Source organism: Streptomyces sp. NPDC102283, assembly GCF_044766265.1.
Classification (GTDB): Bacteria; Actinomycetota; Actinomycetes; order Streptomycetales; family Streptomycetaceae; genus Streptomyces.
On sequence record NZ_JBIWLQ010000011.1, the window covers coordinates 115,344 to 170,416 of the forward strand.

General features: G+C 71.6%; 58 protein-coding genes and 2 pseudogenes (2 of these 60 cut by a window edge). 36 read left to right on the top strand and 24 right to left on the bottom strand.

Annotated elements, in window-relative coordinates; all coding sequences use genetic code 11:
* From ACIRJT_RS22440 to era, 3 genes are all read left to right on the top strand, one after another.
* Positions 1-884, top strand: partial view of a beta-xylosidase gene (locus tag ACIRJT_RS22440; RefSeq protein ID WP_403911709.1) — the 3' portion only. 451 nt of this gene lie to the left of the window's left edge; the window shows 884 of its 1,335 coding nt (coding positions 452-1,335); its start codon lies off the left edge, out of view; its stop codon occupies positions 882-884.
* Between the two features lie 100 nt (positions 885-984).
* Positions 985-1,929 (top strand): WxL protein peptidoglycan domain-containing protein, encoded by a 945-nt coding sequence (locus tag ACIRJT_RS22445; protein WP_403911710.1) that lies wholly within the window; start codon positions 985-987, stop codon positions 1,927-1,929.
* 59 nt (positions 1,930-1,988) lie between these two features.
* Complete coding sequence (era, locus tag ACIRJT_RS22450; RefSeq protein ID WP_403911712.1) at positions 1,989-2,963, top strand: GTPase Era; 975 nt, start codon at positions 1,989-1,991, stop codon at positions 2,961-2,963.
* A gap of 25 nt (positions 2,964-2,988) precedes the next feature.
* On the opposite strand, the gene ACIRJT_RS22455 is transcribed toward era, so the two are convergent.
* Complete coding sequence (locus ACIRJT_RS22455) at positions 2,989-3,255, bottom strand: protealysin inhibitor emfourin (RefSeq protein ID WP_403911713.1); 267 nt, start codon at positions 3,253-3,255, stop codon at positions 2,989-2,991.
* Between the two features lie 97 nt (positions 3,256-3,352).
* Positions 3,353-4,429, bottom strand: coding sequence for a M4 family metallopeptidase (locus ACIRJT_RS22460; protein ID WP_403911714.1), 1,077 nt, complete (start codon positions 4,427-4,429; stop codon positions 3,353-3,355).
* Between the two features lie 289 nt (positions 4,430-4,718).
* On the opposite strand from ACIRJT_RS22460, the gene leuA reads away from it, so the two are divergent.
* The 4 genes from leuA to ACIRJT_RS22480 all read left to right on the top strand — a co-directional run bounded on the left by leuA (position 4,719) and on the right by ACIRJT_RS22480 (position 9,180).
* Entirely contained in the window at positions 4,719-6,524 is a 1,806-nt protein-coding gene (leuA, locus tag ACIRJT_RS22465) for a 2-isopropylmalate synthase (RefSeq protein WP_403911715.1), read from the top strand.
* Between the two features lie 250 nt (positions 6,525-6,774).
* Complete coding sequence (locus ACIRJT_RS22470; protein WP_403911717.1) at positions 6,775-7,452, top strand: TerB family tellurite resistance protein; 678 nt, start codon at positions 6,775-6,777, stop codon at positions 7,450-7,452.
* Between the two features lie 53 nt (positions 7,453-7,505).
* Positions 7,506-8,252, top strand: coding sequence for a DNA repair protein RecO (gene recO / locus ACIRJT_RS22475; RefSeq protein WP_265601715.1), 747 nt, complete (start codon positions 7,506-7,508; stop codon positions 8,250-8,252).
* Positions 8,253-8,334: 82 nt separating this feature from the next.
* Positions 8,335-9,180: an isoprenyl transferase gene (locus tag ACIRJT_RS22480; protein WP_018961196.1), complete on the top strand. Its 846-nt coding sequence runs from the start codon at positions 8,335-8,337 to the stop codon at positions 9,178-9,180.
* A 112-nt stretch (positions 9,181-9,292) separates the two neighbouring features.
* Here the strand turns inward: ACIRJT_RS22480 and ACIRJT_RS22485 are convergent, their stop codons facing one another.
* The 4 genes from ACIRJT_RS22485 to ACIRJT_RS22500 all read right to left on the bottom strand — a co-directional run bounded on the left by ACIRJT_RS22485 (position 9,293) and on the right by ACIRJT_RS22500 (position 12,565).
* Positions 9,293-9,727, bottom strand: a complete 435-nt coding sequence (locus ACIRJT_RS22485) for a Fur family transcriptional regulator (RefSeq protein ID WP_403911719.1) — start codon at positions 9,725-9,727, stop codon at positions 9,293-9,295.
* Positions 9,728-9,831: 104 nt separating this feature from the next.
* Entirely contained in the window at positions 9,832-10,731 is a 900-nt protein-coding gene (locus tag ACIRJT_RS22490) for a metal ABC transporter permease (RefSeq protein WP_403911721.1), read from the bottom strand.
* On the bottom strand, positions 10,731-11,525 hold the full coding sequence (locus ACIRJT_RS22495; RefSeq protein ID WP_403912034.1) for a metal ABC transporter ATP-binding protein: 795 nt from the start codon (positions 11,523-11,525) through the stop codon (positions 10,731-10,733). Before ACIRJT_RS22495 ends, ACIRJT_RS22490 begins: the two co-directional genes overlap by 1 nt.
* Positions 11,526-11,563: 38 nt before the next feature.
* Complete coding sequence (locus ACIRJT_RS22500) at positions 11,564-12,565, bottom strand: metal ABC transporter substrate-binding protein (RefSeq protein ID WP_403911723.1); 1,002 nt, start codon at positions 12,563-12,565, stop codon at positions 11,564-11,566.
* Between the two features lie 188 nt (positions 12,566-12,753).
* Between ACIRJT_RS22500 and ACIRJT_RS22505 the strand changes: the two genes are divergently transcribed.
* The 3 genes from ACIRJT_RS22505 to ACIRJT_RS22515 all read left to right on the top strand — a co-directional run bounded on the left by ACIRJT_RS22505 (position 12,754) and on the right by ACIRJT_RS22515 (position 14,905).
* Entirely contained in the window at positions 12,754-14,136 is a 1,383-nt protein-coding gene (locus tag ACIRJT_RS22505; protein WP_403911725.1) for a glycine--tRNA ligase, read from the top strand.
* A gap of 100 nt (positions 14,137-14,236) precedes the next feature.
* The gene (locus tag ACIRJT_RS22510) at positions 14,237-14,440 is read left to right on the top strand and encodes a hypothetical protein (protein WP_403911727.1); all 204 of its coding nucleotides are present in this window, start codon (positions 14,237-14,239) and stop codon (positions 14,438-14,440) included.
* Positions 14,441-14,671: 231 nt separating this feature from the next.
* Positions 14,672-14,905 (top strand): DUF6243 family protein, encoded by a 234-nt coding sequence (locus ACIRJT_RS22515; RefSeq protein ID WP_403911729.1) that lies wholly within the window; start codon positions 14,672-14,674, stop codon positions 14,903-14,905.
* A gap of 109 nt (positions 14,906-15,014) precedes the next feature.
* On the opposite strand, the gene ACIRJT_RS22520 is transcribed toward ACIRJT_RS22515, so the two are convergent.
* The 4 genes from ACIRJT_RS22520 to ACIRJT_RS22535 are packed head-to-tail and all read right to left on the bottom strand — an operon-like array spanning position 15,015 to position 16,512.
* Entirely contained in the window at positions 15,015-15,386 is a 372-nt protein-coding gene (locus tag ACIRJT_RS22520) for a hypothetical protein (protein WP_403911731.1), read from the bottom strand.
* Positions 15,387-15,395: 9 nt separating this feature from the next.
* Positions 15,396-15,797, bottom strand: a complete 402-nt coding sequence (locus ACIRJT_RS22525; RefSeq protein ID WP_403912037.1) for a hypothetical protein — start codon at positions 15,795-15,797, stop codon at positions 15,396-15,398.
* A gap of 29 nt (positions 15,798-15,826) precedes the next feature.
* Positions 15,827-16,207, bottom strand: coding sequence for a hypothetical protein (locus ACIRJT_RS22530; RefSeq protein WP_403911732.1), 381 nt, complete (start codon positions 16,205-16,207; stop codon positions 15,827-15,829).
* Positions 16,208-16,245: 38 nt separating this feature from the next.
* Complete coding sequence (locus ACIRJT_RS22535; RefSeq protein WP_403911734.1) at positions 16,246-16,512, bottom strand: hypothetical protein; 267 nt, start codon at positions 16,510-16,512, stop codon at positions 16,246-16,248.
* A 106-nt stretch (positions 16,513-16,618) separates the two neighbouring features.
* Here ACIRJT_RS22535 and ACIRJT_RS22540 point away from each other — a divergent pair, with 106 nt between their 5' ends.
* From ACIRJT_RS22540 to ACIRJT_RS22550, 3 genes are all read left to right on the top strand, one after another.
* Complete coding sequence (locus ACIRJT_RS22540; protein WP_403911736.1) at positions 16,619-17,446, top strand: Scr1 family TA system antitoxin-like transcriptional regulator; 828 nt, start codon at positions 16,619-16,621, stop codon at positions 17,444-17,446.
* Positions 17,443-17,652, top strand: coding sequence for a DUF397 domain-containing protein (locus ACIRJT_RS22545; RefSeq protein ID WP_403911738.1), 210 nt, complete (start codon positions 17,443-17,445; stop codon positions 17,650-17,652). Before ACIRJT_RS22540 ends, ACIRJT_RS22545 begins: the two co-directional genes overlap by 4 nt.
* Before the next feature lie 184 nt (positions 17,653-17,836).
* Entirely contained in the window at positions 17,837-18,046 is a 210-nt protein-coding gene (locus ACIRJT_RS22550; protein ID WP_403912039.1) for a DUF397 domain-containing protein, read from the top strand.
* Positions 18,047-18,091: 45 nt separating this feature from the next.
* Here ACIRJT_RS22550 and ACIRJT_RS22555 read toward each other — a convergent pair whose 3' ends face one another.
* Positions 18,092-18,946 carry a sigma-70 family RNA polymerase sigma factor gene (locus ACIRJT_RS22555; RefSeq protein WP_403911740.1) on the bottom strand — a complete coding sequence of 285 codons (855 nt, stop codon included), beginning with the start codon at positions 18,944-18,946 and terminating at the stop codon, positions 18,092-18,094.
* Positions 18,947-19,077: 131 nt separating this feature from the next.
* Here ACIRJT_RS22555 and ACIRJT_RS22560 point away from each other — a divergent pair, with 131 nt between their 5' ends.
* Positions 19,078-19,431 carry a DoxX family protein gene (locus ACIRJT_RS22560; RefSeq protein ID WP_403911742.1) on the top strand — a complete coding sequence of 118 codons (354 nt, stop codon included), beginning with the start codon at positions 19,078-19,080 and terminating at the stop codon, positions 19,429-19,431.
* Between the two features lie 200 nt (positions 19,432-19,631).
* Positions 19,632-19,892, top strand: coding sequence for a hypothetical protein (locus tag ACIRJT_RS22565; RefSeq protein ID WP_403911744.1), 261 nt, complete (start codon positions 19,632-19,634; stop codon positions 19,890-19,892).
* Positions 19,893-20,262: 370 nt separating this feature from the next.
* Here ACIRJT_RS22565 and ACIRJT_RS22570 read toward each other — a convergent pair.
* Positions 20,263-20,719 (bottom strand): annotated as a pseudogene (locus ACIRJT_RS22570) (alpha/beta hydrolase); the annotation flags it as partial.
* Positions 20,720-20,844: 125 nt separating this feature from the next.
* Here ACIRJT_RS22570 and ACIRJT_RS22575 point away from each other — a divergent pair.
* The 4 genes and pseudogenes from ACIRJT_RS22575 (at position 20,845) to ACIRJT_RS22590 (ending at position 23,828) form a co-directional block, all read left to right on the top strand.
* Complete coding sequence (locus tag ACIRJT_RS22575; RefSeq protein ID WP_403911746.1) at positions 20,845-21,288, top strand: nuclear transport factor 2 family protein; 444 nt, start codon at positions 20,845-20,847, stop codon at positions 21,286-21,288.
* A 132-nt stretch (positions 21,289-21,420) separates the two neighbouring features.
* Positions 21,421-22,073: pseudogene (locus ACIRJT_RS22580) on the top strand (HAD family hydrolase).
* Between the two features lie 216 nt (positions 22,074-22,289).
* Positions 22,290-22,775, top strand: a complete 486-nt coding sequence (locus ACIRJT_RS22585; protein ID WP_403911747.1) for a hypothetical protein — start codon at positions 22,290-22,292, stop codon at positions 22,773-22,775.
* Positions 22,776-22,859: 84 nt separating this feature from the next.
* Positions 22,860-23,828 carry a glutaminase gene (locus ACIRJT_RS22590; RefSeq protein ID WP_403911749.1) on the top strand — a complete coding sequence of 323 codons (969 nt, stop codon included), beginning with the start codon at positions 22,860-22,862 and terminating at the stop codon, positions 23,826-23,828.
* Between the two features lie 61 nt (positions 23,829-23,889).
* Here ACIRJT_RS22590 and ACIRJT_RS22595 read toward each other — a convergent pair whose 3' ends face one another.
* The 3 genes from ACIRJT_RS22595 to ACIRJT_RS22605 form a co-directional block, all read right to left on the bottom strand.
* Positions 23,890-24,408 carry a pyridoxamine 5'-phosphate oxidase family protein gene (locus ACIRJT_RS22595; RefSeq protein WP_403911751.1) on the bottom strand — a complete coding sequence of 173 codons (519 nt, stop codon included), beginning with the start codon at positions 24,406-24,408 and terminating at the stop codon, positions 23,890-23,892.
* Between the two features lie 74 nt (positions 24,409-24,482).
* On the bottom strand, positions 24,483-25,220 hold the full coding sequence (locus tag ACIRJT_RS22600; protein WP_403911753.1) for a class I SAM-dependent methyltransferase: 738 nt from the start codon (positions 25,218-25,220) through the stop codon (positions 24,483-24,485).
* Between the two features lie 105 nt (positions 25,221-25,325).
* On the bottom strand, positions 25,326-26,219 hold the full coding sequence (locus tag ACIRJT_RS22605) for an NADP-dependent oxidoreductase (protein WP_403912042.1): 894 nt from the start codon (positions 26,217-26,219) through the stop codon (positions 25,326-25,328).
* Positions 26,220-26,307: 88 nt separating this feature from the next.
* Here ACIRJT_RS22605 and ACIRJT_RS22610 point away from each other — a divergent pair, with 88 nt between their 5' ends.
* The gene (locus ACIRJT_RS22610; RefSeq protein WP_403911755.1) at positions 26,308-26,886 is read left to right on the top strand and encodes a TetR/AcrR family transcriptional regulator; all 579 of its coding nucleotides are present in this window, start codon (positions 26,308-26,310) and stop codon (positions 26,884-26,886) included.
* 13 nt (positions 26,887-26,899) lie between these two features.
* Here ACIRJT_RS22610 and ACIRJT_RS22615 read toward each other — a convergent pair whose 3' ends face one another.
* Positions 26,900-28,078, bottom strand: coding sequence for a PP2C family protein-serine/threonine phosphatase (locus tag ACIRJT_RS22615; protein WP_403911757.1), 1,179 nt, complete (start codon positions 28,076-28,078; stop codon positions 26,900-26,902).
* 270 nt (positions 28,079-28,348) lie between these two features.
* Between ACIRJT_RS22615 and ACIRJT_RS22620 the strand changes: the two genes are divergently transcribed.
* The 7 genes from ACIRJT_RS22620 (at position 28,349) to ACIRJT_RS22650 (ending at position 37,155) form a co-directional block, all read left to right on the top strand.
* Positions 28,349-28,486: a hypothetical protein gene (locus ACIRJT_RS22620; protein ID WP_403911759.1), complete on the top strand. Its 138-nt coding sequence runs from the start codon at positions 28,349-28,351 to the stop codon at positions 28,484-28,486.
* 137 nt (positions 28,487-28,623) lie between these two features.
* Positions 28,624-29,880 (top strand): arginine deiminase, encoded by a 1,257-nt coding sequence (locus tag ACIRJT_RS22625; RefSeq protein ID WP_403911760.1) that lies wholly within the window; start codon positions 28,624-28,626, stop codon positions 29,878-29,880.
* A 138-nt stretch (positions 29,881-30,018) separates the two neighbouring features.
* Positions 30,019-30,291, top strand: a complete 273-nt coding sequence (locus ACIRJT_RS22630; RefSeq protein WP_403911761.1) for a hypothetical protein — start codon at positions 30,019-30,021, stop codon at positions 30,289-30,291.
* 124 nt (positions 30,292-30,415) lie between these two features.
* Positions 30,416-31,564, top strand: coding sequence for a tRNA dihydrouridine synthase DusB (gene dusB / locus ACIRJT_RS22635; RefSeq protein WP_403911762.1), 1,149 nt, complete (start codon positions 30,416-30,418; stop codon positions 31,562-31,564).
* Positions 31,565-32,185: 621 nt separating this feature from the next.
* Positions 32,186-34,897, top strand: a complete 2,712-nt coding sequence (ppdK, locus tag ACIRJT_RS22640) for a pyruvate, phosphate dikinase (RefSeq protein WP_403911763.1) — start codon at positions 32,186-32,188, stop codon at positions 34,895-34,897.
* Positions 34,898-35,561: 664 nt separating this feature from the next.
* Positions 35,562-36,605, top strand: coding sequence for an ArsR/SmtB family transcription factor (locus ACIRJT_RS22645; protein WP_403911765.1), 1,044 nt, complete (start codon positions 35,562-35,564; stop codon positions 36,603-36,605).
* Positions 36,606-36,741: 136 nt separating this feature from the next.
* The gene (locus ACIRJT_RS22650; RefSeq protein WP_403911767.1) at positions 36,742-37,155 is read left to right on the top strand and encodes a VOC family protein; all 414 of its coding nucleotides are present in this window, start codon (positions 36,742-36,744) and stop codon (positions 37,153-37,155) included.
* A 57-nt stretch (positions 37,156-37,212) separates the two neighbouring features.
* Here the strand turns inward: ACIRJT_RS22650 and ACIRJT_RS22655 are convergent, their stop codons facing one another.
* From ACIRJT_RS22655 to nirB, 3 genes are all read right to left on the bottom strand, one after another.
* Entirely contained in the window at positions 37,213-38,379 is a 1,167-nt protein-coding gene (locus ACIRJT_RS22655) for an alkaline phosphatase PhoX (RefSeq protein ID WP_403911769.1), read from the bottom strand.
* A gap of 167 nt (positions 38,380-38,546) precedes the next feature.
* Positions 38,547-38,906 (bottom strand): nitrite reductase small subunit NirD, encoded by a 360-nt coding sequence (gene nirD / locus ACIRJT_RS22660; protein ID WP_403911771.1) that lies wholly within the window; start codon positions 38,904-38,906, stop codon positions 38,547-38,549.
* Positions 38,906-41,494: a nitrite reductase large subunit NirB gene (nirB, locus tag ACIRJT_RS22665; protein WP_403911772.1), complete on the bottom strand. Its 2,589-nt coding sequence runs from the start codon at positions 41,492-41,494 to the stop codon at positions 38,906-38,908. Before nirB ends, nirD begins: the two co-directional genes overlap by 1 nt.
* Before the next feature lie 177 nt (positions 41,495-41,671).
* Between nirB and ACIRJT_RS22670 the strand changes: the two genes are divergently transcribed.
* Positions 41,672-42,460, top strand: coding sequence for a TSUP family transporter (locus tag ACIRJT_RS22670; protein WP_403911774.1), 789 nt, complete (start codon positions 41,672-41,674; stop codon positions 42,458-42,460).
* A gap of 18 nt (positions 42,461-42,478) precedes the next feature.
* Here ACIRJT_RS22670 and ACIRJT_RS22675 read toward each other — a convergent pair whose 3' ends face one another.
* From ACIRJT_RS22675 to ACIRJT_RS22690, 4 genes are all read right to left on the bottom strand, one after another.
* Positions 42,479-43,111 (bottom strand): class F sortase, encoded by a 633-nt coding sequence (locus ACIRJT_RS22675; RefSeq protein ID WP_402011446.1) that lies wholly within the window; start codon positions 43,109-43,111, stop codon positions 42,479-42,481.
* A gap of 82 nt (positions 43,112-43,193) precedes the next feature.
* Positions 43,194-43,739, bottom strand: a complete 546-nt coding sequence (locus ACIRJT_RS22680) for a hypothetical protein (RefSeq protein WP_403911777.1) — start codon at positions 43,737-43,739, stop codon at positions 43,194-43,196.
* A 394-nt stretch (positions 43,740-44,133) separates the two neighbouring features.
* On the bottom strand, positions 44,134-44,613 hold the full coding sequence (locus tag ACIRJT_RS22685) for a DUF5990 family protein (RefSeq protein ID WP_403911779.1): 480 nt from the start codon (positions 44,611-44,613) through the stop codon (positions 44,134-44,136).
* An 82-nt stretch (positions 44,614-44,695) separates the two neighbouring features.
* Positions 44,696-45,508 carry an aminotransferase class IV family protein gene (locus ACIRJT_RS22690; protein ID WP_403911781.1) on the bottom strand — a complete coding sequence of 271 codons (813 nt, stop codon included), beginning with the start codon at positions 45,506-45,508 and terminating at the stop codon, positions 44,696-44,698.
* A gap of 95 nt (positions 45,509-45,603) precedes the next feature.
* Here ACIRJT_RS22690 and ACIRJT_RS22695 point away from each other — a divergent pair, with 95 nt between their 5' ends.
* The 3 genes from ACIRJT_RS22695 to ACIRJT_RS22705 all read left to right on the top strand — a co-directional run bounded on the left by ACIRJT_RS22695 (position 45,604) and on the right by ACIRJT_RS22705 (position 47,113).
* Positions 45,604-46,218, top strand: coding sequence for an NADPH-dependent FMN reductase (locus tag ACIRJT_RS22695; RefSeq protein ID WP_403911783.1), 615 nt, complete (start codon positions 45,604-45,606; stop codon positions 46,216-46,218).
* A gap of 71 nt (positions 46,219-46,289) precedes the next feature.
* Complete coding sequence (cutA, locus tag ACIRJT_RS22700; RefSeq protein WP_361868667.1) at positions 46,290-46,631, top strand: divalent-cation tolerance protein CutA; 342 nt, start codon at positions 46,290-46,292, stop codon at positions 46,629-46,631.
* A gap of 8 nt (positions 46,632-46,639) precedes the next feature.
* Positions 46,640-47,113 carry a gamma-glutamylcyclotransferase family protein gene (locus ACIRJT_RS22705; RefSeq protein WP_403911785.1) on the top strand — a complete coding sequence of 158 codons (474 nt, stop codon included), beginning with the start codon at positions 46,640-46,642 and terminating at the stop codon, positions 47,111-47,113.
* A gap of 266 nt (positions 47,114-47,379) precedes the next feature.
* Here ACIRJT_RS22705 and ACIRJT_RS22710 read toward each other — a convergent pair whose 3' ends face one another.
* Positions 47,380-48,264 carry a vancomycin high temperature exclusion protein gene (locus ACIRJT_RS22710; protein ID WP_403911787.1) on the bottom strand — a complete coding sequence of 295 codons (885 nt, stop codon included), beginning with the start codon at positions 48,262-48,264 and terminating at the stop codon, positions 47,380-47,382.
* 238 nt (positions 48,265-48,502) lie between these two features.
* Between ACIRJT_RS22710 and ACIRJT_RS22715 the strand changes: the two genes are divergently transcribed.
* The 5 genes from ACIRJT_RS22715 to ACIRJT_RS22735 all read left to right on the top strand — a co-directional run.
* A complete protein-coding gene (locus ACIRJT_RS22715) occupies positions 48,503-49,366 on the top strand; it encodes a sirohydrochlorin chelatase (protein WP_403911790.1) in 864 nt (287 codons plus the stop codon).
* A gap of 53 nt (positions 49,367-49,419) precedes the next feature.
* Entirely contained in the window at positions 49,420-50,787 is a 1,368-nt protein-coding gene (locus tag ACIRJT_RS22720) for a deoxyguanosinetriphosphate triphosphohydrolase (RefSeq protein WP_403911793.1), read from the top strand.
* 125 nt (positions 50,788-50,912) lie between these two features.
* The gene (locus ACIRJT_RS22725) at positions 50,913-52,172 is read left to right on the top strand and encodes an NAD(P)/FAD-dependent oxidoreductase (RefSeq protein ID WP_403911796.1); all 1,260 of its coding nucleotides are present in this window, start codon (positions 50,913-50,915) and stop codon (positions 52,170-52,172) included.
* Positions 52,173-52,265: 93 nt separating this feature from the next.
* A complete protein-coding gene (gene dnaG / locus ACIRJT_RS22730; protein WP_403911799.1) occupies positions 52,266-54,188 on the top strand; it encodes a DNA primase in 1,923 nt (640 codons plus the stop codon).
* A 243-nt stretch (positions 54,189-54,431) separates the two neighbouring features.
* A protein-coding gene (locus ACIRJT_RS22735; protein ID WP_403912045.1) for an RNA polymerase sigma factor crosses the window boundary here: on the top strand, positions 54,432-55,073 show its 5' portion. It continues 465 nt past the right edge of the window; the window shows 642 of its 1,107 coding nt (coding positions 1-642); it begins with the start codon at positions 54,432-54,434; its stop codon lies beyond the right edge, outside the window.

The window sequence follows — 55,073 nt, forward strand, 5'->3', positions numbered from 1 at the left end:
CCGGCGCGATCACCCTGTCGCCCGGCGACTACAACATCCACACCAGCTACATCATGGAGCTGGACACCCCCTGCACGGTGACGGGTCCGCCCGCCCCCGTGTCGGAGACCGTCGTCGCCACCGGCGGCGGCCAGGTCAACGAACGAGGCGTCCGGCTCTCGGCCGCCTCCGGGCAGGCGGGCGACGAAGTCACCGTCACCGGCACGAAGTTCACCCCGGGCGCGGGCATCACCGTGGCGGGCCGCGACGGCGACGCGCAGACCGGTGACACCACCACGGCCACCGCCGACGCGTCCGGGGCCTTCACCGCCCGGCTCGCCGTCAGCGACCCGGACACCACCGGCATCGTCGCCTACGAGGGCGGCGCCTGGGACGCGGAGAAGGGCGCGGGCCCGCTGGCGTACACCGTCACCGGGGGCGGTGAGATCCCCGACGGCAGCCAGCAGCTCACCACGACCGTCCGTCCGGGCACCCTGTCCATGACCCAGGCCGGCGACAGCGTCCCCTTGTCCGGGGTCGACTTCGGCCGGGGTGGCGCCTCCACCGGCGACCTGCGCACGGTGACCGTCGAGGACTTCCGCGGCGGCCCCGCGGGCTGGTCCCTCACCGGAAAGGTCACCGACTTCAAGGGGCCGGGCGGGGCGCGGATCAGCGCCGACGCCCTCGACTGGACCCCGTCCTGCGCCACGAAGCCCGGCAGCCCGAGCACCTGCGCGGCGGGCAGCGCCGGAACGGTCGGCAGCGGCGGGGCCACCCTGGCGTCCACGCCCGACGGGGCGGCCACCGGAGGGGAGTTCACCGTCGACGCGGGGCTCTCCCTGGACGTGCCCGCCTTCACCGGGGCCGGTTCCTACGCGGGCGTGCTGACCCTCACGCTCACCTGAGGCACCGACCCGCACCCGAGGCCCTCGGCCTCACCACCGTGGGCCGGGCGCGCACCCGGCCGGCCCACTCCACCCGGACGCGACCTGGGGGTCCCGTACCGTGCGCAAGCTCTCCGTACTCCTCCTGACAGCTGCCCTGCTCCTCCTCACCACGCCCGCCGCCCACCCGGCGGACAACGGCAGCTGGTCCGTCCGGCCGGCCACCGGCCCGTCCGGGACGCGCCCCTCCCTCTACCTCTTCGCCGCCCCGGGCAGCACGCTCACCGACCGGGTCACCGTCACCAACAAGACCGCGAAGCCGCTGACCCTGCGGCTGTACGCCGCCGACGCCTACAACACCCCGCGCGACGGCGGCTTCGCGGTCCGCGACCGGAAGGAGAAGCAGCGCTCCATCGGCGCCTGGGCCCGCACCGACCGCGACACCGTCACCGTGGGTCCCAAGGCCTCGGTCACCGTGCCCCTGACCATCACCGTCCCGGAGAACGCCGAGCCGGGCGACCACCCCGGCGCGCTGATCGCCCTGGACGAACGCGTCGCGGCCACCCGCCGCGGCGCCCTGGCCGTCGGGCTCCGCCGGGCCGTCGGCGCCCGGATCCACCTGCGGGTCAACGGGCCCACCGTCCCCGCGCTCTCCGTCGAGGACATCCGGATCGAGCAGGACCGCCCACTGGTCCCGGGCACCGGCACGAGCCGCGCCGTCATCTCGTACACCCTGCACAACCGGGGGAACGTCACCCTCGCCCCCACCGTCGCCCTGCGCGCCGAGGGCCTCTTCGGCCGGACCCTGCTGAGGCGCGGCCTGACGAAGCCGCCCGCCGAGCTGCTGCCCCGCCAGCGGGTCCGGCTGACCGAGACCTGGGACGGGGCGCCGCAGCTGGACCGGGCCGAGGTCGAGCTCACCGCCACCGCGAAGGGCACCCGGGAGTCGGCGGCCGTCACGTTCCTGGCCGTGCCGTGGCTCCTGGCCGGACTGCTCGCGGTGCTCGTCGCCGCCGGAGGGGCCCTGTGGGCACGGGCCCGCCGACGCCGTTCGCGTACGGAGTGAGGCGTCCGTGACGACCTCGCGCGGCCCACTGTGCTCCGCAGCCGCCGGGATCGGGGAGAATGGTCGCCATGAGCGCTCGACCGAACCAAGAATCCGCTGCCGCGCAAGCGGAGACCACCTCCCCCCACCGGGCCGGCTTCGCCTGCTTCGTGGGCCGCCCCAACGCGGGCAAGTCCACCCTCACGAACGCTCTCGTCGGTCAGAAGGTGGCGATCACCTCCAACCGCCCCCAGACCACCCGGCACACGGTGCGCGGCATCGTGCACCGTGACGACGCGCAGCTGATCCTGGTCGACACCCCCGGCCTCCACAAGCCGCGCACCCTCCTGGGCGAGCGGCTCAACGACGTCGTGCGGACCACCTGGGCCGAGGTCGACGTCATCGGCTTCTGCCTGCCCGCCGACCAGAAGCTCGGCCCCGGCGACAAGTACATCGTCAAGGAGCTCGCGGGGATCAAGAAGACCCCCAAGATCGCCATCATCACCAAGACCGACCTGGTCGAGTCGAAGGCGCTGGCCGAACAACTCATCGCCGTCTCCGCGCTCGCCGACGAACTGGGCTTCGAGTGGGCCGAGATCATCCCGGTCTCGGCGGTCAAGGACCAGCAGGTGAGCCTGCTCGCCGACCTCATCGCCCCGCTGCTGCCCGTGAGCCCGCCGCTCTACCCGGAGGGCGACCTCACCGACGAGCCGGAGATGGTCATGGTCGCGGAGCTGATCCGCGAGGCGGCGCTGGAGGGCGTACGCGACGAGCTGCCGCACTCCATCGCGGTCGTCGTCGAGGAGATGCTGCCGCGCACGGACCGCCCGGCGGACAAGCCGCTGCTGGACATCCACGCCAACGTCTACATCGAGCGCCCCAGCCAGAAGGGCATCATCATCGGCCCGAAGGGCCAGCGGCTGAAGGACGTCGGCACCAAGTCCCGCAAGCACATCGAGGCACTGCTCGGCACGCCGGTCTTCCTGGACCTGCACGTGAAGGTCGCCAAGGACTGGCAGCGCGATCCCAAGCAGCTGCGGAAGCTCGGGTTCTAGACACGTCCGGCCGAAGGTGCCGATCTCACGCGCCCTCCTTGAGGACGCGTGAGATCAGCGTGCGCTGCGCCCCGGTCAGATCGGGGTCAGCGCAGTACACGGTGCGGTCCCCGACGGTGATCTCGTACCGGAAGCCGTCCGGTACCCCCGTCGTCGGGGTGTGCCGCGCGGAGGCGAGCGCCTCCTCGGCGAGCGAGTGCCACTCCGCGGCGTCCGCCCGGCCCTCGGTGTCGACCTCATGGCGGCGGGCGATGCCGGCGAAGCCGCCGGTCCGGCTGACCTGAATACGCATGGGGTCCTGTCTATCGGGGGCCGTGCGGTCGCTCAACCCCGCCTGCCGGAGCGGCGGCCATCCGTCCGCTTCGTGGCCGCCTCCTGGGCGGGCCGGGTCACGCCCGGGTCGGAACGCCCACCTCCGACCAGGCCTTCAGGACCGCCTCCCGCTCGTCGCCCGCGCCGAAGCGGTCGCCCGCCGCCGCGACCGTCAGCCGGGCGAACTCCGCGAAGTCCGCGGTGGCCGTCAGCTCGCCACCGGTCAGCACGTCGAACCAGATCTGCCCGGCACGCTCCCAGGAGTTCCCGCCCAGCGAGGTGGCCAGGAGGTGGAACGCGCGGTTGGGGATGCCGGAGTTGAGGTGGACCCCGCCGTTGTCCTCCTCCGTCTCGATGTAGTCCGCCATGGAGCCCGGCTGCGGGTCCTTGCCGAGGACGTCGTCGTCGTACGCCGTGCCCGGGGCCTTCATCGAGCGCAGCGCGTCCCCGCTGACCCGGGGCGCCAGCAGCCCGGCCCCGATCAGCCAGTCGGCCTGCTCCGCGCTCTGGCCCAGCGAGTACTGCTTCACCAGCGAGCCGAAGACGTCGGACACCGACTCGTTGAGCGCGCCCGACTGGCCCTCGTAGCGCAGGTTGGCGGTGTGCTGCGTCAGGCCGTGGGCCAGCTCGTGGGCGATCACGTCGACCGCGACGGTGAAGTCGAGGAAGATCTCGCCGTCGCCGTCCCCGAAGACCATCTGCTCGCCGTCGAAGAACGCGTTGTTGTACTCCTCGCCGTAGTGCACGGAGCCGATCAGCGGCAGCCCCTTGCCGTCGATGGAGCTGCGCCCGTACGCCGAGAGCAGCAGCTCGAAGGTGGCGCCGAGGCCGGCGTAGGCGCGGTTGACGCTGGCGTCCGAGGTGGGTTTGTCACCCTCGTCGCGGACCTGGCGGCCGGGCAGGTCGGTGCCGTTCCGGCAGTCGTACAGGGTGCGGTGGGGCTTGGTGGGGACCGCCAGTACGCCGGGGGTGCTCGGGACGGCGGCGAGGGCCTTCGTCCGACGGCCCTCGCGGCGGAGGCCGTCGGCGGCCAGGGTGCGGCGGGCCGGATCCGCGAGCCGGGCGTCGGCGGACCGGGACAGGTGATCGAGGACGTGGGGCGGAACGATGGTGCAGAAGACGGGGTGGAGATCGCCGTCGGTTCGAAGGTGCATGAAACGACTGTGGCACTCCGTCACGGCTCTGTCACTGGTTGCGACGATGATTGACGAAATGGAGTGATGAGTCACTGTTTACCCGTCATCGATGCCCGATCCCGCATACTGATACGGACCGACACCACGGGCCACACTCGGTTACGCTCGTCGCATCATGCGTTTCGGGCTGCTTCTCCTTAGCTGCCGCGGCGAGGGCCTGTAGTCGTAGGCCGACCCCCTCCCCGCGGAGTCTGGTGCTGCAGCGACACAGTCGGCCGACCCCCGCTGGACCGAGGAGCCCTACGCCATGACCACCGTGAATCCTGCCGGTAATCCCGTGAATCCCGCCCGTGATTCCGTCGGCCGCCCCACCCCGATCACCAACGCGACGCAGCTCCAGAAGCCGTCCGGGATGCCGGTCCACAAGTACCGCGGCTACGAGGCCGTGGACATCGCCGACCGCACCTGGCCCGACAACCGGATCACCGTCGCGCCCCGCTGGCTGTCCACCGACCTGCGCGACGGCAACCAGGCGCTGATCGACCCGATGTCCCCGGCGCGCAAGCGCGAGATGTTCGACCTGCTGGTCGCGATGGGCTACAAGGAGATCGAGGTCGGCTTCCCGTCCTCCGGCGAGACCGACTTCAACTTCGTCCGCTCCATCATCGAAGAGGGCGCGATCCCCGAGGACGTGACGATCTCCGTCCTGACGCAGGCCCGTGAGGAGCTGATCGAGCGCACCGTGGAGTCGCTGGTCGGCGCCCACCGGGCCACCGTCCACCTGTACAACGCCACCGCCCCGACCTTCCGCCGCGTCGTCTTCCGCGGCTCGCGCGAGGAGGTCAAGCAGATCGCGGTGGACGGCACCCGGCTGGTCATGGAGTACGCGGAGAAGATCCTGGGCCCGGAGACGGTCTTCGGCTACCAGTACAGCCCGGAGATCTTCACCGACACCGAGCTGGACTTCGCCCTGGAGGTCTGCGAGGCCGTCTGCGACGTCTGGCAGCCGGAGGAGGGCCGCGAGATCATCCTCAACCTGCCCGCCACCGTGGAGCGTTCGACGCCCTCCACCCACGCGGACCGCTTCGAGTGGATGTCCCGCAACCTGACCCGCCGCGAGCACGTCTGCCTGTCGGTCCACCCGCACAACGACCGGGGTACCGCCGTCGCCGCCGCCGAACTGGCCATCATGGCCGGCGCCGACCGCATCGAGGGCTGCCTGTTCGGCCAGGGCGAACGCACCGGCAACGTCGACCTGGTCACCCTGGGCATGAACCTCTTCTCCCAGGGCGTCGACCCGCAGATCGACTTCTCGCAGATCGACGAGATCCGCCGCACCAGCGAGTACTGCAACCAGATGGAGATCCACCCGCGCCACCCCTACGCGGGCGATCTGGTCTACACCGCCTTCTCCGGCTCCCACCAGGACGCCATCAAGAAGGGCTTCGACGCCATGGAGCGCGACGCCGCCGCCCAGGGCAGGACGGTCGACGACATCGAGTGGGCCGTGCCGTACCTGCCGATCGACCCGAAGGACGTCGGCCGCTCCTACGAGGCTGTCATCCGGGTCAACTCGCAGTCCGGCAAGGGCGGTATCGCCTACGTCCTGAAGAACGACCACAAGCTGGACCTGCCGCGCCGGATGCAGATCGAGTTCTCCCGGATCATTCAGGCCAAGACCGACGCCGAGGGCGGCGAGGTCACCCCGGCCCAGATCTGGACCACCTTCCAGGACGAGTACCTGCCGAACGCGGAGAACACCGCGGCTCGATGGGGACGCGTCCAGCTCCGCTCCGGCCAGACCACCACCGACACCGACGGCCGGGACACCCTGACCGTCGAGGCCACCGTCGACGGCGCGGACACCGTGCTGAGCGGCACGGGCAACGGCCCGATCTCCGCGTTCTTCGAAGCGCTGCAGGCCATCGGCATCGACGCCCGGCTGCTGGACTACACCGAGCACACGATGAGCGAGGGCGCCAGCGCCCAGGCCGCCTCGTACATCGAGTGCGCGATCGACGGCAAGGTCCTGTGGGGCATCGGCATCGACGCCAACACCACCCGCGCCTCGCTCAAGGCGGTCGTCTCCGCGGTCAACCGCGCGGCCCGCTGACCCGACCGGCCCCTCCCGGGCCTTCACGTCCCCCTCTTCGACGGACGTCCGGTTCGACCCCGTACGACGGCATTGACGGACCCCGACCACCCGCTCCGGGTGGTCGGGGTTCGGCCATATCCGGGGGTTGTGACGTCCCAGAGGCTGACGCCGCAACTCGCGTGTGGCTAACATCACGTCCAACACACGGCAATGTTGCCGGAGCGTTACGGAGGTGTGCGACGTGCGGTCAACCAAAGGACAACGCGCTATGAGGCCGGTCCTCTGCGGCGTTCGCACCATCTGGGACGCCGTCGGCGACGGCGCCTTCTTCTGCCCCGGTTGCGGGGGAGACCGCAACTACCGCCGGCTCACCGGCCGCCGCCGTCTCACCGTCCTCGGCGTCCCGCTGGTCCGCCGGGGCGAGACCGAGCCCGTCGTCGAGTGCGCCGCCTGTCTCACCCACTACGCCCCCGAGGCGCTGGACCACCCCACCACGACCCGGTTCTCGGCGATGCTCCGCGAGGCCGTCCACACCGTCACCCTGGCCGTCCTCGCCGCCGGGGGCACCACCTCCCGCACCGTCCTGGAGGCCGCCGTCGCCACCGTGCGCGACGCCGGGCTCGACGACTGCACCCAGGAGCAGCTGTTCACCGTCGTCGAGGTGCTGGCCGCCGACACCGGCCGGGGCTCCGGTTCCGACCCGGCCGCCGAGGCCTGCGGCCCGACCCTCGCCATCGAGCTGCACGAGGTGCTGGCCCCGCTCGCCCCGCACCTGGCCACCGCCGGCCGCGAGTCCGTCCTCCTCCAGGGCGCCAGGATCGCGCTGGCCGACGGACCCTACTGCGCCGCCGAGCGCCAGGTCCTGACCACGGTCGGCAGCGCCCTCCAGCTCGCCGCCGACGACACCGCCCGCCTGCTGGCGGCAGCCGCCCGTACGCCCTCGTAGAGCCTTCCGGGCAGCCGACCCGCCAGGGGCCCCAGGTGGGCGACAATGGGCCCATGAGCTTGTTCCGGGACGACGGCGTCGTACTGCGTACGCAGAAACTGGGCGAGGCCGACCGGATCATCACGATCCTGACCCGCGGCCACGGCCGGGTGCGGGCCGTCGCCCGCGGGGTGCGCCGCACCAAATCCAAGTTCGGCGCCCGCCTGGAGCCCTTCTCCCACGTCGACGTGCAGTTCTTCGCCCGCGGCAGCGAGCTGGTCGGCCGCGGGCTGCCGCTCTGCACCCAGAGCGAGACGATCGCCCCCTACGGCGGCGGGATCGTCGCCGACTACGCCCGTTACACGGCGGGCACCGCGATGCTGGAGACCGCCGAGCGGTTCACCGACCACGAGGGCGAACCGGCCGTCCAGCAGTATCTGCTGCTCGTCGGCGGCCTGCGCACCCTCGCCCGGGGCGAGCACGCCCCCCACCTGATCCTGGACGCGTTCCTGCTGCGCTCGCTCGCCGTCAACGGGTACGCGCCCAGCTTCGAGGACTGCGCCAAGTGCGGAATGCCCGGTCCGAACCGGTTCTTCTCCGTCGCGGCGGGGGGCGTCATATGCGGTGACTGCCGGGTCCCCGGCAGCGTCGTACCCTCGGCACAGGCCCTGGCCCTGCTGAGCGCGCTGCTCAGCGGCGACTGGGCGACGGCGGACGCGTGCGAGGCACGTCATGTCAGGGAGGGGAGCGGACTGGTGTCCGCCTATCTGCACTGGCATCTGGAGCGCGGACTGCGCTCGCTGCGGTACGTCGAGAAGTGACGCGGTGTGTGGAGAAGTGACGCGGTGCGTCGGGCAGACGACGCGGTGCGTGGAGAAGTGACACAGGGAGACTGAGAAGCTCATGGCAGTACGCGGGATCCTCGGCGGCCGTAACCGGCGCACCTACAAGACCCCCGAGCCGCACCCCACGGGCGCGACGCCTCCGAAGATCCCCGGCGAGCTGGTGCCCCAGCACGTCGCCGTCGTGATGGACGGCAACGGCCGCTGGGCCAAGGAGCGGGGTCTGCCGCGCACCGAGGGCCACAAGGTCGGTGAGGGCGTCGTCATGGACGTTCTCAAGGGCTGTATCGAGATGGGCGTGAAGAACCTCTCGCTCTACGCCTTCTCCACGGAGAACTGGAAGCGCTCGCCGGACGAGGTGAAGTTCCTGATGAACTTCAACCGCGACGTGATCCGCCGCCGCCGCGACGAGATGGACGAGCTCGGCATCCGCATCCGCTGGGTGGGCCGCATGCCCAAGCTGTGGAAGTCCGTCGTCCAGGAGCTCCAGGTCGCCCAGGAGCAGACCAAGGACAACGACAGGATGACGCTGTACTTCTGCGTCAACTACGGCGGCCGCGCCGAGATCGCGGACGCCGCGCAGCGCATCGCCCAGGACGTGGCGGCCGGAAAGCTCGACCCCTCCAAGGTCAACGAGAAGACCTTCGCGAAGTACACGTACTACCCGGACATGCCGGACGTGGACCTCTTCGTGCGGCCCAGCGGCGAGCAGCGCACCTCGAACTACCTGATCTGGCAGAGCGCCTACGCCGAGATGGTCTTCCAGGACGTTCTCTGGCCGGATTTCGACCGTCGGGACCTGTGGCGGGCCTGTCTGGAGTACGCCCAGCGCGACCGCCGCTTCGGCGGGGCGGAGGCGGTGGAGGCGGCGAAGGCGGCGAAGGCGGCCGAGGCCGCCAAGAAATGACGCGAGTGACGCGAAAAGTGACGTGAAAAGTGACGTGAAAGAGGCGGGCCCGGGACGTTGTCAGTGTCCCGGGCCCGCCTCTTCTCGTTCGTGTTCCGCCCGCTACGCCTTGCTACGCCTTGCTCGCGGCGCACTCCGCGCAGGTGCCGAAGACCTCGACGGTGTGCGCGACGTTCACATAGCCGTGCTGGGCGGCGATCGTCTCGGCCCACTGCTCGACGGCCGGACCCTCGACCTCCACCGCCTTGCCGCAGAGCCGGCAGACCAGGTGGTGGTGATGGTCTCCGGTCGAGCACCGCCGGTAGACGGCCTCGCCCTCGGTGGTGCGCAGGACGTCGACCTCACCCGCGTCGGCGAGGGACTGCAGGGTCCGGTAGACCGTGGTCAGGCCCACGGAGTCGCCGCGGTGCTTGAGGACGTCGTGCAGCTCCTGAGCACTCCGGAACTCGGCGACCTCGTCGAGCGCCGCCGCCACCGCCGCCCGCTGCCGGGTGGACCGGCCGCGCACCGGCGCTGCGTTCGTGCCACTGATCGGCGCCGTGGCCACAGCTGCCTCCTCGTGTCGCCCGTACATGTGTCGGGCCATTGTGCCAGCCCGGCCGGGCGCCGCCGGCGAACACGTACGGTGCGACTCGGTCACACGTACCGCTGTCACACCCGTACGTCGTTCCGCTCCCGGCGGGCTCCCGGTACTCCAAGGGTGCACTCGGCGCCCTTCGCCTCGCTCGCCCGCGCCCGGCGTCTCGCGAGCGGAGCGGCCAGCGCGGTCAGCGCGACGAACACCGCGATGGCCAGCAGCACGATCGTCGCGCCGGGCGGAACGTCCTGGTAGTACGAGGTCACGGTGCCGGTGAGGGTCACGGCCGTGCCGATCACCACGGCCAGCACGAAGGTGACCTTGAAGGACTTGGTGATCTGCTGCGCCGCCGCCACGGGCACCACCATCAGCGCGCTGACCAGCAGCAGGCCGACGACCCGCATCGCGACGGTCACGGTCACGGCCGCGGTCACCGCGATCAGCAGGTTCAGCACCCGTACCGGCAGCCCGGACACCCGGGCGAACTCCTCGTCCTGGCTGACCGCGAACAACTGCCGCCGCAGCCCCACCGTGACCAGCACCACGAAGGCGGCCAGCACGCAGATCGCGATGACGTCCGACTCGGAGACGGTGGCCAGCGAGCCGAAGAGGTACGAGGTCAGGTTGGCGTTGGAGCCCGTGTCGGACAGGTTGATGAGCATGACGCCGCCCGCCATGCCGCCGTAGAACAGCATCGCCAGGGCGAGGTCGCCGCGCGTGTGTCCGTACCAGCGGATCAGCTCCATCACGACCGCGCCGGCCACGGCGACGGCGGTGGCCATCCAGACGGGGCTGGTGGAGAGCAGGAAGCCGAGGCCGACGCCGGTCATCGCGATGTGCCCGATGCCGTCGCCCATCAGGGCCTGCCGGCGCTGCACCAGGTAGATGCCGATGGCGGGCGCGGTGATGCCGACCAGCACGGCCGCGATGAGCGCCCGCTGCATGAAGGGAGGGTTCAGGAATTCGAGGAGCATCAGGTCAGCAGTCCCGTCCGGACGGGCCCGGCGGCCGCGTGGGGGTGTACGTGGTCGTGGCCGGGCAGAGCGTGCTGGCCGAGCGCCTCGGGCGGCGGCCCGTCGTGCGTCACGCAGCCGTCGCGCAGGACGACGGCCCGGTCGATCAGGGGCTCCAGCGGGCCCAGCTCGTGCAGCACGAGCAGCACGGAGGTGCCCAGCGCCACCTGCTCGCGCAGGGTCGAGGCGAGGATCTCCTGGCTGGCCAGGTCGACCCCGGCCATCGGCTCGTCCATGATCAGCAGCTCCGGCTCGGAGGCCAGGGCGCGGGCGATCAGGACCCGCTGGTGCTGGCCCCCGGACAGCGCGCTCACGGAGTCCTTGGCGCGGTCGGCGAGGCCCACCAGCGCGATGGCCCGCTCCACGGCCGCCCGGTCCGCCTTCCCGGGCCACCGCAGCCCCGTACGGGACAGCCGGCCGGAGGCGACGACCTCGCGGATCGTGGCGGGCACGCCGCCCGCGGCCGTGGTGCGCTGCGGGACGTAGCCGATCCGGCCCCACCGGCGGAAGCGGCGCAGCTCGGTGCCGAACAGTTCTACGCTGCCGCCGGTCAGCGGGACCTGCCCGATGACGGACCGTACGGCGGTGGACTTGCCGGAACCGTTGGCGCCCAGCAGCGCGACGACCTCGCCGCGGTGCACGGTCAGGTCCACCCCGCGCAGCACGGGGCGTGCGCCGAGGGTGGCCGTGGCGCCGCGCAGGGCGATGACGGGCTCGTGGGCGGCCTCGCGTGTGGTGCTCTCACGCTCCGGCATGAGCGCCTCCGATCCGATGGTCGTACGGGTGCTGCGGGTCACTTCGCGCCGAGTGCCTTCTGCAGCGCGGCGAGGTTGGACTCCATGACCTCGATGTAGTCAGCGCCCCGGGACTTGTCCGTGATTCCCTCCAGCGGGTCCAGGACGCCGGTCTTCAGCCCGGTGTCCTTCGCGAGGGTCTTCGCGGTCCTGTCACTGGCGAGCGTCTCGAAGAAGACCGTGGTGGCCTTCTCCTTCTCCGCGATGGTATGGATCTCCTGGATCCGGGCGGGGCTCGGCTCGGCCTCGGGGTCGATGCCCGCGATGCCCTGCTGGGTGAGCCCGTAGCGCTCGGCGAGGTAGCCGAAAGCGGAGTGGGTGGTGATGAACGTCTTGGTGGAGGTGTTCTTCAGCCCGGTCTCGTACGCCGTGTTCAGCTCGCCCAGCTCGGCGACGAGGGCGTCGGTGTTCTTCTTGTAGTCGGCGGCGTGGTCGGGATCGGCCTTCTCCAGCGACTTGCCGACGCCCTTGGCGACCTCGGCGTACTTCACCGGGTCCAGCCAGACGTGCGGGTCGGCGCCGCCCTCCTCGCCGTGGTTGTGGCCGTCGCCCTCGGAGTGCTCCTCGTGCTCCCCGTGCGCCTCTTCTTCGTGGCCGTGGTCGTGGCCGCTGACCTCGGAGCCGTGGTTCTCCAGCGTGGTGAGGGTCGCGGCGTCGACGGTGTTCCGCACACCGGACTGCTTGATCGCGTCGTCCACGGCGGGCTGGATGCCCTTGAGGTACAGCACGTAGTCGGACTCGCTGATGGAGCCGATCTGGCGGGGGGTGAGCTCCAGGTCGTGCGGCTCGACGCCCGGCTTGGTGAGGCTGGTGACCGCGACGTGCTCGCCGCCGATCCTCTCGGTCAGGAACTGCATCGGGTAGAACGACGCCGTCACCTTCAGCTTGTCGCCGTTGCCCCCGTCCGCTGCGTCGGAGGTGGAGCAGGCCGAGAGAGCGGTCAGACCGAGGACGACTGCTCCGGCGACGGCGGTGGTGGGTATGAGGCGGCGTACGTTCATGACAGTCATTTTCAACTAAAGTGGAAACGATTGTCAACAAGGCTGATGAGATGCCCGGAAGGTCACATAGGGGCACCGGGAAGATCACCGGCAAGATCCTTCACGTCCCACCGATTTGATCCCAGGGGTGCGCCCGCCGGTAATCTGAGGCATTCGCCGTTCGTCACCGTCGTAATGAAGAGAGCACCGTGGCCGCCGACAAGATCGACACCATCGTCAGCCTGAGCAAGCGCCGTGGCTTCGTCTACCCCTGCAGTGAGATCTACGGTGGGCAGAAGGCCGCCTGGGACTACGGGCCGCTGGGCGTCGAGATGAAGGAGAACCTGAAGCGTCAGTGGTGGCGCTACATGGTCACCGCGCGCGAGGACGTGGTCGGCATCGACTCGTCGGTCATCCTGGCCCCGGACGTCTGGGTCGCCTCCGGACACGTCGCCACCTTCTCGGACCCGCTCACCGAGTGCACCTCCTGCCACAAGCGCTACCGCGCCGACCACCTGGAGGAGGCGTACGAGGAGAAGCACGGCAAGCCGCCGGTCAACGGCCTCGCCGACCTCAACTGCCCCAACTGCGGCAACAAGGGCACCTTCACCGAGCCCAAGCAGTTCTCGGGTCTGCTCTCCACCCACCTCGGCCCGACCCAGGACTCCGGCTCGGTCGCCTACCTGCGCCCCGAGACCGCCCAGGGCATCTTCACCAACTTCGGCCAGGTGCTCCAGACCTCGCGCAAGAAGCCGCCGTTCGGCATCGCGCAGATGGGCAAGTCCTTCCGGAACGAGATCACTCCGGGCAACTTCATCTTCCGGACCCGTGAGTTCGAGCAGATGGAGATGGAGTTCTTCGTCAAGCCGGGCGAGGACGAGGAGTGGCAGCAGTACTGGATGGACCAGCGCTGGAACTGGTACACGGACCTCGGCATGCGCGAGGAGAACATGCGCTGGTTCGAGCACCCGAAGGAGAAGCTCTCCCACTACTCCAAGCGCACCGCCGACATCGAGTACCGCTTCCGCTTCGGCGGCAGCGAGTGGGGCGAGCTGGAGGGCGTGGCCAACCGCACCGACTACGACCTCAAGGCGCACTCCGAGGCGTCGGGCACCGACCTCCAGTTCTACGACCAGGAGGCCAACGAGCGCTGGACGCCGTACGTCATCGAGCCCGCGGCCGGTGTCGGCCGCGCGATGCTGGCGTTCCTCCTGGACGCCTACGTCGAGGACGAGGCCCCCAACGCCAAGGGCGTCATGGAGAAGCGCACCGTCATGCGCCTCGACCACCGCCTGGCCCCGGTCAAGGTCGCGGTCCTGCCGCTCTCCCGCAACCCGCAGCTCTCGCCGAAGGCCAAGGGCCTGGCGGCCGACCTGCGCAAGAACTGGAACATCGAGTTCGACGACGCCGGCGCCATCGGCCGCCGCTACCGCCGTCAGGACGAGATCGGCACCCCGTTCTGCGTCACCGTCGACTTCGACACCCTCGACGACAACGCGGTGACCGTGCGCGAGCGCGACACCATGAAGCAGGAGCGCGTCTCCCTGGACCAGATCCAGGCGTACCTCGGCTCGCGTCTGCTCGGCTGCTGACACCCGCATCCGTGCGTGAGGCCCCCGGTTCCGGGTACGGAACCGGGGGCTTCGTCGTACGGTCCACCGGAGCCCCCGCCGCCGTTCCGGGAGGTACGCGATGCCGTCCAGCACCACCAGCAAGGTCAGCAGATGGGACCAGCACGGCCGTGAACACGTCGTGCGGGTGAGGAAGTCGAGCGTGACGCGCCAGCTGACGTGCTCCACCTGCGCGTGGCAACGCCCGGCGCAGTTCCTGCCCTGGCTGAAGGCCGAGGAGCACCTGGCCGATGCCCATCAGGCGACGGTCGACCCGACGGCCTGATACCCGGGCCGCTCGTCCGGGCCAGGTCGGACCGGGGAGCGGCGCCGGGCGGCCGGAAAACCTGGTGCGGGGCGCTCCGGGCGCGGGGTACGGTCTCCGCATGTCTTCGTTCTTCCAGATCTACGAGTGAGAGCGCGGCGGGTGCGCACACCCCGCCGCAGCCCGGGACCGGCGCGACCGGCCCCGATCACGTTCACCTGATTCACTTCACACGTCACATGGGAGAACGCCATGGCCAAGAGCCGTAACAACCTCCTCGGCGTCGGCGGACAGCGCAAGAAGCTGTCCCGCGCCGAACAGCAGGGCGCGGGTTCCGCGCGAGACGCCGACCGCAAGGTCGCCGAGGACAAGAAGCAGGAGCTGGTGCGCAGGATGCGCGAGCGCGCCGAGGCCCAGGCGGCCACCACCGCCACAGACACCGCCTCCGAGCAGGGCGAGCAGGACGCGTCGCCCGCGCAGAGCTGACATCTGAGTATTACGCCGTAATGGGACCGTGGGCCCGGATCATCCGTGATCCGGGCCCACGGTCGTGATCAGAGCCTGATCGTCCGCCCGTCCGCCCGTACGTGGTCCGTCACCGGTGGAACAGATGCGGGTGCCGCCGCGCCAGCTCGCGCGTGATCGCCTCGTCGGTGGGGTCGGTGACCTCCCAGCCGTGCCCCGGCGGGTGCCCGGCGAACAGGCCACAGGCCGCGTCCTCGTCCCGGGGATCGTGGACCGCGCACCAGGGGAGCGGCAGCAGCCGGACCTGCCCAGCACGCCACCGCGCCCAGACGGCGCTCCCCGGCCGCCCGCCCTCGTCCCACAGCATCGTCGCGTGCGTCCCGTCGTGGCCCTCCGCGAGTTCGCAGAGCAGGTGTCCGGCCTCCGGACGGCGATCCGGGACCGAGAGGGCGAGCACATGCTTGGGGGGCGGCAGCAGAGCGACGGCGGTGCACTGGTTCACGGGTACGGGTCATCCTTCGGGGGAGTGGTCGCCTGACAGGAGGCGCTCCGCGATCAGGTCGCCGAGCGGATCGCCCACGTCCCAGGAGTGGGGCGCGGTGTGGTGGTCGAAGAACGCGCAGCGCCGCACGACGTCCGTGTCGAGCCGGCGGAGGAGGGCGGGGCACCAGTGCGCGCTGCCGGTCCGATGGGCACGTTCCGGTCCGTCGCCGGTCCAGAAGAACCACTGGGCCGCCGAGTCGGGCGTCCGGCCCGGTCGGAGGAAGGCGGCGTGTTCGGTGTGCGGGCCGTCGTGCTCGCCGAGTTCGCACAGGACGTACGGCTCCGGATCGCCGGAGTCGTCCAACCCGGCGGAGGGGAGCCGCAGCACGGCTTCTGGAGGGAGAAGCGTGACGGCGGTGCACTGGAGCACGGTGTTCAACTCCGGTTCGTGTGGCGGGACTACCGGTCGGCCGGGTGGCCACGCCACCCGGCGAGGGTCAGGCTGAGCCCGACGGCGGGATCGAGCACGGTGAACAGTGCGGGGAACCCGGCCTCCAGGGCCCGTATCGCGTGGTCCTGGTGCGCGCCGTCCGTGGCCCAGCGACGCAACTCCTCGGGCGCATCGGAGCCGTGGAAGCGGACCGGGCGTACGTCGCCGGTGGGCGGCGTTACGGGTTCGGGAGCGAGCAGGAGCCCATGACCGTTGGCCAGGCGGAGCGCCTGGCGCCGGAGCCAGAGGAGGACGAGCCGCCGGTTCCGTACGACGACCCCGCCGAGCGAGGCGAACTGCTGCCCGTCGGAGAGGCTGACCTCGGCCGCGTAGACCGGCACGCGCGTCATGCGGACCGGCGGGGTCCGTCGAGCGGCCGGCGCGACGTTCACAGGACCTCGCCCCGGCTACGGGCGTTGAGGCGCGCGGTACGGGCGCGGAGCTGCTCTATCAGGATTGCGGGCCGCACATGGCGGGGCTCGACCTCCCACTCCGCGCCGCCCCCGACCGGCCGTAGCGACCAGTAGGGGCCGGCGACCCCTCGGAACTCGCCCACGCGGTCGGCGCGGCTGGTGTCGACCAGGAGGGTTCCGAGGGCGGGGGTGGAGGCGGTGGAGGGCGTGGGCGTATTCGGGCGTACGTTCTCGCCGTACATCGATCGCTCCTCTCCGTAGTCGTTCGGCTACCGGGGCGATTCAGCGTGACCTAGGGTCGGGCTGTCTTCAACCTGCGCCTTTTGCTCAGAGAGTTAGGGCTTCGACATGGTGAATCGCAAGCAGCTCGACCCCGACGACCCGGACGTTTCCTTCGGCTTGCAGTTGAGGCAGGCCAGAGACGCGCGGGGCTGGACGCAGGACGAGTTAGCCGGGCGCATGGGATGCTCGGGGACGCACATTTCGGCTGTGGAAACTGGTCGGCGCTCTCCAACTCCTCGCTTCACGAGGAGCGCTGACAGAGCGCTGGGGACGGGTGACAAGTTCAGCCGCATGGTCCAGGCGATGAAGGAAACGGCACTGTTGGAGGGCTTCCCTGAGTTTGTTCGGCAGGAGATCCGTGCTGCGGAGATCAGACTGTTCGAGGTCGGGATTGTGCCGGGCCTGCTTCAAACTGCCGAGTACGCCGAAGCGATCTGCAACGGCGCAATGCGACGAGGGGCTATCACTGATGAGCAGGCTGAGGAACGACTCGGCCTGCTCGCCGAGAGGCAGGCATCTCTTGCCAGGACTCCGCCGCCGATGGTCTACGCGGTCCTGGACGAGAGCTGCATTCGCCGGGCAGTCGGTGGAGCCGACGTCATGAAGGCGCAGTTGGACAAGCTTGTCGCGTTCGCTGAGCTGCCCTCCACGGTTCTGCAGGTCGCGCCGTTCGAGCTCGGAGAACGGCGTGCTTTTGATCTGCCGGTGACCCTATTGACGCTTCCTGACAGGACTCAACTGGCCTACTCCGAGTCTGCACAGCAGGGCAGGGTGGAGCGCGATATGCACTTCGTCCAACTCTTCATGACGGCCTACCATCAGATGCAGGCCGAAGCTGCCTCTCAGGCTGATTCTGTGGCCGCGATCAACAAGTTACGAAAGGGCGCCTTGTGACGACCGAATCCCCCCGCTGGTTCAAGTCTTCGTACAGTAGTAACGGTGGCCAGTGCGTTGAGGTCGCCGCCAACCTCGCTACCACGCGTGGCATCGTCCCGGTCCGTGATTCCAAGGTTGTGGGCGGGCCTGTGGTCGCCGTTCCCGCCGCCGCCTTCGCGGCGTTCGTCGCGGGCGTCCAGGGCGGGACGTTCGACACCGTCTGAGGAACCGAGCAGCAGGAACCGAGCAACCGGATGCCCCACCCTGCCACGCAGGGTGGGGCATCCTGCTGCTCGGAGGGAAAGGGCGCCGTTTGAGGGCCACCACCGACTTCGCGCCGGGGCATCCTGGTGTCCGACAGGCGCTGTCATGCATGGTGGTAGTTCCTGCGGCGAAGGGACACCCATGATGCCCCCCGAATCCCCCCGATGGTTCAAGTCCTCGTACAGCGCGAACGGTGGCAACTGCATCGAGGTCGCCGCGAATCTCGCCGCCTCGCGCGGCATCGTTCCCGTCCGTGACTCCAAGGTCGCGGGCGGCCCGGTGGTCGCCGTCCCCACCACCGCCTTCGCGGCGTTCGTCGCGGGCGTTCGCGGCGGGACGTTCGACACCGTCTGATGAACTCGACCGAGGAAACTGCGCTGTCGGCGCGTCGGAGCACCGTCAGAGCTCCGGGGCGTCGAACCGGTCGTCGGTCCGCACCAGGCGCAACGCGATACGGGTGACCCGCCCGCCCGCCGTGCTGATCCCGATCGTGGCGAAGGGGTGTCCGCCCGGGGCGATGACGTACATCGGCCGGCCGTTGACGGTGAGTCGGCAGGCCGCCCGGATGCTGTCGCGGAACTGGGCGGTCTCGGCGGCGATGTCGGCCGCGCCGGTCACGGTGGTGCGGCCGCCGTGCGGCAGGAGCGCCGCCTCGGCGTCGCGCACGCTGTCGGGCGCGAGCAGCCGGATCATGCCGCGCGTGTCCCCGGTCCGGGCCGCCGCCATGAAGGCGTCCACGATCCGCTGATCAGCCCGGCCGGTCTCCTCCGCGTCCTGCCGGGCTGGGGCGAGGCGTCGGCGGGCGCGGCTGGCGTGCTGCTTGGTGCTGGGCACGGTCGCGCCCAGCACCTCCGCGATCCGGTCGAACGGGGTGGAGAACAGATCGTGCAGGACGTACGCGACCCGTTGGGGCGGGGTCAGCCGGTCCAGCAGGACCATCAGCGCCCGGGAGACGTCCTCGGCACGGAGGACCGCCTCGTCCGCCGCCAGGTCCGCCGCCGGGACGGCGTCCGCGAGCAGCGGTGCTTCGGCGCGGCGGCGTCGGGCGCGCAGCTCGTCCAGGCAGACCCGGGCGGTGACGGTCGTGAGCCAGGCCGACGGGTTCTCGATCGCTGCGGAGGACCGGGCGGTGGCCGCCCGTACCCAAGCGGTCTGGACGGCGTCCTGGGCGTCCTGGGCCGAGCCCAGCATGCGGTGGGCGACGGACAGGAGACCCGGTCGTGCGGTCTCGAATTCTTCGGCCGTGATCGGCATGGGTGTCACCTTCCGGGGCGGGCGGACGTCAGGACGGTCGGATGAACCCCTTCCTGTCCGCCTTCCTGCCGCGCCTTCCCGCGCGGCTCCCGAGGAGATGAGAATGCCATGTGCCGACAGACGGTGAGGTCATGACCTCCGTACTGCTCATCGCCACGGTGACCTGTGCCGTCGCGAACGTGTCCGTCGCGGTCGCGGACTACGTACGGGCGCCGTTCGTACGGGCCAACTCGGCGGAGGTGCACGTTCCGCCCTGGGCGGTGCCGTATCTGGCGACGCTCAAACTCGCGGGTGCGGTGGGCCTCGTCGTCGGCCTGCTGGGTGTCCACCGGCTGGGCCTGGCGGCGGCGATCGGCCTGACCGTGTTCTTCGTCGGAGCGGTGCTGGTCCACGTCCGGACGCGCGTCTTCCACAACATCGCCTTCCCGGGGGTCTACCTGTTGCTCGCCGTCGCCAGTACCGGCTTCTTCGCGGGCGGCGGGTGACCGCAGCGGGTGCGTGTTTTCGTGCCGTCGCAGCCCTGTCCGCCTCCGCCGCCACGCCCGCCTCCGCCGAAAACGACAGCGACCCCCGACGGGCCGGGGCACCGCCCGCGCCCACACCCCGGCGTCCCCGGCCGGGCCCGGACCGCCCCGACAGCGAGGCGTCACGGTTTCGAGCCGAGCCCTGGGGGCAACCGGCCGCCATGGACACCAACGCGCACACCGAAGAAGTGGCCCCGACCCAGGGGGACGAGCACCACGTCCTCCTCAGCGCCGACACCAATGGCGACGGCAAGCCCGATGTATGGATGACGGACACCACCGGTGACGGGAGAGCGGACCTCTACCAGTTCGACACCACCGGCGACGGCGCGATCGACGTGACGGTGGTCGAGGGAGCGGACGAGCCCGGCACGGACCGGCTCGTCGTCGAGGGCGACGGCGGCCACCCCCAGCAGGTCTGAAGCCATGACGTCCCATCGCGGCGGAGGGGTGGGGGCAGGCCTGACCGCTTCGGCCGGAGAAGCACATGACGGCACGGGACGCCGGAGCGTGGCGGGGACCGTCCTCGTCAACCCGCTGACCATGCGCCGTCGTCGCCGGCGGGCTCCGGGCCTCTCCCCGCCCACCTGATCCCCCGGACGCGCTGCTGCTCGCGGTCGCCGCCACCGCCCACTTCGCGGGCGGACGGTGACGCCGACGCCATGCTCCCGCGCGGCTCCTCTCCGACATCGGCACGCACACCGGGTGAGCCGGGGCGTCCGGTCAGGGGCGCGAACCGTCCTCGACCGTCCTCGCGGACCTGTTCGACGAAGCGCTACGTCAGGAAAGGCCCTACGTCAGGTGCCGGGCGAAGAACCTGGCCCCCGGTGTCCAGCTCGAACCGCGGGACGCCGGGGTGCCCGCCGAGGCTGGCGTGCAGGGTCTTCTCCGTGGAGCCGAAGGAGTCGAACACGGCGGCGGGCACGAGACTTCCGGCGAAGAGCCCGGCGGCCACGATGCGCGGTTCGACCGCGGCGAGACGGACGCCGATGGAGATCACTCCGCCCTAGTACCCGACCGGGCCGCCGACCTCGGGCAGCGTCAGGAGCGCGTCCAGGACGGCCTGTCATTCCGGGACCGCCCTGTCGACCAGCGGCAGGACGAGGGCGTCGACGATCTCGTCGCCGACCGGCCCGCCCGCCTCCATCGCCCGGCGCAGGTCGGCGAACGCAGCAGCGGTCGCGGAGGTCCGCCAAGCGGATTCCGGGCCCGGGGCGCCCGCGCAGTCGTCGGCCTCCCCGGCGCACGCGAACAAGTGGATCCGGGTGATCCGCTCGCCCTACGTCCGAGGTAATCGTCTCGGCGGGCCCGCACTGGCAGGGTCGGAGATCTTCTCCGCGTCGCAGGACGCGGACCAGGACGGAGAGGCCGGTCATGTCCACAGTCACACCTACGAACACGCGCGAGGTCGTTGAGGAGTTGCTGCGCAGAATCGGCGGGGGCAACCCCGAGCACATCGCCGGGATGTACGCCGAACACGGCGATTGGAAGCTCGCCTGGCCGGAGGCCGAGCACGGCCGTACCGCCACGCCGTGGATCCGTCACCGGTCCACCCGGGCTGACGCGGCCGCCCACTATCGCGAGCTCGCCGAGCACCACGTGCCGGAGGAAGTGGCGACTGAGGTCGAGCGCATCCTCGTCGACGGAAGCGACGCGGTCGTGCTGGGCGTGATCCGTCAGACCGCCCGGCTCACGGGGCGTGCCTACCAGGCGCGGTTCGCTCTGCATCTCACCGTCGCGGACGGCCTTGTCACCCGGCACCATGTCTACGAGGACAGCCTGGCCGTCGCCCAGGCGTTCGAGGCGAAGGGTCGGTGAAGGGCCCCGACCACCGCTGCACGCTGCACGCTGCCCGGGTGCGGGGCGGGGGTAGCCGCTGAGCACCGGAGAGTGGTGGGGGCGGCCTGCTGCGCTGCCGCGTGACGGAGACGGCCCGTCTATCCTGCGGGCATGATCCAACCGATCGAACTCGTCATATTCGACTGCGACGGTGTGCTGGTCGACAGCGAGCGCATCGTGGTGCGCGTGGATGCCATCGTCCTGGCCGAGTTGGGGTGGGAACTCACCGAAGCCGAGATCATCGACCGGTTCATGGGCCGCTCCAGCCGGTCGATGACGCGGCAGATGGAGGAGCACCTCGGGCGCAGCCTGCCGGCCGACTGGGAGGAGGAGTTCAAGCCCCTCTACCACGATGCGCTCGCCGCCGAACTCGCCCCCGTCCAGGGCGTCGTCGAAGCCCTCGACGCGCTCACGCACCTCCCCACCTGTGTGGCATCCAGCGGGAGCCACGACAAGATGCGCTTCACCCTGGGGATCACCGGTCTCTACTCGCGCTTCGAAGGCCGTATCTTCAGCGCCACCGAGGTCGAGCACGGCAAACCGGCACCGGACCTGTTCCTCCACGCCGCGCGGCGGATGGGGATCGCGCCCGAGGCTTGCGCCGTGGTCGGGACAGCCAGTACGGACTTCACGCAGCCCGAGCCGCAGGCATGCGCGCTTTCGCCTACGCCGGGGGAATGACTCCCGTGGACCGGCTCGAAGGGCCCGGCACCGTCGTCTTCGACGACATGCGCGGGCTGCCCGGCCTCCTCGCGGATCAGTGAGCCTCCGCCCACCCGAAGTCGCGGGTCGAAGGGCTGGTGGGACCGGTTCTACGGGTACGCGTGCTGATCGTGGGAGGAAGTCCGCGTCGAAGATCGTTCGACGCGGGCCCGGCTTGTCCCCGAGACGGAACTCAGTCCGGGCCGGTGCTCCGACCTGCGCACCTCGGCCGGACGCCACAGTCCGACCAGCTGGTCAGCGCATGGCATGCTGACTCGGTGCTCCTGAACGATCTCGCCAGCAGTGTCGGCCTCCGCCCCGTGCGCTATCAGTTCGCCACGGCCCGGGGCGAGTCGTACGACGACAACTGGCTGGTCATCGATGGCACGGTGACGTCTCCTGAGGGAAGCTGGTTCTTCGCCGATCCGTGTCTGCTCACCGATGAGGCTCACCGGGTGGGCGCATGGCTGCGCGCGGTGGCGGCGGGGACGGTGGCCGTGACCGAACCCGATGCCGAAGGTGAGCTGTCGCCGGACACGTGGTTCACCGAGCCGGTCGTGGCTTTCAGCCTCGCCGGTCGAAGCGGGAGCGGGGCCTCGGTGATTCGCGTTCACCTGTCCTTGGAGGCGGCACCCCCGTGGCAGCAAGGTGACGACGGGGCTGATATCTACCAGTACGTCGTGGAGATCACGATGGACGCCGCGGCCCTGCTGCACGCCGCTGACCAGTGGGACCTCTCCCTGGCGTCCTTCCCGCCCCGCTGACCACCGTTCAAGTGCGACAACCTGTAGGGGCGACCTCCCGCTCCGCCCGCCGGGCCTCCTCGCCTCTCTCCGTCAGGAATCGCCGTGTCCCACCCCTCCGCCGCCCCTCGGGCGAGCAGCACCGCACCGCGCGCCGACGCACACCGCTTCAGCTCCGTCATCAGCCGCATCGCCGAGGAGATGGGCGCACTCGCCGGCCACGGCACTCCCGCCGACTACATCCCGATGCTCGCCGACGCCGACCCCCGGCGCTTCGGCATGGCCGTCGCGGAGCCGGACGGAACCGTCTACGGCGTCGGCGACTGGCAGCAGCCGTTCTCGACGCAGTCCATCTCCAAGGTGTTCGCCCTGGCCCTGGCGCTCTCCCTGGACGGCGAGCAGATATGGCGGGGAGTCGGCCGGGAGCCTTCGGGCAACCCGTTCAACTCCCTGGTGCAGCTGGAGTACGAGAACGGCATCCCCCGTAACCCGTTCATCAACGCCGGGGCCCTCGTGGTGACCGACCGGCTCCAGGCGCTGACCGGGGACGCCGCCGGCCAGGTGCGGGAGCTGCTGCGCTCGGAGAGCGGCAATCCCGCCATCGACTTCGTACCGGAGGTCGCCGCCTCCGAAGCGGCCTTCGGCGACCGCAATGCCGCGCTGGCCCACTTCATGGCCTCCTACGGCAACATCACCCTCCGGGTCCCCGAGCTGCTTTCGGCCTACTTCCGCCAGTGCTCGATCGAGGCGTCGTGCGCGGACCTGGCCCTCTCCGCGGGGTTCCTGGCCCGGCACGGCATCCGGGCCGACGGCTCCGCGCTGCTGACCCGCAGCCAGGCGAAGCAGATCAACGCGGTCATGCTCACCTGCGGGACGTACGACGCGGCCGGAGAGTTCGCCTATCGGGTGGGGCTGCCGGGCAAGAGCGGCGTCGGCGGGGGCATCATCGCCATCGTGCCCGGAGTGTGCACCCTGTGCGTGTGGAGCCCGGGGCTCGACCGGCGCGGCAACTCGGTGGCGGGCGTGTCGGCCCTCGCCCGCTTCACCACACTCACCGGGCTGTCCGTCTTCTGACGCGTCCCGTGCGGAGAGCGGCCGGGCCGCCGCCCCGGGGCGAGGAGAGGGAAGCGCCGGGCTACCGGTCCGCCCTGGTCCAGAACTGGCGCGGCGCGTAGCCCTCGCGCCGCAGCCAGTGCTCCGTATAGACGATTCGCTCGGCGTCGATCACCACGAGGGGGCCCGACTGGGGCTCGTCGAGGGAGCGTGACCGCTCGACGTGGTCGGACTGCCAACGGAAGGCCGGCCAGTAGTGCGCGAAGTCGGGGTCGTCCTCGGACAGCACGCGAGCCCGCCCGAAGAGCTGGGCCCCTCGGCTGCTGGCCTGTCCGACCAGCGGGGCGAAGATCCCCACCGACACACGGGGGTCGGCGGCGAGGTTCCTCATCTTCGGGGAACCGGGCGCCGTACTGAACATCACCGCGAAGTCGAGGGGGAAGTACCGCACCGGTGTCGCGAGGGGCCCATCCGGGCCTGCCGTCGCGAGCACGCACATGTTCTGCGTCGACAGCAAATTGAGTATGCGTTCTTCCAGGCGCTCGCGATCGAGCCGCATCTCGGGTGACGGGCCGGCCAGCCACGGGTTGGTCACAGGCATGGTCGAGTTTCCCACACCGCATGATCACCGCATCGCGGGAGGTCGGACATCTGCTCCCAACTGCCGCCGCGGCGTTACGCCTTCAAGGCGATGAGAGGGTACAGCGGGTCCGGGCGGGGTGTGTCCTGGTCCGGCAGCGCGGCGAGGCTCCGGCACACGTCGGCCACCTGCTCCCGGGGCGCGTGGGTGCACCAGGAGATGAGGCCCGCCTCGATCACCTCGCGCCAGCCGCGGGGACTGCGGCCCTGCCCCGTGCCGGGGAACCGCGTCCGGCCCGCTGCCCCCAGTCCCTGTTCCGCCGCCCAACGGAGCAGCCGGGCGGAGTGGTCGGGCACCTGGGGTGCGTGCCGGCCGCGCAGGTCGGCGGTGACCCCGGCTATGTCGCTGTCCTCGGCGAAGTACGCGTCGTTCTTGTCGACGGTGGTGATCAGCACCCCGCCGGGCCGCAGCACCCGGGCCGCCTCGGTCAGCACGGGCACGGGGTCCGGCAGCAGGTGCAGCAGCCAGATGATCACGACGGCGTCCACCGCGTCCGACGCGAAGGGCAGCCGTGCGCCGTCGCCCCGCACGATTCCTCCCGGCACCCGCCGCGCGGCGAGCCCCAGCATCCCGGGCGAACGGTCGACGCCCACCACCGTCCGCCCCGGACGCCGAAGCCGTTCCGTCACGATGCCCGTGCCGCACGCGAGGTCCAGGACGGTGCGGGGCCCTTGTGGCAGGAGCCGCTCCACCGCGTCCGCCGCCGTCCGGGCCCTCGGCCCACCACCCCGGGACGCGTCGTAGTGCCGGGCCTCGTCGTCGTAGTCGAGCATGTCCGTCCCCTGTCCCCTGTCCCCGGCGCCGGTTCCGCTGGCTCCGCGCCGGTGTCGTGGGCACCCTACGGGCCGTGACCCGCCTCGCCTCGCCCCGACCCGTGGTCAGACGATCACGACACGGCGGCCACGCGTATGCCCCGCCCGGCTGTCGATGTGCGCGGCGGCGGCCTCGGTGAGCGGGTAGGACTTCTCCACCGGGATGTGCAGCCTGCCGCGGGAGATCAGCGCCGCCGCCTCGGCCAGCGCTTCCGGCACGCTCCCCGCCACGCCGGAGAACCGGACGCCGAACTCCGGTGCGTCCAGGTCCGCGATGGTGACCACCTTCCCCGGGTCACCGGTCAGTTCGACCAGTTCGCCGAGGACGCCCGAGCCCGCCAGGTCGAGCGCGGCGTCGACGCGGCCGAGCAGCCGCACCCGCTCGACCCAGCCCTCGCCGTACGTCGTGGCGAGCGCGCCCAGGCCGCGCAGGTACTCCTGGTTGGCGGCGCCCGCCGTGCCGATGACCGTGACGCCCCGGTCGCGGGCGATCTGCAGCACCGCCGAACCGACCCCGCCGGAAGCGCCGTTGACCAGCAGCGTCTGGCCGGGCCGGACCCCGACCTCGCGCAGGACGCGCAGCGCGGTCTCCACCACGGACGGATAGCCGGCCGCCTCCTCGAACGTCAGGCCCTGCGGCATCCGGGCCCACGCCGACAGCACGGCGAACTCGGCGTACGTGTCGGAGCCCTCGCCGAACACGTGGTCGCCGACCGCCACTCCTTCGACGCCCTCGCCCACCTCGTCCACCACTCCGGCGGCGTCGAGGCCCACTCCTGACGGCAGTTCGACCGGATGGGCACCCAGGATCTGGCCTTCGCGGATGCGCCAGTCGACGGGGTTCACTCCGGCGGCCCGTACCCGGACGCGTATCCGGCCGGGGCCCGCGTGGGGCCTTTCGGTGTCGATGAGGCGCAGTACGCCGGGGCCGCCGAACGCGGCGAAGCTCACCTTCTTCATGCTCCTTGTGCTCTCCATGCCCCGGAACCTAGCACTAACCGTTAGCTTTTCCTATCGGTTTCGGTTTTGTATTTGCTAGTGTCAGCGCATGAACGAGCCCAGCGGGCGCCGCGAGCGCAAGAAGGCCGCGACCCGCCAGAAGATCGCCGACACCGCTCTGCGGCTCTTCCTGGAACGCGGGTACGACGCCGTGGGCATCCGTGACGTGGCGGCCGAGGCGGACGTTGCCGTGACCACGCTCTTCTCCCACTTCGCCTCGAAGGAAGCGCTGGTCTTCGAGCAGGACCAGGGCTTCGAGCAGGGCCTCGTCCGGGCGGTGGCCGACCGCACGGCGGACGAGCCCCTGATTCCCGTGCTGCGCCGCGAGATCCACACCCTGGTGCGCCACTGCGCGGCGCCCGGGGCCGCCCCGGTCCGGAACATGATCGAGTCGTCGCCGTCCCTGCGGGAGTACGAGGAGTCGATGCGGCTGCGCCACGCGGAGGCGCTGGCCGCCGCGATCGCCGCCGACCTCGGCGTACCGGAGACGTCGACGGCCTGCCGGACCATCGCGAGGTTCGCGATCGACGCCTACGCGCTCGCCCGCGAGGCGGCCGATCCGCAGGCCGCGGTGGACGAGATCTTCCGGATGATCGAGGCGGCCTGGGGGGCCTCCCGCCTCGCCTGAGGAGTGTCAGGGCTCAGGCGTCCGTCCGGCGGATCCCGCCACGAGGCCCCTGCCAGTCCAGACACAGGACGGTGGCGTCGTCCTTCGGTGGCCGACCGCCGTAGGCGTCGGCCACCGCGGCGACCAAGGTGCGTACGACCTCCCGCGGATGCTCGGCCGCGGTCCGCAGCAGGAGACCGGGCAGGTCGACCGTCTCCGCCTCGCGTTCCTGCATTCCGTCGGTGAACAGCACGAGACGGTCGCCGGGGCGCAGATCGATGTCCTGTACCTCGTAAGGGCCCTGGGAGGGGAACCCGAACGGCATGTTGACGCGCAGGCCCAATTCCTCGACCGTGCCCTCGCGCAGCCGGAGCGGCCCGGGGTGGCCGGCGTTGACCATGTGGGCGCCGCTGCCGTCCAGGGCGATGCGGAGCAACTGGCCCGTGGCGTAGGTGTGGCGCCCGTGGTCGAGGAGGGCCTGATGCATGTGGCGGGCCTGTTCGGCGAGGTCCGCTCCGGCGCGGCGGGCGCCGCGGGAGGCGTTCACGACCAGGGTGGCGGTGAGGGAGGCGTCGACGTCGTGGCCCATGGCGTCGGTGACGGACAGGTGCAGGGTGTCGTGGTCGAGGCTGTAGTCGTAGGTGTCCCCGGCGATGTCGGAGGCCGGGACCAGGGCTCCGGCCAGGGTGAATTCGGCCGCCTCGCAGGAGGGGGCCGAGGGGAGGAGCTGCCGCTGGATCTCCGCCGCCAGACTGACCGTCGTGGTGCGGTTCCCCCAGTGGTAGAGGTCCGTGAAGCGGCGGTCGGTGACGATGATGTACGCCAGCGCGTGTGCGGCCTCCTCGACCTGCTCCAGCACGCTCTCGGTCACGACGTCGAGGAACAGCTCCAGCACACCGATGGTGTCACCGCGGTTGGTGACCGGCGCGAGCACGCGCTGCCCCAGCCCTCCCTCCTCCGTCAGCACCGGCTTCTGGGCGCGCAGAACCTTGTCGTAGATGCCGCTGCCGGCCAGGGGGACTCTCTCGGTCCGGTGCGCCTGGGTGGCACCGGCCGCGTCGTTGACCCGCAGCAGACGGCTGCCGACCGCGTCGACGAACAGGAACGACACGTACCGCGCACCGAACCGGGCGCGCAGATTCCGCGCCACGACATCGATCGAATCCACCGGGGCCGCGTTCTCCGCCGCCGCCAGCACTTCAGCCAGTCCCATCCGGTCATACGTCACCACAGCCTCCAAAAGTTGAGAGTGCTTCTGCCCGCTGACGCCTCTCTCATGGCACCGGTCGAGAAAGCCTGCGGTGGCGGCGAGCGATTCCGACCGGGGCGTCCGCCCGGAAGGTCGCCCGGAACGAGCCGATTCCGCCTGCGGTGTTCGACTTCGTAGGCACACCACTCCGCTTGTGGTGATATAGGCAATATTGCCCCACTGGGTGATTAGCTTCCCTGGTCGGCCCGATGACCGCCTCGACAGGGGAGCGCCATGACGCACGCCGAACCTCATCAGGCCGAGGCGGGCCCGGCGGTGGCCCTGACGCTCCTGGCGCTCACCGCGATGGTCGTCGGCTCGATGGTGGGCGCCGGGGTCGTGGCGGCGGCCGCGGGCTGGATCGAGCCCTGAGCGACCCGGCACCCACTCCGAGCGACCCCGCACCCACTCCGAGCGACCCCGTGCGCCTCTGAAAACCCCCGTCCGTTCACCGCCGTCGTCGCCGAGCGACCCCGCACCCTCCTCCGTCACCGAGTGAAAGGCCCCCCGTGAACAGCACCGCCCCCGCTTCCGCCCTCGGCGTCCACTCCGAGGTGGGACGTCTGCGCAAGGTCCTGGTCTGCGCCCCCGGACTGGCCCACCGCCGGCTGACCCCGACCAACTCCGGCGACCTGCTCTTCGACGACGTGATGTGGGTGGAGAACGCCCAGCGCGACCACGCCGACTTCGTCGCCCAGCTCACCGCGCGCGGCGTGGAGGTCGTCGAACTGCACGATCTGCTCGCCGCCACGGTGGCCGTGCCCGAGGCCCGGGCGTGGCTCCTGGACCGGAAGATCACCGCCAACGAGGTGGGCCTCGGCCTGATCGACGACACCCGCGCCTTCCTGGAGACCCTGACCCCGCGGCAACTCGCGGAGTACCTGATCGGCGGCCTCGCCACCGCCGACCTCCCCGACGCGTTCCGCTCGGGGTACGTGGCGCTCGCCCGCGAGGGGGCCGGGGCGCGGGAGTACCTGATGCCGCCGCTGCCCAACACCCTGTACACCCGTGACACCACCTGCTGGCTGTACGGCGGAGTGACGCTGAACCCGCTCTACTGGTCCGCCCGGCGTGACGAGACCCTGCTGATGAAGGCGATCTACACCTTCCACCCCGACTTCCGGGGCAGCACCGTCTGGTGGGGCGACCCCGAGAAGGACTGGGGCCAGGCCACGTTCGAGGGCGGGGACATCATGCCCGTCGGCAACGGCGTCGTCCTCATGGGCATGAGCGAACGGACCTCCCGCCAGGCCGTCACGCAGGTCGCGGCCGCGCTGTTCGAGCAGGGCGCGGCCGAGCACGTGATCGTCGCCGGGATGCCGAAGCTGCGCTCGGCGATGCACCTGGACACGGTGTTCACCTTCGCGGACCGGGACATCGTCACGCTGTACCCGCGCATCATGGACGGCGTCCGCGCCTTCTCGCTGCGGCCGTCCGACCTGGCACCCGGCATCGAGATCACCGATGAGGGCGGCACCCCGTTCACCGAGGTCGTGGCCCGCGCCCTGGGCCTGTCCCGGCTGAGGGTGATCGAGACGGGCGGCGACGTCTACGCCTCGGAGCGCCAGCAGTGGGACAGCGGCAACAACGCGGTGGCGCTGGAGCCCGGCGTGGTCTTCACCTACGACCGCAACACCCAGACGAACGCGCTGCTGCGCCGGGCCGGTGTGGAGGTCATCACCATCGTCGGGGCGGAGCTGGGCCGGGGCAGGGGCGGCGGGCACTGCATGACGTGTCCGCTGATCCGCGACGCGGTGACGTTCTGACCCAGGGACCACCGTACGTCGCCGTCACCTCGCGCTTGGCCAATTGGCCGTGTAGGCAAAGGACTTCGGGGCACACGATCGACAGGCCGGTCCGCCTCGGGACCGGATTCCGGCGCGACCGTCCCGAAGGAGCGACAGATGGCTACGCAGTACGGCGACCAGCCGACCGGGCAGGGGCACCACGGTGCGCAGCGGGGAGGCGCCGAAGGCAACGTCTTCAGCATCATCGCGATGGTCCTGGGCGTGATCGGGCTGATCTTCCTGCCGATCGTCTTCGCCCTGGGCGGTCTGGTCATGGCCATCATCGCCAAGGCCGTGCGGCACGAGCGGCTCGCCACGGTCGCCATCGTGGTCAGTGCCGTCGGACTGGTCGGCGGAATGGTCCTCGGCGCCATCTTCGCCAGTATGTGAGCGAGCCGAGCGATGTCGACGAGCCCGGGGCGGGCCCCGCCCCGGGCTCCCGGTGTGTGCCCGGCGCCCGACGGACTCACCCCGCCGAGGCGGTCACCCCTCCGGCGTACGCGACAATGGAGCCATGACCACGCTCGCCCCCGCCCTCCCGCAGCTCCGCATCGGACCGCACATCGTGCGGCCGCCGGTCGTGCTGGCCCCGATGGCCGGCATCACCAACGCCCCGTTCCGGACGCTGTGCCGGGAGTTCTCAGGCGGCAAGGGGCTGTTCGTCAGCGAGATGATCACCACGCGGGCGCTGGTCGAGCGCAACGAGAAGACCATGCAGCTCATCCACTTCGACGCGACCGAGACCCCGCGCTCGATCCAGCTGTACGGAGTGGACCCGGTCACCGTCGGCAAGGCGGTCCGGATGATCGTCGACGAGGATCTGGCCGACCACATCGACCTGAACTTCGGCTGCCCGGTCCCCAAGGTCACGCGCAAGGGCGGCGGCTCCGCGCTCCCGTACAAGCGGCCCCTGCTGCGGGCCATCCTCAGGGAAGCCGTGTCGGGCGCCGGGGGCCTCCCGGTCACCATCAAGATGCGCAAGGGCATCGACGACGACCACCTCACCTTCCTCGACGCCGGCCGCATCGCCGTCGAGGAGGGCGTCACCGCCGTCGCCCTGCACGGGCGCACCACCGCCCAGCACTACGGCGGCACCGCCGACTGGGACGCCATCGCCCGGCTCAAGGAGCACGTGCCGGAGATCCCCGTGCTCGGCAACGGCGACATCTGGTGCGCGGACGACGCCCTGCGGATGATGCGGGAGACCGGCTGCGACGGTGTCGTCGTCGGGCGCGGCTGCCTGGGGCGGCCCTGGCTCTTCGCCGACCTGGTGAGCGCCATGGAGGGCCGCGAGGCCCGGCACGCGCCCGCCCTGCGCGAGGTCGCGGACGTCATGGTGCGCCACGCGACGCTGCTGGGGGAGTGGATCGGCGACGAGGCCCGCGGCGTGATCGACTTCCGCAAGCACGTGGCCTGGTATCTCAAGGGCTTCGCGGTCGGCTCCGAGATGCGCAAGAAGCTGGCGGTCACCTCGTCGCTGGAGGAGCTGAGCGGCCAGCTGCACGAGCTGGACCTCGATCAGCCCTGGCCGGACGGCGCCGACGGGCCCCGCGGCCGCACCTCGGGCAACAACCGGGTCGTCCTGCCGGACGGTTGGCTGAAGGACCCGTACGACTGCGCGGGCGTCAGCGCCGACGCGGAGCTGGACACCTCCGGCGGCTGATCCCGTACCGGCCCTCCCCGCACAAGACCTCCCCGCACAAGACCTCCCCGCACAAGACCTCACCGCGCAAGACCTCACCCCCTCGCCCCTTCATGCCCTCATGCCTTCCTGCCCACGTCCGGCGCGGCGTGGCGTGGCGGCGTGTCCGGGGATCCGGTTCGGCGTCGGAGCCCGCGCGGGGGCGGACCGTCGCCCGTAGCCTGGAAGAGGCCGCCCCCGGGGTGCTCAGCGACTGCCCGAGGCGTCCGGATCCTGAAATCCGAGGTCCGAAACGAGCGTGATTCACGCCACCCTTGATCGGGGTTGCGCTCAGATGAGCGTTTTCGATCTGGCTGCACTTCTGGAAGACGTGGCACTCAGTGCCACTTAGCTGGATTCAAGAACTGAACTCACATGGTGAGTCGTGCGCTCAGGTGAGCGGAAACGGTCAAGTTTCGGCCATGTCGCATTCGGGAGGTGAAGGCGGAACGTCAGGTGCCTCGGCCGGGCGAGCCTTTCGATCTGCTGGCGGACGGGTGGTTGCGGCCGTATGACGACCAAGTGGACGTACCCATCCACCTTCGATCTGGGTATGTTCCTCGCCGTCAGGGCAGCCACCGCGTCCTCGAGGAGTCGAGACCCGTGTCGGAAAACAAAGATCCCCAGAAGTTCGTCTACGACTTCACCGAGGGCAACAAGGATCTGAAGGATCTTCTGGGCGGCAAGGGCGCCAACCTCGCCGAGATGACCAACCTCGGGTTGCCCGTCCCTCCGGGCTTCACGATCACCACCGAGGCCTGCAAGGTCTACCTGGACAGCGGCGACGCGCCGACCGCGCTGCGCGACGAGGTGAGTGCGCACCTCACGGCGCTGGAAGAGCGCATGGGCAAGCGGCTCGGCCAGGCCGACGACCCGCTGCTGGTCTCCGTCCGCTCCGGCGCCAAGTTCTCCATGCCGGGCATGATGGACACGGTCCTGAACATCGGCCTCTCCGACGCCTCGGTGGTCGGTCTCGCCACCCAGTCCGGCGACGAGCGCTTCGCCTGGGACTCCTACCGCCGGCTCATCCAGATGTTCGGCAAGACCGTCCTCGGGGTCGACGGCGACCTCTTCGAGGAGGCGCTGGAGGACGCCAAGGCGGCCAAGAAGGTCACGGTCGACACCGACCTGGCCGCGGCCGACCTCAAGAAGCTCGTCAAGCAGTTCAAGAAGATCGTCGAGTCCGAGGCCGGACGCGCGTTCCCGCAGGACGCCCGCGAGCAGATGGACCTGGCCATAAACGCGGTCTTCGACTCGTGGAACACCGACCGGGCCAAGCTCTACCGCCGCCAGGAGCGCATCCCCGGCGACCTCGGCACGGCCGTCAACGTCTGTTCGATGGTCTTCGGCAACCTGGGCCCCGACTCCGGCACGGGCGTCGCCTTCACCCGCGACCCGGCCAGCGGCCACCAGGGCGTCTACGGCGACTACCTCCAGAACGCGCAGGGCGAGGACGTCGTCGCCGGCATCCGCAACACGGTGCCGCTCGCCGACCTGGAGTCGATCGACAAGAAGTCGTACGACCAGCTCATGCAGATCATGGAGACCCTGGAGAACCACTACAAGGATCTCTGCGACATCGAGTTCACCATCGAGCGCGGCCAGCTCTGGATGCTCCAGACCCGGGTCGGCAAGCGCACCGCCGGCGCCGCCTTCCGGATCGCCACCCAGCTCGTGGACCAGGGCCTGATCGATGAGGCCGAGGCCCTCCAGCGCGTCAACGGCGCCCAGCTCGCCCAGCTGATGTTCCCGCGCTTCGACGACGAGGCGAAGACCGAACTGCTCGGCCGGGGCATCGCCGCGTCCCCGGGCGCCGCCGTCGGCAAGGCCGTCTTCGACTCGTACACCGCGATCAAGTGGTCCCGCTCCGGCGAGAAGGTCATCCTGATCCGTCGCGAGACCAACCCCGACGACCTCGAAGGCATGATCGCCGCCGAGGGCATCCTGACCTCGCGCGGCGGCAAGACCTCGCACGCGGCGGTCGTGGCGCGCGGCATGGGCAAGACCTGTGTCTGCGGCGCCGAGGACCTGGAGGTCGACACCAAGCGACGCCGGATGACGGTCGGCGGCCGGGTGATCGAGGAGGGCGACCTCGTCTCCATCGACGGCTCCACCGGCAAGGTCTACCTGGGCGAGGTACCCGTCGTACCGTCCCCGGTCGTCGAGTACTTCGAGGGCAGGATGCACGCCGGGGCCGACGACGCCGACGAACTGGTCGCCGCCGTGCACCGGATCATGGCGTACGCGGACCGGGTGCGCCGGCTGCGCGTGCGGGCCAACGCCGACAACGCCGAGGACGCCCTGCGCGCCCGCCGCTTCGGCGCCCAGGGCATCGGCCTGTGCCGCACCGAGCACATGTTCCTCGGCGAGCGCCGCGAGATGGTCGAGAAGCTGATCCTCGCGGACACCGACGACGAGCGCGAGACCGCGCTGGCCGCTCTTCTCCCGCTCCAGAAGGCCGACTTCATCGAGCTGTTCGAGTCGATGGACGGCCTGCCCGTCACCGTCCGCCTCCTCGACCCGCCGCTGCACGAGTTCCTCCCCGACATCACCGAACTGTCGGTCCGCGTCGCGCTCGCCGAGTCCCGCAAGGACGCCAACGAGAACGACCTGCGCCTGCTCCAGGCCGTGCACAAGCTGCACGAGCAGAACCCGATGCTGGGGCTGCGCGGGGTGCGCCTCGGCCTCGTCATCCCCGGCCTGTTCGCGATGCAGGTGCGGGCCATCGCCGAGGCCGCCGCCCAGCGCAAGAACGCCAAGGGCGACCCGCGCGCCGAGATCATGATTCCGCTCGTCGGCACGGTCCAGGAGCTGGAGATCGTCCGCGAGGAGGCCGACCGGGTCATCGCCGAGGTGCAGGCGGCCACCGGCACCGACCTCAAGCTGACCATCGGCACCATGATCGAGCTGCCGCGCGCCGCGCTGACGGCGGGCCAGATCGCCGAGGCCGCGCAGTTCTTCTCCTTCGGCACGAACGACCTGACCCAGACGGTGTGGGGCTTCTCCCGCGACGACGTGGAGGCCTCGTTCTTCACCGCGTACCTGGAGAAGGGCATCTTCGGGGTCTCCCCGTTCGAGACGATCGACAAGGACGGCGTCGGCGCGCTGGTCCGCAGCGCCGTCGAGGCCGGCCGGGCCACCCGCCCGGACCTCAAGCTCGGCGTCTGCGGCGAGCACGGCGGAGACCCGGAGTCGGTGCACTTCTTCCACGAGGTGGGCCTGGACTACGTCTCCTGCTCGCCGTTCCGCATCCCCGTAGCCCGCCTGGAGGCGGGCCGGGCCGCAGCCGAGTCCCGGGGCAGTGACAGCCGCTGACCCGGACTCACCGGTCGGTGGCTGCACGAACAGCCTCCGACCTCATGGGCAGGGCTGCACGAACAGCCCTGCCCACCGACCAGGGCCGCATGGACGGCCCGATCCTCCGGGGCCGCCCCCGAAGCCGAGTCCGGCCCTCACCGGCTCATCGGCCCGGCGGCGGCCCCGGAACACCGAGAAGCGGCGGCACCCTGTGCGGGGGTGCCGCCGCTTCGCCCTGTGCCGCCCGTGGCGGTTCCGTACGGGAGTGGCGTGTGCGGAAATGGCGGGCGATACGGGGAAGTCGTCAGAAGCGCGCACCGAATGCCGCGCGAAGAATGTGGCGCAGAGCACATTGCTTCGTTTAAGGCGCAAAGAAATTCGGGTGACCGGTCGGGGACCGGGGTGCGGTCCATGGATCCCCACCCATGGACCGCACCCGGCTTACCCCCGTCGGGTACGGAGCCGCACCGTCGCCCACCGCCGCCGAACACACAAAGCCCCCCACGGCCTTCACGTGCTCATCCGGTGGACACCGGATGCGTACCCGACGTCGTACAGCTTTTCGGGTGGAGCGGAACGGGGCGAGACCTTTCACTTCTGGCCGAAACCCCGTGGTGACCTCCTGTGACGGTCCGCATACCCTTCGGTGGGGGCAATTGCGGATGCAACAGGTGGGGGAGCGGTGCTGCGTATCCATGTGTCCAGGCTGGACCTTTCGCGGGTGCGGATGGCCACGAGGCCGGACGCGCTGTGGGAAACCATTCTCAGTTTTCACCGGATCAGGGACCGGCGTGCTTCGACGGTGTTCGGGAAATGGCGTTCGGAATCCCGGGCGCGGTTGAATGGTGAAGCACAGTTGCTGGCGGCGGTCGTCCCGCCCCGGGGCTATTTCCCGGATTTTCTGACACCCTCCCAGGAGGGCGCCGAGCCTTTCGGGCTCGACGTCGGAATGGAGGCGCTGCGCGACACGCCCGCCGACCGCGTCCACGCGGAGCTGGAGCTGCTGGCCGCCGGCCGGATACGCCAGCGGGCCGGCCTGTCCGCCGGCCCGCGTCAACGGGACCCCGGGGCGGGACGAGCGAGCGCGACGCTGCCCGCTGTGCTCATGGAGGGCCGTGCCGAGCCGCTCGCCCGGCTCATCGGGGCCCTCCGCAGCTACCACCACGCGGCCGTGGAGCCCTACTGGCCGCACATCCGGGCCAGTGTCGAGGCGGACCGGGCCCTGCGCGGCCGGGCTCTGCTGGACGGCGGGGCGGACGGGCTCCTGGCCGCCCTGCCGCCGATGATCCGCTGGCGTTCGCCCGTGCTGGAGGCGGACTACCCGTTCGACCGCGATCTGCACCTGGACGGGCGCGGACTGCTGCTCCAGCCGTCCTTCTTCTGCCGGGGCACACCCGTGGTCTACCGCGACCCGTCGCTCCCGCCGGTGCTCGTCTACCCGGTGGCCAACCCCGGAGCCCCGGTCTTCGCCGAGCCGGGGCCCTGGCTCGGCCGACTCGTCGGACACACCCGCTCGGCCGTCCTCTCCTCCATCGGCGACGGCTGCACCACCAGCGAACTCGCCCGCCGGGCCGGGGTGTCGCTGGCCTCCGCGAGCCAGCACGCCTCCGTGCTGCGCGAGGCGGGCCTGGTCCTGACGCTGCGGCACGGCAGCTCGGTCCTGCACACGCTGACCCCGCTCGGCGGCTCCCTGCTGCGCGGCGGCGCCCCGCTCGCCCTGCCCTGAGCGGTCCCGCTCCCGGAGCGCCGCGAAGATCCGTCCGCGGGACGGCGATGAGTTCTGTGCGGCCCCGCCGTCTAACCATCGAAAGCGCCGGACGGACCACCGCGGGCGCCACGGGACAGAGGAAGAGGAGACGACCATGGCTCAGATGATCTTCGTGAACCTGCCGGTGAAGGACCTGGAGACCACCAAGGGCTTCTTCGAGAAGCTCGGCTACGGCTTCAATCCGGCGTTCAGCGACGACAGGACGGCCTGTCTGGTCATCAGCGACACCATCTTCGCCATGCTGATGACGGAACCGCGCTTCAAGGACTTCACCAAGAAGGATGTCGCCGACGCCTCGAAGACCACCGAGGTCATCCTGGCCCTGAGCTGCGACAGCCGCGAGGAGGTCGACCGGCTGGCGGACGCCGCCCTGGCCTCCGGCGGATCCCCGGCGGGCGAGACGCAGGACCTCGGCTTCATGTACGGCCGCTCCTTCCAGGACCCCGACCACCACATCTGGGAGGTCATCTGGATGGACCCGGCCGCCGCCGCCGGGGACCAGGGCTGAGCCGCGGGACGTGCGCCGGGCCGGCGGACGGGCGCCGGCGCACGTGGGGCGTCCGCGTCAGCCGCGGAAGGGCCCCTTCACCTCATACGTGATGCCCCCGGACGAGCTTCCGCTCGTCCCGCGCTGCGAGGAGAAGTAGAGCCGCCCGCCGTCCGGCGAGAACGCGGGCCCGGTGATCTCCGAACCGGACTGGCCGGTGATCCGCAGGAACGGGGCCACCGTGTCGTCCGGCGTGATCAGGCAGATCTCCATGTTCCCGCCGTCCTCCGCGATGTAGAGGTCCCCGGACCCGGACCGCGTGACGTTGTCCACCCCGGTCAGCGGGGCCGAGCCGCCCGTCACCAGCGAGTCGTCGTAGGCGAGCGAGATCGACGAGGCGTTCGCGTCGTACGCCCACACCCGGTTGTCGCCCTTGGTGGTGAACCAGCAGGTGCCCGCCGCGTAGAAGCAGCCCTCACCGCCGTTGAACACCTTCGCGCCGGACACCTGGTGCCGCGTCTGGGTGGAGGAGGCGGCCGGGTCCGGCACGTTCGCCCAGGTGACCGGAGTGGAGGTGGCCGTGCCCGCGACCAGCACCTGGAGGGTGCCGCTCGAAAGATTCCCCCAGGTGGTGGGCCGGAAGCGGTAGAAGCGGCCGTCGCTCTCGTCCTCGGTGAGGTAGACGTACCCGTGGTCCGGGTCGGCGGCGGCGGCCTCGTGCTTGAAGCGGCCCATCGCGGGACGCCGCACCGCCGCGTTCACGCCCCAGGGGTCGGTCTCGTAGACGTACCCGCGGGTGACCTCCTCGCAGGACAGCCAGGTCTTCCACGGGGTGGCGCCGCCCGCGCAGTTGTTGTTCGTGTCCGCCAGGATCCGGTAGGCGGACGTCACCGTCCCCGAGGAGTCGAACCTCACCGCGCTCGCCCCGCCCCCGCTGCTCGGGGACACCTCGGCGTTGGAGACGTAGATCCAGCCCGAGCCGTCGGCGTAGGTCGCCCCGCCGTCGGGCGCGCTGTGCCAGCGGTAGGAGGTGCCGGGCACGGTCTGCCCGGATCGGGCGATGATGCGGCTGGTGAAGCCGCTGGGCAGTTGGATTCCGTTGCCGTTGGCCGACTGGAGCGCGCCGTACGGGCCGGGGGCCGGCTGGGCCGGGTCGGCGAAGGCGGCGCCCCGCCACAGCGTGCCGCCGAAGGCCGCCGCCGAGCTGCCGATCACCGCGGTGCGCAAGAAGGTCCGACGTTCCACGATCACTCCACGCATGAGTGTGGGCCCGCCGCTCCGGACGGGCCGGCGGGTCGCGCGTCAGGACTGTAGGGGAGCGGAGTTGACGGAGCGTCAAGCGCGGGTGAACGGGCGGCGGAGGAGTTGCACAGGCCGCGTCTCCCGCGGCCCGGCACCCCCCGGCCGGCCGGTCAGTCCGCCCGTACGGCGAAGACCGGCACCGCCGCCCCCTCGTCGTCCAGGCACGCGCCCGTCGCCAGGTCGAAGCGCTGCTTCAGCAGCGGCGAGGCCACGAACGGCCGCCCCCCTGCCGAGCCGAGCAGGCCGCGCGAGAGGACGTACGCCCCCGTGAACGGGTCCCGGTTGCCGATCGCGTACACCCGGCCGCCCCGGTCCATGAAGACGGCCGCCTGGTCCCCGTCCGGCAGCAGCACCGCCACGCCCCGCCCGGGGGTCAGCAGGGACCGGTCGCAGACCGTCAGCCAGTCCTTCCCGTGGGCGAGCCGGACGCATCCGGTGTCCTGCGCTGTCGTGATCGTCGCGGCGGTCATCAGGATGCGGTCCCTTCGAGGGTGCGGACGGCGAGCACGGGTCCCGCGAGCAGTTCCAGGTCCGGCTTGATCTGGTCCCTCTCCGGCACGAACCTCACCGAGGGGTCGGGGGCGTCGGGGGCGTTGACGAAAGTGACGAAGCGCCGCAGCCGCTCCGGGTCGTCGATGGTCTCGGCCCACTCGTCGCGGTATCCGGCGACATGGTCGGCCATCATCCGCTCCAGCTCCTCGCAGAGTCCCAGCGAGTCGTGGACGACCACGTCCCGGACGTGGTCCAGGCCGCCGTCGATCCGCTCCAGCCACGCGGAGGTGCGCTCCAGGCGGTCGGCGGTGCGGATGTAGAACATCAGGAACCGGTCGATGAGCCGCACCAGTTCGGCGTCGGAGAGGTCCTGGGCCAGCAGGTCCGCGTGGCGCGGGGTGGCCCCGCCGTTGCCGCCCACGTACAGATTCCAGCCCTGGGCGGTGGCGATGATCCCGAAGTCCTTGCCCCGGGCCTCCGCGCACTCGCGGGCGCACCCGGAGACCGCCGACTTCAGCTTGTGCGGGGCGCGCAGGCCCCGGTAGCGCAGCTCCAGGTCGATCGCCATCCTCACCGAGTCCTGCACGCCGTAGCGGCACCAGGTCTGCCCCACACAGGACTTCACCGTGCGCAGCGACTTCCCGTACGCGTGCCCGGACTCGAAGCCCGCGTCCACCAGCCGGGTCCAGATCAGCGGCAGCTGATCGACCCGGGCGCCGAAGAGGTCGATGCGCTGGCCGCCGGTGATCTTCGTGTAGAGGCCGAAGTCGCGGGCCACCTCACCGATGACGATGAGCTTCTCCGGGGTGATCTCACCGCCGGGGATGCGGGGCACGATCGAATACGATCCGTTGCGCTGGAGGTTGGCCAGAAAGTGGTCGTTGGTGTCCTGGAGTGCCGCCTGCTCGCCGTCCAGCACATAGCCGCTCGCGCCCACGGTCGGCGCGAGCGAGGCGATGACCGAGCCGACCGTCGGCTTGCAGACCTCGCAGCCGTCCCCGCCGCGCGCCTCCTCGCGTCCGTGCGAGTCGAGCAGGGAGGCGAAGGTGGTGACCTCCAGGGTGCGGACGATCTCGTACAGCTCGCTGCGGCTGTACGGGAAGCAGCCGCACAGCCCCGCGTCCGCCGGCGGCGGCATCAGCTGCCCGATCACCTTCAGGCAACTGCCGCAGCCCGTACCGGCCTTGGTGCACTTCTTCACCTCGGGCAGCGTGGTGTGCTCGCAGATCGCGCCCTTGGTCACGTTGTGACAGGAGCAGATCACCGCCTCGTCCGGCAGCGCGGAGGGGCCGAGCGCCACCGGGCCGCCCGCCCCGGCCGGCAGCACCAACTGCTCGGGGGCGACCGGCAACACCGTGCCCGTCATCGGCCGCAGCGTGCCGTACTGGTCCGCGTCCCCGACCAGCACCCCGCCCAGCAGCGTCCCGTCCGGCCCGATCACCAGCTTCTTGTAGACCCCCGACCGGGCGTCGGAGTACACGACGTCGAGCGCCCCCTCGGCGCTCCCGTGCGCGTCGCCGAACGAGGCCACGTCCACGCCGAGCAGCTTCAGCTTCGTCGACAGGTCCGCCCCCGTGAACGCGGACCGGCCGCCCGCGATCACCTCGGCCGCCGCCTGGGCCATCTCGTAGCCCGGCGCGACCAGCCCGTAGACCCGGCCGTCGGCGGCCAGAGCGCACTCGCCGATCGCGAACACCGCCGGGTCGGAGGTCCGGCACTCCTCGTCCACGACGATCCCGCCACGCTCCCCGACGGCCAGACCGCACTCCCGGGCCAGCTGGTCCCGGGGCCGCACCCCCGCCGAGAAGACCACCAGGTCGACGTCGAGCGAGGAACCGTCGGAGAGGGCCATACCGGTCACCGCCCCGTCCTCGTCCGCGGTGACCTCCTGTGTACCGACCCCGGTGTGCACCGCGAGGCCCAGGTCCTCGATCGTGCGCAGCAGCGCCGCGCCCCCGCCCTCGTCCACCTGGACCGGCATCAGCCGCGGGGCGAACTCCACCACGTGGGTGGCGAGCCCGAGCCCCTTCAGCGCCCCGGCCGCCTCCAGTCCGAGCAGACCGCCGCCCACCACCGCACCGGTGGCCGCGCCCTTCGCGTACTCCTCGATCGCGAGGAGGTCCTCGATCGTCCGGTACACGAAGCAGCCCCGGGCGTCCTTCCCCGGCACCGGGGGCACGAAGGGGTACGAGCCCGTCGCCAGCACCAGCGTGTCGTACGGGAACACCGCTCCGGACCGCGCGGTCACCGTCCGCCCCGCCCGGTCGACGCCCGTCGCCGGGTCGCCGACGTACAGCTCGATGCCGTGCCGTTCCATGAAGTCCGCCTCCACCAGGGAGAGGTCCTCGGGGCTCCGCCCGTCGAAGTACGAGGTGAGCCGCACCCGGTCGTAGGCGGGCCGGGGCTCCTCGCAGAGCACGACGACCCGGGCGGCGCCGGCCGCGGGGGTCAGCCCGTGGTCGGCGAGGGTCTCCAGGAACCGCTGGGCGACCATGCCGTGCCCGACGACCACGATCGTCGGAACGGCGCTGTGCGCCAGGGCGTTCGGGGGGGTGGGCTCCGGCATCTCAGTGACCTCCGTCGGTTGTCCTCGTGCCCCGAGCGTGGGCGGGAGGTGTTACCCGGCCGCATCCCGCCTGTTTCCCGGGCGGAACCTTGCGCTCAGCGACGGCGCCGGGGCCCTGTGAGGGCCAGGAAGTGGACCGGGAGGAGGGAGGGAACGACAGGCGTCTAATGTCGGGTCGTGCCTGACATAACCCTGACCACGCTGGTGCTCCTCTGCCTCGCCGCGGCCGCCGCGGGCTGGATCGACGCGGTGGTGGGCGGCGGGGGACTGCTGCTCCTGCCCGCGCTGCTGCTCGGCCTGCCCAACGTCCCGGCGGCCCACGTGCTCGGCACCAACAAGGCCGTCGCGATCGTGGGCACCTCGGGCGCGGCCGTCACCTTCCTGCGCAAGGCGCCGGTACGGGTGGGGCTGGCGGTGCGGGTCGGGCTGATGGCGCTCGCCGGGTCGATGACCGGGGCGTTCTTCGCCGCCGGGATCAGCAGTGAGGTGCTCCGGCCGGTGATCATGGTCGTGCTGCTGGGGGTCGCGGCCTTCGTGCTGCTGCGCCCGTCCTTCGGTACGGCGACGGGCGAGGGCACGGACCGGCCGGTCACCCGGGCCCGGATCGTCACGGCGATCGTGCTGGTAGGCGGCGGGATCGGCTTCTACGACGGGCTGTTCGGGCCGGGCACCGGCACTTTCCTGGTGCTGGCCCTGAGCGCCGTGCTCCACCTGGACCTGGTGACCGCGTCGGCCACCGCGAAGATCGTCAACGTGTGCACCAACGCGGGGGCGCTGGCGATGTTCGCGTACCAGGGCACCGTGCTGTGGCAGCTCGCGGCCGTGATGGCGCTGTTCAACCTGGCGGGCGGGATGATCGGGGCCCGGATGGCGCTGAGCCGGGGCAGCGGCTTCGTCCGGGCGGTGCTGCTGACCGTGGTCTTCTCGCTGGTCGCCAAGCTGGGCTTCGACCAGTGGAACGCGTGACGGCCGCAGGCCGTCGTCTCAGCGCACCTCGGTGAGGTGCGCGTACGCCACCACGTTGCCCTGGTAGCCGGTCTCCTTCGAGAAGCCGCCGCCGCAGGTGATCAGCCGGAGCGAGGCGTGCGGGGAGTCGCCGTAGACGCGCTGGTCGGGGAAGTCGTCGTTGTCGTAGACCTCGATGGCGTCGATCGAGAACACGGCCGTGCGCCCGTCCTCGCGGACCACCTCGACCGCGGTCCCCTTGGTCAGGGCCCCCAGGGCGTAGAAGACGGACGGGCCGTCCGCGTTGTCCACGTGCCCCGCGACGATCGCGGTGCCCCGCGCGCCGGGCGGGACGCCGTCCGCGTACCAGCCCGCGAGGTTGCGGTCCTCGTCCGGCGGCACGTCGAGGCTGCCGTCGGCGGCCAGCCCCAGCCGCGTCATCGGTGCGTCCACCTCGATGCTCGGGATGCGGATGCGGACCGGCTCGGAGGGGTTCAGCGGCTCGGCGACCGGGGAGCCGGGCTGGAGCTGGGGCCCGGCGGCGAAGGCCTGGGCGCTGGAGGGCTGCGGCGGGATCAGCTGGCCGCCGGGGCCGTTCTGGATGAGCCAGATGCCGCACAGCACGGCGATGCCCACCAGCCAGCCCTTGGCCTTCTGCGCGCTCGGTGACACGGCGTCGTCCTCGGTCGGTGGTCCGGGGCGGACGGGGCGCGCTCGGGGACGCGCCCCGCCCGGTCAGGGGGGAAGCGGCGGTTCAGCTTCCTTCGGCGCCCTCGGTGCGGCGGCGCAGCAGCCACAGTCCGCCGACGGCGGCCAGGCCGATCACGCCGACGCCGAGAGCGACCTGCGTGGAGTCCGGTTCGACGCTGCCGCCGACCCCGGTCCGCACATGGCCGGACGGGCGGTCGTGGATGGGCTTCTCGTGCTTGCCGCCGCCGATCACCTCCAGATCGCCGACCGCTTCCTTGCCGTTGTCGCAGGAGACGATGATCTCGTAGGTGCCGGGCCGGGTGTCGTGCGGCACGGTGAACTTGCCGACCACGACCTCCTTGTGGGTGCCGGGGCGCACCTCGAAGTCCCCGGCGTCCAGGGAGTTCGCGTCGCCGATGCCCGAGCCCTTCTTGCCGCAGGCGGTGGTGTTCACGGTGACGGTGGCACCGGGTGCCGCGGTCGACGGGGTGATCTCCAGACGGCCGAATTCGCCCGCGTACGCGGACGGAGCGGCGGCGGTGAGACCGAACGCGATGACGGTGAACGCGGCACCGACGGTGCCGGTCACGAGGCGGGCAGGACTGCGCATGGGGATTCCTCCGGGCAGACGGCGCGAGCGGGTGTGTCCTGTCCCCGAGCCAACGGGGGCCGGGCCCGCCACGCCTCCTGACGTAAAGTCAGCTTTCACCCGTACGGACCGGCGCGGCACCCTTGCCGGAATGGATCACCGCAGGTCGCGGCCGTGCGGCTGGGCCGTTCGGTCCGTGCTGCCGGTCCAGGTGCCGATCGGGTGAGGTGCGCCACGAGATGTGACGCAGGTCACATGTGTGACCTCGTCGGCCCCGGGCACACGCAAGACACCCCCCACGGGACGGATCCCCCGCCCCCCACGGCGCCGCCCCCTCCGGTCCACTCCCCCCTGGACCGGAGGGGGCGGTGTCGCATCCGCCCCCGGGCGCTCCCGCTCCCGGGGCCCGGGCCCCTCAGGTCCCGTCCGCCGCGGCGGTCCCGTCCGTGGCGCTCCAGGCGATCTGCGGTGGACGCACCCGGGCGCAGAGCGGTTGTCCCTTGGCGTCGGTGAGCCCGAGCCGACCGGTGAGGTGACCGGAACGCGCGGCGGCTTCGAGGACGGCCGGGTCGATGTCGTCGAACATCAGCTTGGCGCGCCGGAACATGGTGAAGACCCCGGTGTCGTCCACCGTGCCCCACGACAGATAGACGAACCGCCCGCCCAGTCGATTCTGGATGTACGGCCCCGACACCTCGATCCCGTCCGCCGTCGCGGTGGCCGTGCAGTCGAGCACCCACGAGGCGGAGGGGGCGTCGCCGGGGTGCGGGTCGAGCAGCTCGCCCGGCCGGTCCTTGCGCTGGACGCCGACGTGGATGTTCGCGTACCCGGGGAAGTCGCTGTCCGGGCCGCAGTCGCGGCCGGGGAGGGGCGATGCCTCGATATGGATCTGCATGCCCCCATGGTCCGGCACGGCGGGAGCGGGCGCCGCCGCCCTCCCGTGCGGGGAGTCGCCTCGCCCTCCCGTGCGGGGAGTCTCACACGGCGTCCAGCGGAGCGCCGTCGTACACGGCGTCCAGCTCCCGCATCAGCTCCTCGTCGACCGCGAACGCGGTGTCGTCGATCCGCCGCACCGGCGCGATGCCCTGCGAGTTGCAGACGAACGCGGCCGGATACCGGCCCGCCCCGTCCGGGCCCTCCAGCGTCACCGGGCGGCGAGCCGGCGGCCGTCCGGCCCGCTCCAGTCCCTGCTCCAGCAGGGTCATCGTGATGCCGATGAGCGCCGGAGCATCGGGCCACACCACCGAACTCCCGTCCCAGAAACCGATGTTGGTGATCGCGCCCTCCGTCACCACTCCGCCCGGCGCGGTCAGCAGCGCCTCGTCGAACCCCGCCCGCTCCGCCAGGATCCCGTAGTACGTCTGCCCGAACTCGCCCGGCCGTTTGATGTGCGGGACCGTGCGCGTGTACGGCACCGACATCAGGCTCCGCGGCCCGGCCGGCATGGCGGCGGGCTCCCGGACCGTCACCATCAGCGTCGTGCGCGTCGCGCCGGGCGGCAGGTAGCCGTTCACCCGCACCGAGGCGTCCCGCAGCCCCGCCCCGCCCAGGGCGTGCCGGATCAGCTCCCGCACCCGGTCGCCGTCCACGGGCAGGTCGAACAGCTCCTGGTTCGCGGCGTCCAGCCGGGCGAGATGCGGTCCGAGGCCCCGCACCCTGCCCTCCCGCACCTGCATGGCGGTGAAGTGGCCGTAGCCGTACAGCGCGGGGATCCGGAGACCCTCCTCGGTGGCCGGGCGGCCGTCGAACTCGATGTGGGGCAAAGGCGTGTCCGGCCGGTGCGTCGTCATGCGGCCACCGTAGGCGGGCCGTCCGGGACCGGAACCGCAGGCTCCGGACGGGCGCGCTTGACCTCAACCATGGTTGAGGCGGAAAGGTCGACGCCATGGACATCACAGCCGTATCCACGTCATCCACCGTGCCCGCCCCTCTCAAGGTGGCCGTCATCCTCGGCAGCAACCGCGACGGCCGCTTCGGCCCCGTCGTCGCCGACTGGTTCCTGGCCCGTGCGGCGAGCCACCCCGGCATCGAGACCGACCTGGTCGACGTCGCCGAGGCCGGCCTCCCCACCGCCATCACCTTCAAGCCCGGGCCCGAGGAGGCGGCCAGGCTCGGCGCGGTCTCCGCCCGGCTCGCGGCGGCCGACGCCTTCGTCGTCCTCACCCCCGAGTACAACCACTCGTTTCCCGCACCGCTCAAAACGCTCATCGACTGGCACAGCGCGGAATGGCAGGCCAAGCCCGTCGCCTTCGTCAGTTACGGCGGCATCTCCGGCGGGCTGCGGGCCGTCGAACAGCTCCGGCAGGTCTTCGCCGAACTGCACACCGTCACCGTCCGCGACACCGTGTCCTTCCACAACGCCGGCGTTCTCTTCGACGACGAGGGACGCCATCTGGACCCGGAGCCCGCCGACGCGGCGGCCAAGACGCTGCTGGACCAGCTGGTGTGGTGGGGCACCGCCCTGCGCGACGCCCGAAACCTCCGTCCGTACGGCGCCTGACCCGCCGTGGGCCGACAATCGCATCGAAGGCCCACGGGCGAAGAGCCCGCCGTACTCCGAGGAGACCGACGATGACAGCGCCGCCGGCATGGCTGACCGTACTGACCACGACCGACAGCGAGGACAAGGCCCACGCCCTGGCGCGGTCGGCGGTGGAGGCCAGGCTGGCGGCCTGCGCGCAGATCTCCGCACCCGTCACCTCCGTCTACCGGTGGCAGAACGCCATCGAGACGACGGAGGAGTGGCAGGTGCTCTTCAAGACGACGGCGGAACGCTACGACGAACTGGAGGAACACCTCCAGCGGGAGCACGACTACGAGACGCCGGAGATCATCGCCCTGCCGGTGATCCGGGGCAGCGCCCGCTACCTCGGCTGGGTGACGGCGGAGACGGCGCCCCCGGCCGCCCTGTGACGGCGGCCATGACCACGACCGCTCCCGGCGGCCCTGCCGCCGCCGAACTGCCCTTCTTCGTGTACGGGACGCTGCTGCCGGGCGAACCCAACCACGACCTGTTCCTCCGGGGCCGCACGGCGCGGGAGCGGCCGGCCGTGCTGTCCCGGGCCCTGCTCTACGACGGCCCCGGCTACCCGTACGCGATCGAGGGCCACGGCCGCGTGCACGGCACGCTGCTCGTCGCCGCGCCCGGGGTGTACGGGGAACTGCTCGGGCTGCTGGACCACCTGGAGGAGTTCCTCGGCCCCGGCCACCCGCGCAACCTGTACGAACGCGTCGTCCGCGAGGTCGAGCTGCCGGGGCAGGGTGCGTCGGAGGCCGGGGAGTCCGTGCGGGCCTGGGTCTACCTCGCGGCGGCCGCCGTCACCCGCTCGCTGCGGACCGGCGGCGTCCTCATCCCCGAGGGGCGGTGGACCACCGGACGCGCGGCGGAAGGCTAGGGCGCGTTGCGAGAGTCCCGCCTGCTCGGCGACGCCTGGCACACACGCTCGCCTCGTTGCCGGGATCACCCCGATACGTCACGTATCGGGGCGGCCCTCCGCCTTGCGATCGCCCGCACCGGACGCCGCCGAGCCCGCCCTCCGGGCGCCCGCACCGGACGGCGCCACGTTCGCAACACGCCCCAGAAGCCGCCTGGCCGAGCCCTCCGACGCGGGGCTTCACCCGCCCGGCGCAATCAAGCGGCGGCGCCGCGCCGCGGGGGCCGTCAGCGCGCCCCGGTGGCCAGTGCCTCCGTCACGCCCCGTTCCTCCGGCCCCAGGAAACGCGGGTCGGGCCGGAGCAGGGCGTCCAGCGCGGCCTTGCCCGAGGCCGCCAGCTCGCGGGCGCCGCCGTAGTACCAGGTGGCGTCCCGCGGCTCGTCGACCCCGACGCCGTACGCGTCGATCCCGGCCGACCGGCACAGGGTGACCGCCCGGTGGATGTGGAAGCCCTGGCTCACCAGCACGGCCCGTTCGACCCCGAAGATCTTCTTGGCCCGGACGCAGGAGTCCCAGGAGTCGAACCCGGCGTAGTCGCTCACGATCCGCTCGTCCGGCACCCCGCGCCCGGTGAGATACGTGCGCATCGCGTCCGGCTCGTCGTACTCCACGCGGCTGTTGTCCCCGGTGACCAGGACGACCTTCACCTTCCCGGTGCGGTACAGCTCGGCCGCCGCGTCCAGCCGGTGCGCGAGGTACGGGGTCGGCCGGCCCTTCCACAGCCCGGCGCCGAACACCACGGCGACCTCCCGCGCCGGAGCCTCGGCCGTCGAGCCCACCCGGTCACCGGCCTCCAGCCGCATCCAGGTCGCGGGCACCAGGACCAGCACACAGGCGGCCACCAGCCCCTGCACCAGAAGCCGTTGCACCCGCCGGGTGCGCGGCAGCCGTAGCGCGAACCGCCTCGGCGGGCGCAGGGCGAACCGCTTCGGCGGCCGCGGGGGGACGGGCCGCGCCGACCGCCGCCGGTCGGACCGTACCGGCCGGTGCTCCGTAAGCCGGTGCTCCGTAAGCCGGTGCTCCGTCAGCCACCGCCCGAGCGCCGTCCGTCTCTTCCCGAGCGCCGTCCGTCTCTTCCCGGCCGCCCCGCTCCCGCCGTTCTCTTCGCGCACCAGACCCCCCTGTCGTTCCTCTGTCCGTCGCGCCGTCCGCGCCACCTGCCCCCACCCCACCTGACGACCGGGACGCCGCAAAGGTTCGCCGGCCACCCCGGTTTGTGGCCCGCGACACCGGCGGGGAGCGGACCGCACGGGCCCGCGCACACCGCCCCCGACCTCACCGTGAGGCGGCGGAAAACGCCTGTGACCCTCGCGCAACGGCCCGGCAACCTCCGCCCGGCACCATCGGTCCATGACGGAGCAGCCCCTCGAACAGCCCCGCCGGTCACCTCCGACGACCGGCGGCACCGCGCACCTCCCCACCCGCGTCACCGACCGCCCCGCGGAGGCTCGACGCGGCGCGTCCGCCCCGTCCCTGGTCGCCGTGGCGCACGGCAGCCGCGACCCGGAGGCCCTGCGCACCGTGCTGGCCCTCCTGGACCGGGTGCGCGACCTGCGCCCCGGCCTCGACGTCCGGCTCGGCCACATCGAGCTGAACCGCCCGCTGCTCCCGGACACCCTGGACGGCCTGCGCGGGGCCGACACCGTCCTCGTACCGCTGCTCCTGGGACGCGGCCACCACGTCAAGCACGACCTGCCGGCCAGGGCGGCCGCCGCACCCGGCGTACGCACCCGGATCGCCGCGCCGCTGGGCCCCCACCCCCTGCTCGTCGAGGCGCTGTACGGGCGGCTCGCCGAAGCCGGGTGGAACCCCGCCGACGAGGACGGCCGCCGCGCGGGCGTGGTCCTCGCCGCCGCCGGATCCCGCGACCCCGACTCCGCCCGGGACACCCGGCACACCGCCCGCATGCTCGCCGAACGGCTCGGCGTGCCCGTCGTCCCCGCGTACGCCTCCGCCGCCACGCCCACCGTCCCGGCCGCCCTGCGCGCCCTGGCCGCCCGGGGCCGCCACCGGACCTTCGTCGCCTCGTACTTCACCGCCCCCGGCCGCTTCGCGAGCGCCTGCGCCGACGCCGTACCGCATCGGGCGGCCGCCCCGCTCGGCGCCCACCCGGCGATGGCCCGCCTCGTACTGCACCGCTACGACCGGGCACGGGCCGCCTCGGAGGGCGCCGCGGGCCCGGCCGACGCGGTGAGCCTGCTCGCTTCCGCCTGACATCCGGGCCCGCTCACGCCACGTTGTCCGTCCCGGTCGCTACTGTCGGAACCATGGACGGCACACACGGCACACACGGCACACAGGGCGAACACGCGGCAGATCCGGCACACGGCGCACACGGCGCACCGAGCGGACGGGGGGCGAGCCCCTACGGGTCCGCCGACACCGAGCGCTTCGACACCGAGGAGGACAAGCGTCCCGGCCGCACCGCCTTCCAGCGCGACCGCGCCCGGGTCCTGCACTCCGCCGCCCTGCGCCGGCTCGCCGGGAAGACCCAGGTCGTGACGCCCGGCACCCGCTCCCTGGTCTGGGACGCCAGCCCCCGCACCCGGCTCACCCACTCCCTGGAGTGCGCCCAGGTCGGCCGCGAGCTGGGCGCGGTCCTCGGCTGCGACCCCGACCTGGTGGAGACGGCCTGCCTCGCCCACGACATGGGCCACCCGCCGTTCGGCCACAACGGCGAACAGGCGATCGACGACTTCGCCTCCGACTGCGGCGGCTTCGAGGGCAACGCCCAGTCGCTGCGCCTGCTGACCCGCCTGGAGCCCAAGCGCTTCGTCCGCGACCCGCGCACCGGCGAGCTGGTCAGCGTCGGCCTCAACCTCACCCGGGCCGCCCTGGACGCCGCCACCAAGTACCCCTGGCCGCGCGGCGCGCACCCCACCGACCCGCACTCCGCCAAGTTCGGCGTGTACGCCGACGACGTCCCGGTCTTCGCCTGGGCCCGCGAGGGCGCCCCCGAGGGCCGCACCTGCTTCGAGGCCCAGGTCATGGACTGGTCCGACGACGTGGCGTACAGCGTCCACGACTTCGAGGACGGGCTGCACGCCGGGCACATCGACCCCAACTGCCTCTACGCCGAGCCGGAGCGCCAGGAGATCTGGGCGGTCGCCATCGGCCGCTACGTCCCCGCCGGCACCGACCCGCGGGAGCTGTCGGAGGCCCTGGACCGGCTGATCGACCAGGACTGGTGGCCGCACGGCTACGACGGCTCCGCCGTGGCCCAGGCCCGCCTGAAGGACGCCACCAGCCAGCTCATCGGCCGCTTCTGCACGGAGGCCGAGACCGCCACCCGCGCGGTGTACGGCCCCGGCCGCCTCGGCCGGTACGGCGCCGAGCTGGTCGTCCCGCGCGCGGTGCGCCACGAGTGCGCGGTGCTCAAGGCGGTCGCCGACCGCTACGTCATGCAGCGCGCCGAGCAGGAGGCCATCCGCGCCGACCAGCGCGTCGTGATCGCCGAGCTGGCCGCCGCCCTCACCGCCCGCGCCCCCGAAAGCCTGGAACCGCACTTCCGCGCCCTGTTCGACCAGGCGCCCGACGACCACGCCCGCAAGCGGGTCCTCGTCGACCAGATCGCGGCGCTCACGGACGCCTCCGCACGATCCCTGCACGCCGCGCTCACCGCCCGTCGTGGGTGACCGGCAGACTGGAACCTGACCACTGGGGGTGACCTGTTCCGGGCACCCCCTCTTTCGCCATCACGCTGCGTGCGGGACGCTCGCAGCTGGGGGCGCCGCGCAGCACAGCACTGAGGAGGCATCAAGTGGTCGACGCACACCAGACGTTCGTCATCGTCGGAGCAGGACTCGCAGGGGCGAAGGCGGCCGAAACGCTGCGCGCCGAAGGGTTCACCGGCCGGGTGATCCTCATCGGCGACGAGCGCGACCACCCCTACGAACGGCCGCCGCTCTCCAAGGGCTACCTGGACGGCAAGGCCGAACGCGACAGCGTCTTCACCCACGAACGCGCCTGGTACGCGGGCGCCGACATCGAACTGCACCTCGGCCAGCCGGTCACCGCGCTCGACCGGTACGCGAAGACCGTCCAGCTCGGCGACAACACCGTCATCCACTACGACAAGCTGCTGCTGGCCACCGGCTCCGAACCGCGCCGCCTGGACGTCCCCGGCACCGACCTGGCCGGCGTCCACCACCTGCGCCGCCTCGCCCACGCCGACCGGCTGCGCAACGTGCTCGCCGCCCTCGGCCGCGACAACGGCCACCTGGTCATCGCCGGAGCGGGCTGGATCGGCCTGGAGGTCGCCGCCGCCGCCCGCGGCTACGGGGCCGAGGTCACCGTCGTCGAGGCCGAGCCCACCCCGCTGCACCAGGTCATCGGCCCCGAGCTGGGCCAGATCTTCACCGAGCTGCACAGCGCGCACGGCGTCCGCTTCCACTTCGGGGCCCGCCTCACCGAGATCACCGGCCAGGACGGCATGGTGTTCGCCGCCCGCACCGACGACGGCGAGGAGCACCCCGCCCACGACGTGCTCGCCGCGATCGGCGCCGCCCCGCGCTCCGCGCTCGCCGAGGCCGCGGGCCTGGAGATGGCGGAGCGCGCCCACGGCGGCGGCATCGCCGTGGACGCCTCCCTGCGCACCTCCGACCCGCACATCTACGCCGCCGGGGACGTCGCCGCCGCCGCCCACCCGCTGCTCGGCGCCCGGCTGCGCGTCGAGCACTGGGCCAACGCCCTGAACGGCGGACCGGCCGCCGCCCGCGCCATGCTCGGCCAGGACGTGAGTTACGACCGCGTCCCGTACTTCTTCTCCGACCAGTACGACCTGGGCCTCGAATACTCCGGCTGGGCCCCGCCCGGCTCCTACGACGAGGTGATCATCCGGGGCGACGCCGGGAAGCGCGAGTTCATCGCGTTCTGGCTGAAGGACCGCCGCGTCCTGGCCGGGATGAACGTCAACGTGTGGGATGTCACCGAGACGATCCAGGAGCTCATCCGGGAGCGCCGGCAGCACGACCCGGAAGCCCTCGCCGACCCGTCGGTCCCGCTGGACTCCCTGCTCTGAGGACCCCCGGCGGGGTCCGGGCGGCACCGCCCGGACCCCGCCGGGACGCTTGCCGCGCGTCCGGGTGTCCGCGCCCACCCGTAGACTTCACCCGTGGCTGGCAGGATCAATGACGACGACGTGAAGGCGGTACGGGACGCGGTCCCGATCGACTCCGTCGTGTCCGAATACCTCCAGCTGCGCAACGCGGGCGGCGGAAACCTCAAGGGCCTCTGCCCCTTCCACGACGAGAAGTCCCCCTCCTTCCAGGTCAGCCCCGGCAAGGGCCTGTTCCACTGCTTCGGCTGCCAGGAGGGCGGCGACACGATCGCCTTCGTGATGAAGATCGACCACCTCTCCTTCTCGGAGACGGTCGAGCGCCTCGCCGCCAAGGCGGGCATCACCCTGCGCTACGAGGAAGGCGGCTACAACCCCTCCCACCAGCGCGGCGAACGCATCCGCCTGATCGAGGCCCACCAGGCCGCCGCCGAGTTCTACGTCCGCGCCCTGGAGAGCCCCGAGGCCGAGATCGGCCGCAAGTTCCTCGCCGAGCGCGGCTTCGACCAGGACGCCGCCGCCCACTTCCGCGTCGGCTACAGCCCGGCCGGCTGGGACCACCTCACCCGCTATCTGCGCGGCAAAGGCTTCAGCGACAAGGAACTGATCACCTCCGGCCTCTCCCAGGACGGCCGCCGCGGCCCCATCGACCGCTTCCGCGGCCGGCTCATGTGGCCCATCAGCGACACCGCCGGGGAGATCGTCGGCTTCGGCGCCCGCAAGCTCCGCGACGACGACAACGGCCCGAAGTACCTCAACACCCCCGAGACCCCGGTCTACAAGAAGTCCCAGGTGCTGTACGGCATCGACCTGGCCAAGAAGGACATCGCCAAGGCCAGCCGCGCCGTAGTCGTCGAGGGCTACACCGACGTCATGGCCTGCCACCTCGCCGGGGTCACCACCGCCATCGCCACCTGCGGCACCGCCTTCGGCAACGACCACATCAAGATCCTGCGCCGCCTCCTCATGGACAACGGCAGCGCACGCGTCATCTTCACCTTCGACGGCGACTCGGCAGGACAGAAGGCCGCCCTGCGCGCCTTCGAGGACGACCAGAAGTTCGCCGCCGAGACGTACATCGCCATCGCCCCGGACGGCATGGACCCCTGCGACCTGCGGCTCGCCAAGGGCGACGACTCCGTACGCGACCTGGTAGAGCCGCGCACCCCGCTCTTCGAGTTCGCCCTGCGCCAGATCGTCGGCCGGTACGACCTGGAGACCCCGGCCGGCCGCGCCTCGGCCCTCGACGAGGCCGCCGCCGTCGTCGCCAAGATCAAGACGAGCAGCGTGCAGCGAGAGGTCGCCGTCCAGCTCGCCGGCCTCGTCGGCATCCTCGACCAGGAGTTCGTCGTCCACCGCGTCGCCCAGCTCGCCCACTGGGCCCGCAACAAGGGCGGCGACCACGGGGAGCGCGGCGGCCGCCGCGGCGGCCCCCAGGGCCCGGGCGGCGGAGCCCCGCGGCAGCCCGCGCCCGCCCCCGGCTTCTCCGGCCCCGCACTCAACCTCCGCAGCCCCGCCCACCGCACCGAACGCGAACTGCTCAAGCTCGCCCTCCAGAAGCCCGCCCTGGTGTCCCCGGCCTTCGACGCGTACGGCGTGGACGAGTTCACCGCCCCGCCCTACGCCGCCGTGCGCCAGTGCGTCGAGGAGGCGGGCGGTACTGAGCAGGGCCTCGCCGACAACCGCGAGTATCTGGTCGCCGTCATGGACGCCGCCCCCGACAACACCGTCCGCAGCCTCGTCACCGAGCTGGCCGTCGAGGTGTTCCGCGGCAAGAACATCGACGAGACCTACGCCGGCATGCAGCTCGTCCAGGTCCGGCTGCGCGCCGTGGACCGCCGCATCGACGACGTCCAGGGCAGCCTCGTCCGCCTCGGCAGCCACGTGGCGCCCCAGGACCTGGCCGCCGCGCAGAACGAGGTCTGGGTGCTCCAACAGTACGCCCAGTCCCTGCGCGCCCACGGTGCCGCCGCGCTCTGAGCGGCTGCCGAGGCCACCCGACAGCCCCTGAGCCCACGCGCGGCAGCCGCTGAGCCAGGCGCGACCGGCCGCGGTAATCGGCCGGTGACGGACCGGAACCAGAAAGTCACCGCACGCCCCTCGTGACAGTCGTGTGTCGTACCCCACACTGGGGAATGTCTGAGTCATCGGAGCACACCGGTCCGCAGGAGAGCACCTCGGGGCCGGACAGACCTCCATCCCCCGTCAACCGGCAGCGATCACCTGGAGGTCGCCCCCGTGCAGACCCGGACCGTGACGACCACGACCGAGCCCATCGCGGCCATCCCGGCGCAGAACAGGTACCTGCACCACCCGGAGGCCGCAGCCGGCCCGCCCGGACGCGCATCCGAGGCGGTCATGGTGGAAGCGACACACCTCCCCGACCTCCCGGAGCCCCGGAACCGGACGGACTCCGGCGGCCCCACCTCCGACCTGTTCCGGCAGTATCTGCGCGAGATCGGCCGCATACCGCTGCTCACCGCCGCCGAGGAGGTCGAACTCGCCCGCCGCGTCGAGGCCGGGCTCTTCGCCGAGGAACGCCTCGCGGGCACCCCCGACCTCGACTCCCGTCTCGCCGGAGACCTGGACCGGCTGGTGGTGATGGGCCGCACGGCCAAACGCCGCCTCATCGAGGCCAACCTCCGCCTCGTCGTCTCCGTCGCCAAGCGTTACGTGGGCCGCGGGCTGACCATGCTCGACCTGGTCCAGGAGGGGAACCTCGGGCTGATCCGGGCCGTGGAGAAGTTCGACTACGCCCGGGGCTACAAATTCTCCACGTACGCGACCTGGTGGATCCGGCAGGCCATGTCCCGCGCGCTGGCCGACCAGGCCCGCACCATCCGCGTCCCGGTCCACGTCGTGGAA

Excerpts from the sequence above, each read along its gene's own strand:
- era (WP_403911712.1), top strand. The coding sequence starts at position 1,989 with ATGGTCGCCATGAGCGCTCGACCGAACCAAGAATCCGCTGCCGCGCAA.
- ACIRJT_RS22455 (WP_403911713.1), bottom strand. The coding sequence starts at position 3,255 with ATGCGTATTCAGGTCAGCCGGACCGGCGGCTTCGCCGGCATCGCCCGC.
- ACIRJT_RS22460 (WP_403911714.1), bottom strand. The coding sequence starts at position 4,429 with ATGCACCTTCGAACCGACGGCGATCTCCACCCCGTCTTCTGCACCATC.
- leuA (WP_403911715.1), top strand. The coding sequence starts at position 4,719 with ATGACCACCGTGAATCCTGCCGGTAATCCCGTGAATCCCGCCCGTGAT.
- ACIRJT_RS22470 (WP_403911717.1), top strand. The coding sequence starts at position 6,775 with ATGAGGCCGGTCCTCTGCGGCGTTCGCACCATCTGGGACGCCGTCGGC.
- recO (WP_265601715.1), top strand. The coding sequence starts at position 7,506 with ATGAGCTTGTTCCGGGACGACGGCGTCGTACTGCGTACGCAGAAACTG.
- ACIRJT_RS22480 (WP_018961196.1), top strand. The coding sequence starts at position 8,335 with ATGGCAGTACGCGGGATCCTCGGCGGCCGTAACCGGCGCACCTACAAG.
- ACIRJT_RS22490 (WP_403911721.1), bottom strand. The coding sequence starts at position 10,731 with ATGCTCCTCGAATTCCTGAACCCTCCCTTCATGCAGCGGGCGCTCATC.
- ACIRJT_RS22495 (WP_403912034.1), bottom strand. The coding sequence starts at position 11,525 with ATGCCGGAGCGTGAGAGCACCACACGCGAGGCCGCCCACGAGCCCGTC.
- ACIRJT_RS22500 (WP_403911723.1), bottom strand. The coding sequence starts at position 12,565 with ATGAACGTACGCCGCCTCATACCCACCACCGCCGTCGCCGGAGCAGTC.
- ACIRJT_RS22510 (WP_403911727.1), top strand. The coding sequence starts at position 14,237 with ATGCCGTCCAGCACCACCAGCAAGGTCAGCAGATGGGACCAGCACGGC.
- ACIRJT_RS22515 (WP_403911729.1), top strand. The coding sequence starts at position 14,672 with ATGGCCAAGAGCCGTAACAACCTCCTCGGCGTCGGCGGACAGCGCAAG.
- ACIRJT_RS22530 (WP_403911732.1), bottom strand. The coding sequence starts at position 16,207 with ATGACGCGCGTGCCGGTCTACGCGGCCGAGGTCAGCCTCTCCGACGGG.
- ACIRJT_RS22535 (WP_403911734.1), bottom strand. The coding sequence starts at position 16,512 with ATGTACGGCGAGAACGTACGCCCGAATACGCCCACGCCCTCCACCGCC.
- ACIRJT_RS22540 (WP_403911736.1), top strand. The coding sequence starts at position 16,619 with ATGGTGAATCGCAAGCAGCTCGACCCCGACGACCCGGACGTTTCCTTC.
- ACIRJT_RS22550 (WP_403912039.1), top strand. The coding sequence starts at position 17,837 with ATGCCCCCCGAATCCCCCCGATGGTTCAAGTCCTCGTACAGCGCGAAC.
- ACIRJT_RS22555 (WP_403911740.1), bottom strand. The coding sequence starts at position 18,946 with ATGCCGATCACGGCCGAAGAATTCGAGACCGCACGACCGGGTCTCCTG.
- ACIRJT_RS22560 (WP_403911742.1), top strand. The coding sequence starts at position 19,078 with ATGACCTCCGTACTGCTCATCGCCACGGTGACCTGTGCCGTCGCGAAC.
- ACIRJT_RS22565 (WP_403911744.1), top strand. The coding sequence starts at position 19,632 with ATGGACACCAACGCGCACACCGAAGAAGTGGCCCCGACCCAGGGGGAC.
- ACIRJT_RS22575 (WP_403911746.1), top strand. The coding sequence starts at position 20,845 with ATGTCCACAGTCACACCTACGAACACGCGCGAGGTCGTTGAGGAGTTG.
- ACIRJT_RS22595 (WP_403911751.1), bottom strand. The coding sequence starts at position 24,408 with ATGCCTGTGACCAACCCGTGGCTGGCCGGCCCGTCACCCGAGATGCGG.
- ACIRJT_RS22600 (WP_403911753.1), bottom strand. The coding sequence starts at position 25,220 with ATGCTCGACTACGACGACGAGGCCCGGCACTACGACGCGTCCCGGGGT.
- ACIRJT_RS22605 (WP_403912042.1), bottom strand. The coding sequence starts at position 26,219 with ATGAAGAAGGTGAGCTTCGCCGCGTTCGGCGGCCCCGGCGTACTGCGC.
- ACIRJT_RS22610 (WP_403911755.1), top strand. The coding sequence starts at position 26,308 with ATGAACGAGCCCAGCGGGCGCCGCGAGCGCAAGAAGGCCGCGACCCGC.
- ACIRJT_RS22615 (WP_403911757.1), bottom strand. The coding sequence starts at position 28,078 with ATGGGACTGGCTGAAGTGCTGGCGGCGGCGGAGAACGCGGCCCCGGTG.
- ACIRJT_RS22620 (WP_403911759.1), top strand. The coding sequence starts at position 28,349 with ATGACGCACGCCGAACCTCATCAGGCCGAGGCGGGCCCGGCGGTGGCC.
- ACIRJT_RS22630 (WP_403911761.1), top strand. The coding sequence starts at position 30,019 with ATGGCTACGCAGTACGGCGACCAGCCGACCGGGCAGGGGCACCACGGT.
- dusB (WP_403911762.1), top strand. The coding sequence starts at position 30,416 with ATGACCACGCTCGCCCCCGCCCTCCCGCAGCTCCGCATCGGACCGCAC.
- ACIRJT_RS22650 (WP_403911767.1), top strand. The coding sequence starts at position 36,742 with ATGGCTCAGATGATCTTCGTGAACCTGCCGGTGAAGGACCTGGAGACC.
- nirD (WP_403911771.1), bottom strand. The coding sequence starts at position 38,906 with ATGACCGCCGCGACGATCACGACAGCGCAGGACACCGGATGCGTCCGG.
- nirB (WP_403911772.1), bottom strand. The coding sequence starts at position 41,494 with ATGCCGGAGCCCACCCCCCCGAACGCCCTGGCGCACAGCGCCGTTCCG.
- ACIRJT_RS22680 (WP_403911777.1), bottom strand. The coding sequence starts at position 43,739 with ATGCGCAGTCCTGCCCGCCTCGTGACCGGCACCGTCGGTGCCGCGTTC.
- ACIRJT_RS22685 (WP_403911779.1), bottom strand. The coding sequence starts at position 44,613 with ATGCAGATCCATATCGAGGCATCGCCCCTCCCCGGCCGCGACTGCGGC.
- ACIRJT_RS22690 (WP_403911781.1), bottom strand. The coding sequence starts at position 45,508 with ATGACGACGCACCGGCCGGACACGCCTTTGCCCCACATCGAGTTCGAC.
- ACIRJT_RS22695 (WP_403911783.1), top strand. The coding sequence starts at position 45,604 with ATGGACATCACAGCCGTATCCACGTCATCCACCGTGCCCGCCCCTCTC.
- cutA (WP_361868667.1), top strand. The coding sequence starts at position 46,290 with ATGACAGCGCCGCCGGCATGGCTGACCGTACTGACCACGACCGACAGC.
- ACIRJT_RS22705 (WP_403911785.1), top strand. The coding sequence starts at position 46,640 with ATGACCACGACCGCTCCCGGCGGCCCTGCCGCCGCCGAACTGCCCTTC.
- ACIRJT_RS22715 (WP_403911790.1), top strand. The coding sequence starts at position 48,503 with ATGACGGAGCAGCCCCTCGAACAGCCCCGCCGGTCACCTCCGACGACC.
- ACIRJT_RS22720 (WP_403911793.1), top strand. The coding sequence starts at position 49,420 with ATGGACGGCACACACGGCACACACGGCACACAGGGCGAACACGCGGCA.